Below are 55,866 nucleotides of genomic sequence, written 5' to 3' on the forward strand. Positions count from 1 at the left end.
GCAGCGTATTCAGCAAACCTATAAGGAAAACCCGCGCATAGCTGTCGGACTCGGTGTAATCAATTAAATGCTGCGCAATACCAAACCCGGCACTGCGCTCCAGAAAGTCGAACCCCGAGGTAATCCCCCGGTGTTGCAGGTTGGTCTGAGTGTTGTGGAACAAATACCAACCGACGAACACCACCAACGCAACGGTGATGATCTGAAATACCCACGCACGCACTCTAGGATCGCTGAGACTGAGGTTCTGTTTAGGAACGCTGTAGTGATTGAGCATGAAATCTCTCGCAAAGAATGGAATAGACCATCAGCCAACGGTTGCCCGTCGGCTGACAGACCCGTCAACGATCAGCGCACGGGGGGTGCGTATTGAATGCCGCCGTTGTTCCATAGCGCGTTCATGCCACGGTCGATTTGCAGCGGGCTGCTCTTACCGAGGTTTTTTTCGAACACTTCACCGTAGTTGCCCACTTGCTTAACGATTTGTACGACCCAGTCCTTCCTCAGTTTCAGGTCTTTGCCGTATTCGCCATCAGCGCCCAGCAAGCGGGCTACGTCCGGGTTTTTGGTGGTCTTGGCTTGATCTTCAACATTTTGCGAGGTGATACCGGCTTCTTCAGCATTGAGAAGGGCGAAGCCCACCCAGCGCACGATCGCCAGCCACTCGTCGTCGCCGTTACGCACCATGGCACCCAGCGGCTCTTTGGAAATGGTTTCTGGCAAGACCACGTAGTCCTCTGGGTTGGCGAGCTTGCTGCGTTGCGCGTAGAGCTGGGATTTGTCGGAGGACAGTACATCGCAACGTCCACTCTCAAGGGACTTGGCGCTTTCATCGGAGGTGTCGAACGTGATCGGAGCGTACTTCAGGTTGTTGGCTCGAAAGTAATCGGAAACGTTCAGCTCCGTGGTTGTCCCGGCCATAATGCAAATAGTCGCGCCATCCAGCTCTTTGGCGCTTTTGACGCCCAGCTTGTGGTTAACCAAGAAGCCAACGCCATCGTAGTAAGTGACGAAGCCCGGAAATTTCATGCCCATGCCCGCATCACGGGAACTGGTCCAGGTGGTGTTGCGCGACAGAATGTCGACTTCGCCAGACTGAAGGGCGATGAAGCGCTCTTTGGCATTCAATTGGCTAAATTTGACTTTGCTGGCATCACCCAACACGGCTGCGGCCACCGCGCGACAGAAGTCAGCATCAATCCCGAGGATCTTGCCTTTGGCATCCGGAACCGAGAAACCGGGTAACCCATCGGAAACACCGCAGTGAATCATGCCTTTCTTCTGTATGGCGTCCAGTGTGGAGCCTGCAAAGACGTGACTGCTAAGGCAGGTCATGGAAACCAGAGAGAAGGCAAGCCAAGTACGTTTGGACAAAATCATTCCAATACCTCAAGTTATAGTTCGTTGTTGTTTTTATCAGACGCTTGAGTGTCGACGAGTAGGCGCGCAAAGGTGATAGGGCATAAGTTATTTCCTAAGTCCTAGTACGTTAAGTGCCTCGCTGACAGTGTTAAACGGTGCCGCAGTACAGATAATTAAGCGCTACTTTTATTAAAGTAAACGCCAGAAGCGTTAGATGTTTTTGTGTGGAGAAGTTCTTGGACTAAAGAAGCCCAAACTAATCCCTGTGTTGTCCCTCCCGCATAAGTGGCCCCCGCGGCAATTCGATTAAATGCGCACCAGTGAACAATTGATAATCCATCTAAAGTGCCGGGGCGAGCGCAGTCGATTATTGTTAAGTTGCCCTGCTCAATGGCTCGGTTGTAAGACCTTGGGAAGTGTCGTGCTATCGCCGCCAAACAAGCCGCGAGTACTTGGTCCTTATAGGCCGGTGCTGAATCTGGCGGAACTTGACCGCCAGAGACAAGAATGTCATTTCCGTCTAGGCGGCAATTCATGACCCCGATGGGCAGGTCGTACTGAAGTTTGAACCCACGCAAGTTAGCACCTTCATAGCCCACCGCACTCAGCTTGAAAAACCAGCCCATGATCGGGATCACGTTAGGTTGTTCTACGCCCATGGCAGTGACCACAAAGTGCTTTTTACTGAGTTCGGTAATGTGGGCCCGGCTTAGATGCTCGGGCACGAACTGAATACCTGCGCGCTGCAACAGCGTCACTAACGCTGCCATTAATGTGCGGAACTCCAAGTCGTAGCCCGATACCTCAATCGCGCGATCCATCCCCGTCACGCCATACCTTGCCTGCACTTGTTGTTGACTGATCTCTAGGGGCTCAGCCCCCGGCTTACCGCTCGGCCATGGCCGCTTTTCGATAGCGCGTTGCTCTTGGATCGCGGCGTCTATGTCATTGGCATGCTCCCTGTAAGCGCGAACGATGCCCTTTTTGGCGAAGGGTTTTAAGGATGGATTGTCGATTAAAAGTTTTTCAAATAACTCTATGCCTGCGCGGTTGCACTCAACGGCCAAAGACTGATTGGCAGGAAACAGGTGGGGGTTGTGCTGTGGCTTCGCAGCCGTCTCTGTGGCAGACAGATGGCGCATGTTCACAGGCTTATGGCTGGCGCCATCGCTCTCCTGATCCTTGCCGTAGACCGTGACGTGGTAGTTCGCCAAACGACACATCAGCGCTTGTAACAGGCCATTGATACCTCTGCCGATGATCGACACATGAGGTGCGCCAGCCTCTGGCGGTTCACAAGGAATCGTCAACGATTGCGCAAGTTTGCGCCTCACAAGACTGCGCAGCGCCACCAGGCTTAGTTGGACTGAGACGGCATAATCCAAGTCGTGATGACAGGCTTGGGTAGTGGCTGCCTGTGTTGTCAGCATCGCGGGCTTGCACCACGTGGCAGCGCTGCAGCCTAGGGTTTGAGTGCGCAGACGAAATGCATCCAAGGTGCTTGGCCCGTAGTCCAAAACAAGCTGGATGCCTTTAGTGATCGCCAGTGCTCGTAATGCGTCATCGCTAAAAACATCTGGTTTGGCGACACAGACCAAACGAGCCTGTCTGTGCATCGACGCAATAAGCTTCTGATCAAGGCGATGATCGGTGTCTTTATTCAGGGGTAAGCAGATAGCGAGTGCACAGGCGCCTTGCAGGGCATCTTGCCAGTCCACGACAAATGACACTCTGCTGTCGCAAAAGACTTTGTCCAGAGGACCCTGCGCATGACCGTATTGAACTAACACCTTGATTCGAATTTCAGGGTCTTGTGCCAGCAGCAACTTAACCAGCGCTTTTCCCACATTGCCAAATCCCAGTACGCAAACATCGTGGGGGAGGGAGCCATCCGCTAACGTTAACCAGTGCGCGATAAAGGCAGCCACATGCGGGGCGTTGACCCCTGGTGTATGGGTGACTCGAATGTGGTTGGGTTCACACAAGTCCAGTCGCACCTTATCTAAGCTTGAGCCTCTGCGAACCAGAAAGAGGTCTCCAAATGGGTGGGATAGGCGCCATTGGTTAATAACCTCTTCATCTATAGCTTGGTCGCCGACAACAAGGGTTGAAGGACGCAGAAGCCCAATCTGTATGAGCAACGTTTGCTTGGTTAATGTGGGGGGAAGAAAAACAATATTACGCGGTGCATGTGTTTTCCAACTGTCTGACGCCGGTGCGATATGTAAGATATTTTCGGACGTGGCTATTAATGATGCAGCAACAGGCGGAACGCAAGAGAGCCTCATAGCAATATCTCCAACAATGTTGATCTGCTAATGCCTCACGCAGAAGCATTAAATAAAGTTGGGGTCTACGAAAACAGGCTTGAACTTTATTCGCGACAGGTCGTGTTGTTTGAATTGATTGCTTTAAACGTTAAATAGGTCGGGTGTGGGCTGTCAGTCGCGGCCGTGGCACGCCAGAGAGTTAAGGAGGTCTTTAGAATATTCATTATTGAGTCCTTAGGTTTAAGTTGGGTGCCTATTTACCTGTGCAACGCTAGCAGTAACTAGCATCAAGGTATGTAGGACGCTTCCTAAATTTCAAGATTGCTTTATTTAGGGTGGAGGAGAGTTGGCTAAAACTTGGCCACAGACGCCCACGATTGGGGCGTTGCTGGAGGCGCTGGTAGCGGGTCTGATACCGGGGTTATAGCGGCAGTACGCGGTTATTGATGACGTTTTTCATCACCAGCGTCGACACCAGCCGCTGTACGTTGGGCAATGAGGTGAGGTGTTCATCATAAAGTCGTTGGAAGGCCGGTAAGTCCTTGGTGATCACTTGCAGCAGATAGTCCGGGTCGCCGAACAGCCGTTGCGCTTCGATGATCTGCGGGATCTGCGGCAGCGCCGCCTCAAAGTCAGCGATGGCTTGGCGGGTCACTTCGCGCAAGGTAACGAACACAATGGCTGAAAAGCTCAAGCCCAGTTCTTTCGGCGCGAGCAAGGCGCGATAGCCAAGTATGACGCCAGACTCTTCAAGCGCACGTACCCGTCGATGGCACGGCGAGAGGCTCAGCCCCACGCGTTCTGCCAGCTCGGTGAGAGACAAGCGGCCATCGGCATGCAGCTCAGCAAGAATCTTGCGGTCTATACGATCCATTAGGTAGAACCTTCTAGTTTGAGAGTGCTATAGAGGTATAAACGAAAGATAATCCTATCAGGATTTACTTATTCTTCTACTGGCTGCTAACGCATTGAAACGGCGTCCTGCACACCCCTCCCAGCTCAATGTAGAAGGTAGAAACCTGTGACTCTCAGTGTGTTAGCCGCTTTTTGGGCGGTGTCGTTTTTATTCATCATCACCCCCGGCGCCGACTGGGCCTACGCCATTTCGGCGGGTATGCGTGGGCGGCTGGTAACACCTGCGGTGGCGGGTTTGCTCTCGGGGCACTTGTTGGCAACGGTGATTGTGGCAGCGGGTGTCGGCGGATTAGTGGCCAGCAACCCGATGATCCTGCGGGTGATGACCATCGCTGGCGCCGGGTATTTGCTCTGGCTGGGAGTCAGCATGATCCGCCACCCCTCAACGCCTGAGTCGGCGTTGGGGCAAGTTGCCGATTCAGGGCTACGCTGGGCTTGGAAGGGCTTTTGCGTCAGCGGGTTGAACCCAAAGGTCTTTTTGCTGTTTTTGGCGTTGTTGCCGCAGTTCACCGACCCGCTGTCTGTGTGGCCGATTCCGGCGCAAATCGTCGCCTTGGGCGCACTGCATGCGTTCAGTTGTGGCGTGGTGTATCTGCTGGTTGGCTTCGGCGCCAAAGCCGTTTTACAAACGCGTCCTGCTGCAGCGCAAATCGTCAGCCGTGTGTCGGGTGTCATCATGATCGTCATTGCAGTGGTATTGCTGGCCGAGCAAATGCTGCACGTTTAGCGTTGAAGCGAGTCCGAGACTTAACCCATCTACATCTAGGAGCAGAACGTGAGTGAGACGGATACCTCGCCGCACGCGGTGATCGAATTTTGGAAGCAAGCCGGGCCTAAATACTGGTTTGCCAAGGACGAAGCCTTTGATAAACGGTTTCGTGAGACGTTCTACACGGCTCATTTTAAAGCCGCCAAACGTGAGCTGGAGCCTTGGCTGAGCGAGGCCGAGAGCGCCCTGGCGTTGCTGTTGTTACTGGATCAATACCCGCGCAATGCCTTTCGCGGCACCGCGCATATGTTTGCCACCGACCCGTTGGCGCGATTTTATGCCCACCAGGTGATTGAGGCTGGCCATGATCAACAGATCAACATGGCCCTGCGCGGGTTTTGTTATTTGCCCTTTGAGCATTCCGAAGATCCAAACGACCAGCGTCTGTCGTTGCAATTGCACGAGCAGCTTGAGCCCAAAGACACCCGCTGGGCCAAAGAACACGCAGACATTATTGAGCGCTTTGGGCGCTTCCCGCATCGCAACGCGGTATTGGGCCGTGTTTCGTCCGAGCAAGAGCTCAGGTTTCTCAATGAAGGCGGTTTCGCCGGTTAGCCCTGAGCGTTGCTCTTTACCTTGATTCATCAGGGGCTTTTTGAAGGCCCCTGTCATCGCTAACGATCGAAAGAAATGATCTGGGTCTCGTGAACGGTTTTCGGGCTGAGCTATATTGGCGCCTGTCTGAACACCTTGACCTGATGCGGAGTTAACGATGAAGTACCGAGCCTTACTGACCCTTCTTCTGACGCTCAATGCTGGGCTGTTAAGTATTGAGGCTGTGGCGGCGGGCGACGCAGAGGCGGGCGGAAAGTTGTACAGCAAAACCTGTGGCGGCTGTCACAGCATTGGCGAAAACGCCCGCAGCGGCTTTGGCCCGCACTTAAATGGTGTGATTGGCCGACACGCCGGGAGTTTGCCCAATTACCAATACTCGCAGGCCATGAAAGACTCCGGCGTGGTGTGGACCCCTGAAATGCTCGCTGCCTATATCGAAGCGCCGAAAAAAGTCGTCAAAGGCACCCGCATGATTTTCTGGGGCATCAGCGACCCTGAGAAAATCGCCAACTTGCTGGCCTACATCGAAACCTTTAACGACCAGTGATCAGACCAAGTTCACCGGTCAACTAACATGCGTACGGCTGCCACCCGCGCACGTCACAGTTACTGAGCCGTGCCGCGGCCGATCGTGCCCTTGATTACTACCTGCACAACCATAAGCCTCCACGGCCCGTGGATCTGGCCACGTATGCCATACCCGACAGCGTCAATTTAGAAGCGGTTTTGGCCCAGGCGTCAGACTTGTTGCGCGGCATGGTTGCTTCGGCGAGTGAGGCGGGGAATGGTTTGAGCGGCAATCAGCGCGATGTGGTGCTATCTATAGGGCACTGGCCAAGACCTTTGTCGATACATCGCTGGACCGTCTGGTCACGCACTAAACGGCCCGCGCCTGAGTGCAAGCAGGCGCGTTAAGTATCTCGGTGTTCAAACCACGACTGCTTCAGAAAACCGTAATCCCACTAAGTAGACTGTCGACGAATACGACCTGCATTGCCACGAGTGGAGGCAGGTGTCGGTCCAAATAAGTGGTGCGAGTCTCTGTAGAGCGGAGGACTAATGGCTCCTCTTGCTCGTAGCTCTCCAATTTCAACCCGCTGCGCATCGATTGTATTTAAGGCCCGTGTTAACTCATCGTGAGCTGCTTGGGCTTGAGTGCCCATTTGATCCAATTGATGTTCTAGCTGCGCCCCGTGGCGCAGGAAAAACGGAGGCATGCTGTTCAAGTAGTCGTCTATAGAATTTCCTATTGCGATAGTTGCAACACCTATCGCCACGGCTTTGCGGCCCTCTGCACCACCTATATCTATCCCCCTGTCAATAGCAGCTCCACCGACCATGTAAAGAAGCTTGGGGCATGCGCGCGCTATGGTTTCTAAGGGATGATCCATAAATTCAAATAAAAATCTACCCGCTCGTCTCACTAAGACGGTGATTAGAGCTTTTACAAAATGACCGGTTGGATCAGTTCTAAGTAATGGATTGCCGTTGCAATAAGCGTATGAATTAACCCCTCCTTTCCCAAACGGGCTCCAACTGTCCGGGCTATTAAAGCGCATCAATACCGGGTTAAACGCCCGATACCCATTGCCCAACACATAATGCCCCGTGACCGGTTCAGCGCGTTCGCCATTAAAACCCAACACACTTGACAGGCCGCTTTCAGCCGGGCGATGGCCATACACGTTATAAGCCATGGGCTGGATTTTATCGGGGTTTACCGTGTGCAAGACCGAACGCTGCAGGTCGGTGGCCAGCAGGTTGCTGACACCCGCCCCGCCCTCGGCCAACAAGTGATCCCCCACCTGAAACACACTGCGCTGCACCACGCCCTGAATCTCGGTGGTCATGCGCGATCTGTTGTAAAAGCGCTGAATGCCTGCCGTTTGGATCAAGCGGTTCAGTGGGTCGTAGGTATAGAAGACTGTGGGCATGTTTGCGCTCGCCGTGTAAAGGGGTCAACACTTAGCTTGCATCGGCACGGCGCGGCTGCCTACTAGCAGATCTGCTAGGGTCTGTTCCCGCTTTGCACTAACCCATGGATCTATAAGAGCGAGCTCGTATTTGGAGAGACTTACCCAAGACATTCGGAGGCTGGAGTAAGTTCTACAAGCGCTTCAATGCGTAGTCCGCCTCAGGCAAGTGGCTCAAGGCATTTCAGTCGCTTGTGGCTGACCCGGATATGGAGTGGGTTTTCATTGGTGGTCGCTGGTTGTACCTTTGTGATCGGTTTGCTGTGTTTGCCTGAAACGCGCTTCGATAAAGATGAGAGCGTTGAATTGGCTGATGATTCGATCAGGGTCGTGCCAGCGAAATAACGTTTGAGGCGTTGCACCGCTAAGGTGTAGCGCCCACTCGACGGATCACCGTTGCTAGAGTTGTAACAATCTGCAAGAATTGAGAATCGTTTTCATTAAGTATTCTCGCAATGGCCACTCATTCCAGTGTTGCCCACGCCAATTTGACTGTCCGCCAAACCCTGTTGCACCAACTGTTTGGTGATCATCATGGGTGGCTATTCGAGCGGCTGCGGGCGCGCTTGGGTTGCCCCAGCGATGCGGCAGACATGGCCTCGGAAACCTTTGTGCAGGTCGTCGCGCTGGACGATCCGCACTCGATACGCGAGCCGCGTGCCTTGCTCACAACGATTGCCAAGCGGCTGATGTACGCCAGTTGGCGCCGTCGTGATCTGGAGCGTGCGTACTTGGACGCGCTGGCGAATGAGCCGGAGCAGTTTGCCCCTTCGGCAGAACAACAGGTGATGGCGGTTGAAGCGTTGATTGAGATCGACCGCTTGCTCGACGGCCTTTCCTCGCGAGCCCGCGCAGCGTTTCTATATAGCCAATTGGATGGCATGACTTACGCCGATATTGCTCGTGAGCTGGGCGTGTCTGCGCCGCGCGTTCATCAATATGTGGTGCAGGGGTTGCGTGCGTGTTTCGAGGCGCGGACATGAAGCCCTCGCTGTCTTCAGCCGTGCAGGAGGCCATTAACTGGATGGCCTGTCAGCGCTCCGGTTATTTCGATGAGCAACAGCAGCAGTCCTTTGAGCAATGGTTGGCTGCGGATTGGCAGCATCAAGAGGCTTGGCAGCAACTGCAACAGCGATTGCAGGCGACCTTTGGGGGTGTCGACGGCGTTTCGGGGCGTGCGCTAGCCAGGGAGCGGCCAGTGCGTCGGCGCACTGTACTGCGCGGCGCGTTGGCGTTGGGCGGGCTGGCTGCGGGTAGTTATTGCCTGACACAGCCGGGTTGGCAGCTAGCGGGTTTGCGTTACGACTTGAGCACGGGGACTGCCCAGCGCGAAAGCATCTCTTTGCCCGATGGCTCGTCTTTACTGCTCAACGCGCAGAGTACGGCGAATCTGAATTTCGACGGGCGCAAGCGTGATATCGAGTTGCTCAGCGGCGGTGCCATTGTTGATGTGCGGGCCAGTGACCGTGATGCGCTGCGACTGTGTTCACAGTTGGGCGTGATGAGCATGGGCGAGGGGCGCTGCATGATGATGTTGTCCCAAGGCGCAGCGCAGGTCTGGGCGCTGCAAAAAAGCGTGCAGGTCACTCACCGCGATGGCACCCGGGTAACCTTGAAAGAAGGGCAGGGTGCCCGTCTCAGCGCCAGCGGTATTGAGTTGACTGGTACTTCTGCGAACAGCGCGTCAGGCTGGTCGAAAGGGGTGCTGGAAGTCCACAACCAAACGCTGGCCACGGTCATTGACGCCTTGCGCCCTTATCACAAGGGCGTGCTGAGCCTGAGCCCAGACACCGCGCACTTGAGGATATCCGGCCTGTTCAGCCTTGATCACAGCGAGCAGGCGCTGGCCGCGATGGCGGATGTGCTGCCGTTGCGCGTCGACTCTTTCCTTGGCCTCTGGACGCGAGTGACCCTGAGTTGATAGGCGTTAAAAAAATATTTTTCGTCGCCCCTTAATATTTCCCTGGCTCAACGCACAAGGAAGACAGTACTGCGTTTTTGCAGCTGTTCTGTCCTGCTCCCGGAGAGTCACTCATGCGTTCCCAGCTCCTTTGCCCGCTGGCCATTGCTATCAGCGTTCTTGTTGCGCCTGTCAGCATTACCCACGCTGCGCAGGCAGACCCTGCCGCTGCGTTGCACGCTTATGCTTTGCCCGCGGGATCGTTGGAGTCGACATTGATCGCCATTGGCCAGCTCAGTGGCCGCCAAGTGGTGTTTTTGCCGGACGATGTCAAAGGCCGTCAGGCCCACAAGGTGTCGGGCACGCTGACAGCGGAGCAAGCCGTTGAGCAGGCGTTGCAGGGCAGCGGGCTGTCGTTATTGATCAGCGGCAGTGGTGCGCTGACCGTGCAGCCTGATAGCGATGTGCTGACCTTGGGCGTCTCGAACATTAATGCGGTTGCCGATGAAGAGTCGGCCTACGGCCCGGTCTACGGCTACGTGGCCAAGCGCGCCGCTAGCGGGACTAAAACCGACACGCCGTTGATCGAAACTCCGCAGTCGATCTCGGTCGTCACCCGCACTGAAATGGACGCTAGAAAGAGCGACACACTGGCCGACGCGCTGGGTTACACCCCAGGTTTTGTTAGCCAGCCGAACGGGTTCAGTCGGGTCGCGGATGACTACACGCTGCGTGGCTTTAACGTGGGATCTGGCACGGGCGGCATGCTGCTCGATGGCATGAAGTTGCAGTCCAGTGTGTATGATGGTGGCATTGAGCCGTTTGGCCTAGAGCGTGTCGAAGTCCTTAAAGGGGCCTCTTCGGTGCTGTATGGGCAACTTTCACCCGGTGGTCTGATCAACGCCGTGAGTAAGCGTGCCAGCGCCACACCGCTGCATCAGGTCAGCGCCGAGTACGGCAGTCACAATCGCAAGCAGTACACCTTCGACCTCGGCGGGCCACTGGACGATCAAGGTGAGTTTTCGTATCGGCTCAATGGGCTTTGGCGCGACGCCGACACTCAGGTGGACCACATTCGTGACGATAAACGCTTTATCGCGCCTGCCTTTACTTGGAAGCCAAACGAAGACACCTCACTGACAATACTCGCCAGCCACACCGAGGCGCTGACCGGCCTGACGCCTCCGCTTACCTACGCCATGACCACCTACAGTACCCAGCCAGGTCCAAAAATAGGCCCCGACGACTTTGTCGGTGAGCCGGGTTACGATCACTTCAACAGCCGCATAGACATCCTCGGCTATATGTTTGAGCACAGCTTGAGCGACACCCTCAAGGTTCGCCATGCCTTGCGCTATTACCAATCCAACGTGTCATGGAATTACCTGCTGCCGTACACCCTGACCGGCAACACGCTCACCCGTCGCTACAGCGAGCGTGATGAGCATTCCACCGGTTGGACCACCGACAACAACGTCGAATGGACGATTGAGTCGGGGCGCTGGCGTCACACCCTGCTGGCGGGTGCCGACTACTACCACAAGACTTATGACACCCATCGCCACATTAGCGCGACGGTTGCGCAACTTGCGCCGAGTCTCGACTTATCACGCTTTGCTTACACCGGTGTCGGGCCTAATACTGCGCCAGAGTCTGGTTGGGAGATTCACAGCCGTCAGGCGGGCATTTACCTGCAAGACCAGATCACCTTCGATGATCGCTGGGTGCTTCTGTTAGGTGGCCGACAAGACTGGGCAGAAAGCCGAAACTACTCCTTCGCCAACCAAACCCGCACACCGCGCAGCGATCAAAAGGCGACCGGGCGCGTCGCGCTGCTGTATTTGTTTGATAACGGCATTGCGCCATACGTCAGCTACAGCCAGTCGTTCCAACCCGCCGATGTCGCCAACCCCGGTGTGGCAGGAACCTTCGACCCCATTGAAGGTGAGCAATACGAAGTCGGTATTCGCTACCAGCCGCCCGGTGGAAACACCTTACTCAGTGCGGCGTTGTACTCGCTGACGCAGACCAATGCGATCACCTATGACGCCCTGACAGCGCAGTACGAGCAATATGGTAAAAGTCGCTCCAAAGGTGTGGAGCTTGAAGCGAAGACTCAGTGGACCGACAACTTGAGCATGACCGCGGCGTACACCTACACCGATGCCCATGTGCTGGAAGACAACGTGGTCAGCAACGTGGGCAAGCGCCTAGAAGGCGTGCCTTACCACAACGCGTCGTTTTGGACCGACTACGGCTTAGCCGAGTTTGGCCTGCCACAGCTCAAAATCGGGCTGGGTGCGCTGTATACCGGTACGACGCGCACTTCGCCGCTTATCACCGATCGTAAGATCCCGGCCTACAGTCGCTTCGATGCCCGCATCAGCTACGACATTGACGAGCACTGGCAGCTGACGGCGAAGGCGCAAAACCTGACCAACGAGTCTTACCTGTCGTGCAGCACCTCGTGCCGCTATGGCGATGAGCGCAGTGTCATTGGCGCGGTGAGCTATCAGTGGTAAAGCAGGGGCAGGCCGCAGCGTCCCGGCGCTATCGACTCGCGGTGCTATCGCGGGTGATAGCCGCAGGGGTGGGGGGTTACACCTTGACCGCGCTGTGTACTGCCTGCCTTGCGTTGAGCTTGCCGCTGCCGCGTGTCGAGGCAGCGGTTAGCGCGACACTCCCGGCCTTTCTGATCTTGTGTTTGGCGGTGATCTGGGTGTTTGCGGCACGTTCGGCCTGGCTTGCTTGGTTTGGGCTGCTTGTGCCTTGCCTGATGCTGGGCGCTGGCTACCTTTGGTTATCAGGCATTGGATTGCCGGGAGTGACGTCATGAAAAACGGCTTCCGGCAAAGCATGGCCTGGCTGCACACGTGGTCTGGATTGATCGTCGGCTGGCTACTGCTAGCGATTTTCGTGACCGGTAGCGCCAGCTATTACCGCAGTGAAATCACCGGCTGGATGAACCCGCAGATCCAGCCCTCTGCACCGTTCAAAGAGAGTCAATCGCTCAGGCACGCGATGGACTGGCTACAAACCCGAGCGCCGGAGGCAACCTCTTGGCTGATTGACCTGCCCACCGAACGCCTGCCTGTCACTCAAGTCATGTGGCAAGACGCAGGGGAGCGACGCTACAACAGCGCGTTGCTCGACCCCTCCTCAGCGCAACTCTTAGCGTCGCGTAAGAGCTTTGGCGGGGATTTCTTCTACGGCTTCCACTTTCAACTGAGTCTGCCGCCCTTGATAGGTCGCTGGATTGTCGGCATTGCCAGCATGTTGATGTTTATCGCCATCGTCAGCGGAGTGATCATTCACCGGCGCATTTTCAAAGACTTCTTCACCTTTCGACCGGGCAAGGGCCAGCGTTCTTGGCTCGACGCGCACAACACCTTGAGCGTGCTGGCGCTGCCCTTTCATGTGCTGATCACTTACACCGGTCTAGTCACGTTGATGTTCATGTACGTGCCGTGGGGCATTGATTTGGTTTACGGAAAAGAGCGTGGGGCATTTTTGAGTGAGGTTCGCGACTTCAGCGCGCCCATAGCGCCAGCCTCCGAAACAGCCCCATTGGTGCCCTACACCAGTGTCATCGAGCAAGCCCGTCAGTATTGGGGTGAGGGGCACATCGCACGCGTGGCGATCAGTTCGCCCGGTGTGGCCAACGCGCGTATCGAACTGATCCGAGACACCCGGGATCAACTCTCCTTCAGGCCTCAGCGGTTGGTGATTGGCGGCGTGGGAGGTGAACTGATCGAAACGGTCGCGCCTGCGGGGCCAGCCAAGGCGTTTTACAACGTGATGTATGGTCTGCACATGGCGCACTTCGCCGACCCGTTGCTACGTGTGCTGTTATTTCTTAGTGGTCTGGGGGGGAGCGCAATGATCGCCACCGGTTTGCAGTTGTGGGTGATCAAACGTCGAGGCAATGCAACCAAGGGCCTATACCGTCGAATCGAAGGCTTGAACGTGATGGCGGTGCTTGGCTTGCCATTGGCCATGGGCTCTTATTTTTGGGCAAACCGCTTACTGCCCGACGACCTGCTTGGGCGGGAAATCCGTGAAATACAGGCGTTTTTCTGCGTCTGGCTGCTGACACTGTTGCACGCGCAAATACGTGCGCCGCGTCACGCTTGGCGGGAACAGGCATTACTTTGCGCGCTGGGTTTCGCGGGGCTGCCAATACTCGACTTCGCAACCGGCCCAGATGCGCTCAATGGTTTCAATGGGGTCAGCCTTTTGCTCGCCATCGGTTTTGCCTATGCGGCGTGGCGACTCTATCGTGCCCCGGCGAAGCTCGGCCCAGCGCCTCGGTCAACTGCCACCTCATCCCGCCCTCGCGAATCCAGAACATGAGCGTACTCACCTGGGCTGCATTGCTCTACGCGGCACTGACGGCTTTGAGCTTGTCAGTGAGCCGTCACTCGCGCGACGTCTTCAACGGCCGCCCGACCTTGCTCAGCCCACGCAGCTTGCGTTGGCTCGGCTTCACCGGCATCGCCGCCTCCCTCATCTACTGTTTGATCGCCGCACCCAGCGGCCGGTCATGGGTGATGTGGTTCGGCGCGCTTACTGTCTTAGGCTATGGGCTCAACACGGCTCTGGCCTACGTCCCGCGGCTGGTCCCATTAGCAGGGCAGTGCGCGTTCGGCGTGGCGTTGGTTGTTGGGGTGATGGGGAGGCCAATGGGGTAGCCCAGGAAGCGATGCCTGCCCCGAACTAAAAGAAACCCAAGAAGCACTAATAACGATGCTCTTTGCGCTTAAACGCTTAGCACTTCGCTTTTAGAGCCGTATCGAACCGACTTAATCAGTGGCGTTACATAGCTTTCAAGCTGCTTTCCTAAATCTGCGCTAGAAGACTTCTTTCTCATGTCCAAGGCTCGCTTTAGCCACTCAAGCATCTTTGCTTATCGTTATTTCGGGTGCATGACTGACTGGAAAGTTAACCGAGCGGGCGATAAAACATTTTTCGTGTGCTTTTTGATGCAGAGCATGAGCCTTTTCAATGTCAGCCCCCGAAGCCACTATCACCTTTGGCCTCAAAACAACGGAGGTGAATTGCCCCGCGCCGTGACTCTCCTCGACCATGGCGCCTTGTGCATTATCCTCGTAGCCCACCACCACAATTCCGGCCTCGGCGCAAAGTCCCAAGTACCACAGTTTGTGGCACGCCGACAGTGATGCAACCAGTAGCTCTTCTGGGTTCCAGCGTGTTGAGTCGCCCCGAAAGCTAGGGTCGGATGAGCCTTCAATCAGTGACTTGCCGCTCGCTCGGATCTCATGTGCACGGCTATAACCGCGATACGATGAGCTCCCTGTGCCCTCATTTCCAGTCCAAACAACTTGGACGTCATAGCGGTGTACTTTGTCTGTCATTTGATCGTTCCGAGGAGTGAGCTTCCGGGAGGCAAGGTATTTGCGCAGGCTTCAGCCTGTCATTCAGCAAACTTCAAGCTAAGCTAGCGTGCACTATTGCATGCTTGGAAGCGCTTTATGAAGACAGTGATGGAACGGTTAGAGAAATGGTTAGAAGCCCATCTTCCTGAATTACGCCAGGATCTGGCTCCGGGCTGTTCGGAGGCTGAACTCGCAGCGTTCGAAAGCCTTGTTGGCAGACCTTTTCCTGAAAGCTTGAAGCAGCTTTACAGGTTGCACGATGGGCAGCACGGTGTTGCGAGTTCAGGACCGTTTTATGGGCTTAATTTTCTGTCGCTGGCGGCGGCCAAGGCACAGTGGGAATCTTGGAAAGACATCATTGAGCAGTGGTCGCCAGAAGAAATGACCGAGGCGAGTGAGTTCTGCACTTCGGCAACCCCCGGTGCTATTCAAACGCTCTACGCAAACAGGTTTTGGATACCCTTCGCCTACGACTATGGCGGTAACCATCTTGGGGTTGATCTCGATCCAGGAGAGCGCGGAACCTTGGGGCAAGTCATCAATTTTGGCAGCGACGAAGAAGATAAATATGTTGTGGGCAGATCCGTTGATACGTTTATGTCGTGGCTGGTCGGTCAACTCGAAAGCGGCAACTTCGCCATCAGGGAGGAGGATGGCGGTTGGCAAAGCTTGAACATCAAAGAGCCTGAGGTGCTTCATTTTCTGGACGCAGTGCCCATTCTGTTTGGGGCGCAGTCTGATAAGTAAATCGGAAAAATCGCCAATGGATTTACGCGAGTAGGGCGTAAAGGAGACGGGTATGGGTATTTTAGATCGGCTTTTTGGTGGGCGCTTTACCATGCCGCCACCTGAGGAGACCAACCTCAGTGCTTCAGCAATTCTCAAAGAGATGCGCCCCGAGCGAAGCGATCCCGGTCAAAAAAAAGCATTGGAAGCTTTCGCTCAGGCACTGGTAGCACTCATGCCGGAAAAAGAAGGCGCTAGGTTGGTCAGGCGTGTCATGCGTCGATACGCAATCGGAGATGAGGCAGCCGATGCGCTCACGGAGGCCTTTTTGAATGACTCAAGAGGACAGAAACTTGAGCACCTCGTTCTGCTTAGCGTGGATTGGAAGGGCTATGACGTATTCGAGTATCAAGCGCCCTATCTGGTTAGCGCTTGTGGTGTGAAAGAACCCTACGCGTATGTGCGACAAGGCGCGTCATCAATGCCAGAGATGCTCCAAGAATTTGATCAATGGCTGGCTCGGTTCGGTAAACGTTACCTTCACCTAGACACCGGAAGCGATAATTACGACGGTGTGATTGTCGACGCTGATCGGCTGGAAGCGATGACTGAATTGGCTGGGCGAGCTGGGGTCAAGGTGAGTCTTGAGAGCTTTTAGCGAAGAGACTGACTGAAACACTCGCGCCACTTTTCTGCGGATGAAAAAAGCGTGGGCACTTTGCCCTGCAGTCAAAGCGCCGCTGTCCCATCACTGAGAAAGCGGCGTTTCCAACGGCATGGGTTAAAACGTGTACTTGGTTGTGAGCATAACGTTGCGCGGCAGGCCGTAGGAGCCGCTGCGGAAGTTCTCATCCAGCGAGCTGATGTACTTTTTGTACATTTCTTTGGGCGCAAACCTTGTTAGAGGCTTAAGGCGGCATTCCCTTCTTGAGCCTGTTGAAGCCCCATCGTGAGGTCATCAATGACCGCCTTTGCCATCTCGCTGAGATAATGCGAAGCCCACCGCATGGCTTCGCTGCCATCGTCCATGGCCCCGTGGAACGACAGCGTATTGACGCAGCTCATCAGCAGAGAGGTGTGCTCCATCGCCTCAACGCCTGAGATACCCGGGTTGACGCTGAACAAACGTTGATTCTGAGCATTGCACTTGCCGAACGTGGCAGCGCCGGTGGTATGGATCAAAGGGGAAGTAGGGTGTGTCATTGGGCGTAACTCCTGTCTGTAAGGAGCTGCCACAGTTCGCCGCGAAACGAATAAGGGTGGCAGCCATGTGCGGGTTCGCGGACCGGGCAACAGGACCCCGGCAGACCCGAAGGTCTCCCACACACAGCCGCCATAACAAATTAACGGGCACAAAAAAGCGCCAGATATCGAAATGGTGGCGCCTGTGCGCCTGTATATGCTCGAACCGCGACGTCCGGTCGCTGAATAGGCAGCGACCGCGGAAGAGTAACGCTCCCCGTTGAAAAGGGCAATCTTGCGGGAGAGGCACAGGCCATCTGTTGGAGCGAGCTTGCCTCGCGATCTTTTGATCTTAAGTGGGCAGATGGTTATGAAACCGCTACACCGCCGATCGCAGCTTTCGCGTCTCGGCAGCGGCTACAGGATGCGCCGTACCACTTTTCTACAGGCGAAAAAAAAGACCTTGAATTTCAAGGTCTTTTTTTAAGATGGTGCCCGAGGGAGACTCGTGTGTTCTATATAAACCGTGGCTTGCGGCAAGATTGTGCAGTTAGGGATACAGGTAGGGATACAGCGTCAAGGCTGCTTGCTTTCTTTTTGATCACGTCGACTCAGCCGGTGACTTAGCAGGGCCGAGAACAAAAGCTATTTGCCTCAGGTCTTTTACCTTCAGGTCGATCCCTTTGCCCTTCGGATTTTCTTCAAGTAACCCAAGCGAATACAGAGTTACGTATCTTACTTCGTCTGCTTGAATTACTAACTCCTTCAGATACCGCCGATAGCGATAAGTGCTCATCTGCTTCGCGGGGACATAAAGAGATACACGTTGATCCGCTAAGGTGTCATAGAAGGTGAAGCTAAATCCTTCTCCGTAACGCTTTATGGTGCCACCACCGAACAGGACACAGCCGTTATCACCTAGGCTTGTCGCTGCACCAATGTGACGGAAGTACGAGCGAAGAGGTACGACACCATATCCCGACACCTGCAAAGTCAGGAGGTTGAACTGATCCTTGGACAGTTCAGCTTTGGCGGTTCTATAACTCTCGACCAACCTTTCCAGATCTGTTGTTTTCGTGGGGGCTCGGCGTCTGTCGCTCGGCTCTGCGTTGGTTCTACGCACTCCGGTTCCGTGGCCATCACCATCTATCTCATCACCGCCACTACCGCGATGCTCACCGCCGCGCGTTTTCTCTTTCAGGCTTGGATCAAAAATGTCGATGTAATCATCTAGCTTACGTTTGGCCTTTCGAAGGGCTGCTTGTTCTTCCGTCTCTCCTGGACGGCTTTTGTCTTGGTCACTGCTTGAATCATGCTCGATCCACTCACAATCGGAGCAGTGCTCATCTTTCGGGTTCGCACGAAAATGCGCGGTCTGCAGCTGCGTGGTTTCTTGCGGGTTCACATCGTAGTTCACACCCGTGATCTTGGCCTTAAGCTCTCTGCACTCTTCATTTGTGCAAAGGAACGTGAACCTCTCGCGTGGTGGTTCAAGGGAAAGGTACTCCCGCCGGGCAGCGACAATCGACATTTCCCTGTCGAGCTCGACACAGTAAGCGCGTGTTATGCGTTTGTTCGTTTTCATCCTGGTGACATTCCTTGAGCCGCTTGTCGTTGGTTCAACATCCTTTGGCCTAGTGGTGAGGCTAACGTAGGGTGAGGCGAAGCGCTAGAGCGGCCGGGCTGCTGCAAGTAGGCGGGGCCCCTGAGGATTTTCGATGCACACGGGGCAGGAAACCCGCGGGATTACGTTAGTGGATGGGTTCACAGCTTAGTTAACTGGTGAACTGGGTGAACTGCAGTTCACCTGTGCATATGCACTATGGATTTGGAACTGCCAGACCCTCAGTGGGGCGCGCGTGTCGGTAGGGTGAAAGGTTGTGGAGTGAAGGGGAGGTGGCCATCGGGTCTGAAGTGGTCACGGGCTGTGTTGTCGATACTGAACAGATTGCCGAGTCAACTGGGTCAACCAGTCAAGTGTGGTCAACCAACTCTGGAACCCAGCCACTAACGATTTCGTGCGGGTTTCCTGCCCCGTACTTAGCAATAAGTCCCAGGGGCCCCAGTGCATTTGACGCGCAGGGAAGTGCTCCCGCTCCTATCGCTGAAGGCTCCACCAATCATGGGGTTAGGGGATGTTCTCTAGAAAGCTATGTTACGAGTGTTACAGGTGTTACGAATAATTATAAGTTCATGATTTTAAAGGGTTTATATGATTGTTGCATCGTTCGGAGTAGCACTCTTAGGGAAGTGTTACAAGAATTGCGGGTGTTACACGTGACGTCCTCTAGGAATGATCGCTATCGACCCAAGCTTGAAGTTGGCTTGAGGCAGCAATCGGCCAAAGCGGACACTTTTCGCTGGATAAAACACTCACTTGGAGTCCGCCTAGCCCCGTCCCTGCCCTGCATCGAGATTTGGCTGCGGCTTGTGCATAACCCTGCGATGGTGAAATATCACCGATTATCACGGTTCATCACTAAACCATCAGTGGTGCTGTTTTTTTCGCTTGTTAGGCTGACTCCTCTACTCACAGAGGTAAGGAGCACCACCATGACCAAGCAGAATGATGACAAATCAAACGCCCACAACAGTAACCCTGGTAGCAAGGGCACCAACAAAACCTGGGACAAAAACCACGGTAATACAGGCTGGCTAAAGAACCCTGAAAACCCACGTAATCAGGGGAAAAAATAGTTATGTGTTAAGGGGAGCTCCGCTCCCCTCTTTTTGGGGGAAACATGGAAGATCAGGCCGAGAGGGATAAAGGAAAAAATGCGAGAAAAAAGCCTTTCAAGCTGACGCGACAGCTGATACGTCTCGCGCTCAATAATGGCTGGACGCAGAGTGAAATTGCAGAAAAGTGTCGTACCCAGCAGTCCACTGTCAGTGCCTGGAGCAAGGGGGTCAAGTACGCGACTGAAACGCAGTTAATGCCGCTGCTCGAGCTCTTCGGGCATAAGTTAAGAAGAAATACATTCCGTGTGTATTGGGCACTCGACTCGACCACGCAAGCAAAGACATTCTTTCGGGTTGAAGGGAAGGTGGTGTTTACCGAGGTGGTGTTTGACCTTAAAGAGTCCCACGGAAAGGCAATCCAAAAATTACCTGTATTGAAATTGGTCGTTCACCATCAAGGCGCCGATAGGTTCAGAGTTGTGCTTCAGAACCGAGTTGTATTCAATTCACCTAGCCAGCTCGCTGTAAGCAATACAGAGGATGCGCTGTGGTCATCAGCAGTATTGGATCAACTGAATAGCGTTGAACTCATTGATTGGATTGATGGCCTCGCCCATGACCTTAGTGAAAAGTACAAATGCTTTGGGCTCACACTGCCATTTTTGCTTCGGCAGGCGCTGTTGAATCATGGCTTTCCTGTGGACGGTGTTGTTGAGTACCCGGCTGTCTGGTAGGTTGATTGAACCTCAATAGGAACGAGGGCGCCTTAAAGCCCTCACTGCGGTATATCCGCGTTGGCCTGTACACCCTTCGAGGTTAGCCCCGTGAAAAGCCTGTTGCTTTCACTGCGCGATTCAGGCCGTTTTAGGATGGTTGATTGCGGCCTTTGAAGGCTAGGCGAAAGGGAGACTGATTAGCCGAAACGCCATCAACCTAAAGGGTATGGGGTGGGATGAACCCCAAGCCGCCAGTCTCTGGCCGCTTGGGGTTTTTTAGGTCTATCCGGCACTATTTGCCCAATTGAATCGACTCTATTTTTGTAGGCACATTGAATAACTGCTTTTGGCCGTTAGCTACCCTCCACTACCGGTAGCCATGGGTTGACTGTTACCGGTGACGACAGGCCGAAACCGGCCATGTCGAGACATTCGTGGCAGGCATAAAATCGCCAGTGTGACAGGCTTCGGTTGCTGATCCCTGCCCTGAAAAATGGCGAGCGTATCGGAGTTGCACACAATCTGTCGCAGAGCCACACCTATTGCATTTCATGTCGCAGAAAATTGAGCGCCTGCGACAGACTCACGCGACATCGTAAAACTTTATCCAGCGGTGCGAGCGAATCGTCGCATAACTTAGGAGTAGAGCGACGAACCAGTTTGGAGCGAAGAGCTGCTATCGACCAAAAAACGGGAAGATATGCTATAAAAATCTACACTCAATTTATGCTCGAAATAGGAAGGGCGGTCGCCCTCGCGCTTCAGCTTGTCGGTTAGGGTATCTGCGCGCTTGGCTGGGGGGCTCAGTATGGTAATGTTCGCCGCAATCCTGACCGTAGCCTTCTGGAAAAAGTATCCATGGAAGAAAAACCAGTAACCCCAAGCATTTGGTCCGAATCTCGCCGTCCTCGCACACATTCCGCAGTGGCTGACGGAGTGGCTAAAGAGACCACTGAGCAAGGGCTTATGGGCGATTCATCCAGCCTTAGCGCGGTCACACATCGTTCGGTGTTTCAGCAAGACTATGATCGTTTGCTTTTCTCCACTCCGGTTCGTCGCTTGGCTGATAAAACTCAGGTTTGGCCCATGGAAGAGAATGATGGAGTGCGTACTCGTTTAACGCATTCCCATGAGGTTTCCAACCTAGCACGCTCGATTGGCGCTCGCGCGTACAAGGGCGCTCGTGACGCTTTCAGGCAGAATGGCTGTGGTGACGATAGTCTCGCTGAGTTGATTAACCCTCTGCTGCTGTCGATAGGTCTTGGACACGATTTAGGTAACCCTCCGTTTGGGCACCAAGGTGAGGTTGCTATTGGTCGCTGGTTTGAGCAACGCAAAGACTGGATTTTTACTAAACTCAAGAAGGATGAGGATCTTCTGGAAGCTCCAATTCCAGAGGAGTACTGGCCTGAGTTTGTTGAGTTTGATGGAAATCCACAAAGCCTTCGTCTATTAACCAGACTTCAGACACATATTGACGGACTTGGTCTTGACTTGTCTGCTGCGACTTTGGCCGCGGGACTGAAATATCCTGTAAGTTACTTAAACAGAGATAAAGATGATCCAGTTAGAAAAAAAGGTGGTTATTTCGAGTCGGAAAAAGACTTGGTTGACTGGATTAGAAAACAGACCGGGTTGGAGGAAGGGCAGCGTCATCCGCTGACTTGGATTATGGAGGCGTGTGACGATATCGCTTACTCCGTCTTGGATGTTGATGATGTCCTCAAAAAAGGGATTATGTCTCCAGATGATGTGCTCGTTATACTTCGCCAAAAATTTAGAATCGATGGCGTGATTGGTAAAATTCAAGAGAAATTTAGAGATATTGAGTCCCGTCTGTTTTCTCCGGAAATTCAACGCGATATTAAGATTGAGTATCTACGAGCTTACCTTATAGAAAGTTTGATTGGACACGCGAGCAAAACATTTGTAGAAAATGTGCCTGCAATCTTTGGTTTTAAGTCAATAAAACCTTTGATGGATGACAGTCGGCTTTGCGATGAACTGAAGAAAATTGCGCAGCAAAATGCTTTCAATCATTCATCTGTACTGCGTATGGAGGCCTTAGGTTCACAGGCCATCGATGGTTTGATGACTGTGCTATGGGAGGCTATCTCATGTCGTAAAAATTTTGATGAAATTCGATCAAAGCGAATGGGGGCTCGTGCTAAGTATGTATTCTCGTTGATAAGTCCAAACTATATTGAGCAAGCTGACAAGTGTATAAGTTCATCAACGGTCGCTTCGGTGTTGCGCTATCGTGAGCTTCGTCTGCTTACAGATATGGTGTCAGGAATGACTGATACTTTTGCCATGCGTCTCTGGAAAGATATTGAGGTTATGCCTGATGTCAATTGCGCCTAATAAGTCAGCTTTAAAGCGCCGATTGGATCGATATCTTTGGGCCAACAGGTCTGGAGAGATGGAGGCTTTGCAGGCCGTTTTGAAGTCTAACTTTCGGTCCTTTGATCGAGTCGCGGTCATCGGGGGGCTAGTCCGTGATTTTGCTCGCGAGGGGCGAACAGGTTTTAGATCTGACGTAGATCTAGTGATTCACGACTCTAAAGAGGAAGTAGCGCTTTTGGCTGAAAAGCTTAGGGCGACGCCTAATCGATTTGGAGGCTACGGATATAAGAGTGGGCCTTGGAAAATTGACTTTTGGGCTCTAGAAACTACGTGGGCAAAAAAGCATGTACCCATGCAAACACTGGAAGATGTTTTACTTGGTACATTCTTTGATTGGGATGCGGTTGCGTATGACTTGTGGGAAAGAAAGTTGATATGTCATGATGACTACCTTGAGCGCTTAAGAACTAAAACGCTTGAAATTAACTTGCGGCCTAACCCATCCCCTATGGGGAATCTTGTTCGAGCCATTCGAAGATTGGTTTTATGGCAGTTAGTTCCTGGTGAGCGATTAATGTGCTTTATTAATGAGTACTTAGATGAAGAGGCTCTTCGCTATATGCAAAAAAAAGAAGAAGAGCTATTTTCTTATTGTGTTTCGTCTCGCTGGAAGACTGTTGAGGAGGCTAAATTCTACTTATTTCAGGAGAGGGGGTCTGATGATCTTCAACTTGATCTTTTTCAAATAAAACATCAACGCTAAAATGTAAGATAGCTGCTGGTTTGATGGCTTTAACTTCTTCCTGGTAGCGCCTGACGGTTTAAAAAATACCCCGGCAAAGCGTGGGTTTTTATTTCTATGTCCATGTGTTTATTCTGGTTGCAAGCAGCCATAAATGATCGCCGCTATCGGCCACAGTGGCTAGGCGTGCAGAGCGATCAGGGTGAGACCATGAACTGTGAGGTCTTAACAACTTGGTATGCACCCTGATATTTCGGTGAGAGAAAGCTAACTGCGTCTTAGTTTATCAGCTGTTAATCTCTACGCTCGCGTTGTTCCATTTGTCAGATAGGTAATGAATCTATCGTAGTGGAAGTCATTGCGAGCTTTAACCCATTCTTTGAGTTTTTCACTTGCAAAATCTCCAGATAAAAGGGCTTGTTTGGTGCAGTTCCTTGTTGCTGAAAGTGTCGATAGCTCTGTAATTATTGCTTTCTTTTTTTGGCAGCTATAGTCTCTGGCGAATACCTTTTTGTTGGTCAAAGAATTAATCTCATCAAATAGATCTTGACCTTTATACTGGCATGCATCCACCACGATATAAATCGCGTCGTCAAAGCTTAATGTTTCGTTGGCGGTTACACAATTGAACTCTGGTGAAAAACAGTTGTTCCTGTTGAAACGAGCATTTAACTCATTTGCAAAGGCAATGTTTTTCTTTTGACTTGCACTCGGTGCCTGTTCGGGGTCGATGTGTTGAAATATCATATTAAATTCTTGAGGGTTCTTTATGGATTCTTTGACTCTGTCAAAGTCACGAGCACCTGCTGATCTCAATGAGATAGATAAGTCGGACGTGGATCGCAAAGCATTAGGCTTGAACACAATTTGAATAGGTCCGTACGGATTAGGCTGAGAGTTCGACTTTTCTTTTGTGAACTCTCGACCGAAATCTGAAAAATTCCCGAAAACTTTATCCCATACATCATTTTCTTTATCAATTTTATCAGTGTCGAATACAGTAAAATCTAATTTGCTATTCAGAAGTTTGTTTCTGGAAGGGACTCCTCCTAGGCGGATGTATGATCTGAAGTCTTTAAGCTGGCAAGCATGGTATAAGAAAGCATTTCGATCTTCTAATGATGTTACAATTTTTTCAATTTCTGTTTTGTCTTTTATTGACATGGTTTGCTCCCTGCTAGATGAGATTGCCTTGGGTTTTTAGAGTTGATTGATACACGTTTGAGGAGTGCTCTAACTCAATCTTTAATGCAGCCTCTTGAGAGGCTAGTAATTCATGTAAAAAAATTGAACTGTCACGCCAAATAATTTCGGCTTTGCCGCGACCTACGCCTTCTGTTTCGAATCGCCATGATTTTTCTCTTTCCCACCATGGAGAAGGTTGAAGGTTTGCGCATTTCGCACTTTCAAGATAAAACTGAACCCACCCAAGAGTAGCTTTATCGAGATTGAATTTTTCTGCGCATTTTGCTAAGGCTCTTTTCCCTATGGTTGTATGCTTGTCTATGGCCACCCAAAACGGGAAGCTAACAGGTGTCGAGTAATTGAACCTTGTTACTACTGGCACATCATCCGTTACAAATAAGTAGGCACTTGCAATGGCAAATGCTTTATCCCATGGCCATCCCGCCAGCTTAAATCCGGATTCAGCTTTTTCTAAGAACTCTAGTCCCTCTTGGTCTGATTTTAACTGTCTTACCCAACGCCAGAAATCATCAGGGCGTCTAACTGCCTCGGCGATGATTTTAATGTGCTTATTTGTTGGTTCATTTTTTAATAATATTGACCCGGCTCCTTTAGAAAGCTCGTACCCTAAACTTCCTAAGCCTGCTGCATTTTTATTCTTCGAGGAGCTTGCGAGTTCCTTGTATTGCTTTATGAGTAGCTCTTCATTTGTTGTGAATTGAAGTTTTGCTGCGAATGCCCAAGTTTCTTCAAATGCTATAACGCCTAATCTGTTTTTAAGCCATGCAGTTTCTCCCTTTTGGATAAGGTGGATTGTTGCGCTCTCTGCTACATCTACGGCCCCCCGCCGAATAGCTTTTTGCAGTAGTGATCTGCAGATTTGGTCGCCTGTATAAGTTCTGGCTTTTTTCATGATCTGTCAAAAAATATAGAATCGGAAGGTGGAGCGAGCCCTTTATGATTTAAGTCTGTTGCATATTTATCAGTTGTGTCGAATGTCATGGGGTGCGCCTATCTTTAAAATCACTAGCCTAGTGTTGAATTTTGCCAGTTTTAATGATTGATTTTGGCGTGTTCTATAATAATAACTCTCGCCTATGGGCCCGCTCGCAGGCTTAGCTAAATAGCGTCGGGACGCGCTATGGCCAGGTTCGTAGAAATGGGCTATTCATGGAAGATCGATCCCTAAGCGATCCTTGAGCACTTGCTTGCCATATGCTTTGCCTATTTCCAGCATAACCGCCAAGCTTACTCCACCGGCTTTCTCCGCGCCGGCTTTGGTCAGACGCCAAACCTCCCTATCTCGAATGGTATCGAGGAACTCATGGCCTCTGATCGTCAGTCGTTGTGGTCGCCAATCAAAGTCGCTCATTGAGCAAAGATCTTGCGCCACAATTAATCCCGCTTCATGCAGCAGCATCACGTGATAGGAAACCTCATCCTTGCTGTGGCTTTCGATAGCGAGGTTAATCCACGAGTCAGGGGTTTTGTCGCTGGCTTCGATGGCCAGCAGAATTTCGCGAACCAAGTCTTTGTCGAGCTTCATCGAAGGTGTCCGTTCCTATGGTGATAAAGGACATTATCACATTAATTATTGGGACATTTGACCTGGTAAGGACAGAGTTCAGCTCGCAGCTGAAAACCTGCTCAAAGCAATGGGCTAGGGTCGAAGGGGTCGATTCTTGCCTCGTTCCTCTCCCGTATTGTCTTCAGGCCAGTGAAGACGGCAGCGTTATTCGTCATGATGCCTAAACGGCCGAAGCTTCCTACTACTTGGTTACAAAAACTCGGACATTTGCTGTCAAGCCCGCGTCCGCACGAGCGAAGTTGGCCTTGCCACCTCGCTTGATTGTCAATGCATTCGTGTGGGTATCGATTTCTTCGTCGTAGCGACTAGGTCTTGCATCCGGTCATGAGAGTCATAGCAAACCGACCCCGCCCCTCTGCCGCAAGCTTTAAGGATATAGCTCTGCCAATATCAGAGCTTGACCCTGGGAGGGTGCACCTGATTGGCTCCTTTTGGCCGATAGAGGCCTGTCGCGTAGGTCTTCAATCGCTCAAATGCGTCGCTTCGACAGAGTGTATAAATATCTCCGATGAAGAGCTGTTAGAAGAAGCTTGAAGCTCAGACTAAGACGGAAGCCTAGATGGCTTCCGTCTTGGTATTAACTCCGCTTTGCGAGCTGTTGTTCTATGACGCTAATCTCTGCCTTGATTGCTGCAATCGTCATGGTTTCTATTTTTGTTGTTTTCCCTGACTTCGGCTTTACGAGATTGATCAGTCCGCTCAGGTGGGCTTTTCTTGCTTTCAGGGTATCTGAATAACTGATTTTGCTTTGTATGGCTGCGCTCATTGTTGAGCCTCTTGGGTGACCGAAACGGCCCTGCATTAGGCCGTTTCGGGAGAGATGAGGGGTTACATTGCAAGGACGTCCTGGACGGTGTATTTGTAAGAGCGTTCCGACAAATCACTACTGTCCCAGCTATAGAATCGTTCGCCTTCTTCAGGAAGCTGTAGCTTCCTTAGGCTGATTTGATCGCGATCTATCAGTCGATACGCAGCCCAAAGCTTGCCTCCCATATCCAAAAGCTCCTTAGCTTTTTCGTTCCATTGTTCTTCCAGCACCGTATGAGCCAGGAGCAGGGCCTGCCTTTCAATCGCGTTGTATTCCTTTCTTGCCTCGACGATGTGTTGATCGACGATGACCAGTTCCTGTTCCAGTGCGGAAATAATCAGATGTTGGCGACGATTATGCTCGACTGCAGTTGCGAGGTTTTTTGCATGCTTTTGCGCGTCCGCGTCGGCTTTTTTCTCACCCTCGGTGTCGCCCCATGCCACGGCCTGAGCATAGGCGGTTGCTGCATCGGTTTCTGCTTGACGGGCTTTTGCCATGTCCTCGTTTGCTTGCTGCTGAATTTGTTTCAAACGGGTACTGAGGCTGTCCCGTTTTTCATTTAGTTCTTGCTCGTCGGCTTTCCAGTTATCCATCGACTCGGTGTAGCCCGCCATCAAGGTTTCGTGATTAACGAGCTTCTCGCGACGAGCAATCTGATTGCTCAGAATGTTGGCTTGAAGCTTTCGAGAGTCATAAGGAATTTTAAGTTCGTTGTACTGCTTCCGGATTTCATATTCGCGAGCAGCGTCCATTACCTCGTTGCCCTCCAATAGCACTTCCAGAGGAGACATACCGGCATAGAGTTGTTCGGCTTCGTTCAAGTGTTCGTCGCGGTAGACTTTCAGCTTTTCGATTTCATCCAGCAGAAGACGCCTTTTTTCACATTGCTCAGTTTTTTCACTAGCGTCAGAAATAGGCTCTGCAAGGTTTGTGATCTCAAGGCTTTCCTGTTTATTGCTCTGTAGTTCACGTTGTTGGGCGGATGCTTGGAATTCGTTCACGTCTCTAGTTCCTTTCATATTGGATTTGGGATTGGATGAGCGGCTGGCGAGGCCGGGAATGAGCCGGCACTACCTCGATCAATGGGCAAAAGTCAGGCAGCCCTGGCCTCGCTCTCATCTGTCCCCGGAACCGTATTTACGATGTAGCAGCGTTGTGGCCCTAGTCCCGGCAGGCGGACGAGGCTAGACGCCTTACCATCGCTTCCCGGTTCGAGCACTCCGCGACGCAGTAACTCCTTGTTCACGGCATTGATGTTCATGCCTTTGAATACTTCGGAGCGCCAAGCCTCGGGTAACACGTAGTAGGTGTTGGTGGTATGCAGTTCGTCGCCCATGCCATGCTCCAACGATTTACGAAAGCCCAGCCGGTCGATGGTGCGCGGGCCATGCTCATCGATCTTGGCGGCGGCAGACTCCCAGCGAGTGAAGCGGCTTTCACCAAAGCGCTCGATGACTTGGCGGAGTCGAGCAACGATGGCGTCACCTTCATAGTTACCGGCGCCGCCGCGTTCATTCAGCCATGCGTTGAGGCATACACGGGCTGCCGTGGTCGCGGTTCCGTCTGGCCAGCCTGTGATGCCCAGTGCGGTAGCCAGCTCACCGGCTGTAGCCGCAAGGCCAAAGCGCAGGGCAGCACGATGGGCTTGACCGCTCGCTGAGGCGGGCAGGGAGTTGGCAATAAAACCTTCAAGGGTGCGGCGCAGGACTATCGCCCAACCGTGCATTTTTCCGGGCTCGCACAACGCTGATAGAAAGGCTGTGAGTGGTGTGCCGTAGTACTTGGATACTCGGGCCTTGAGTGCGTCTGAAAGGGCGGCAGCGTCCTCGAAACCATTCAACTCATCGAACATGCCGAGTCCTTTACTGGCATCTGCAGGCACCGCGAGCATGCGTACTTCCATGCCTGCTTTGAGCTCTTTGTTGGCTTCGGCCATGTGTTGCGCCAAGGTTTTCTCGCCGGTGGAGAGAAACAGCAAACGCCACTCTTGAACCTGTCGGCCCGCTTGGCCACGATCATTAGCGCGGGCTTTACCGGTGCCGTTTCCGAGCATATACACGGTCTCGCCAATGATGCGCGGGTCGCACATACCTATTTCGTCGAGTACCAGAAGGCCGTCCGAGTGCGCTGCTGCGATGGACTCCAAGGCGTTATCGGTCGAGCGCCAAGACCGCACCAAGCGCGGACCGCCGTAGATCGAGGCGGCGACTTGCAGGTGGGTGGTTTTACCGCCTGAACTGTCGCCATACAGATGAAAGCCGCCTGACTCATGGCCGAGCATGTGCAGTAGCGGTCCAGCAAATGCCACACTGGCCACAAATGCCAAGCGATGATTGCCAACGCACAAGGCGCCGATTTGCTCTTGCCACTGCTCCAGGGTGCCAGCTTCACTGATAGGCGGAAGCTGGGCGCCTGCTTCATAGAAGTGCAGGTGCTCTGTGTGGGAACCGACCTGCTGCTCTGGCAGTAGGAAGGCGCTGTCATGCCAACCCAGTCGAGTGACCAAGCGGGCGCGCTGTGCGCTGTCGAAACCTTGGAAGTAGCTCTGCAAGTCATTGCGTGCATTGCGGCTGGAGCGCGTGCCAGCAAGTCGCAACCCCATATCTACCAGCGGACCTAGAACGTCTTTTCCGAAGTCGCCGGTCATGGTGCGCGCCGGAATGTTCCAGCGTTTTTTTGCGCCGTCAGGATCGTCAAACTCGACCAGCAAACCCCAGTTATGACCTTTGGCGTCACGGGTGCGAGCGAGGATTTCCAGTGGCGAGCAAACAGGACGTGACTCGCCATCTTCACCGGAATAAAACACCCCTTCGTGAGTCAGGCGAAAGCCGCTGGGTAGAGTGTCGGTTTTGGGTTTCGAGGCACGCTTTGCCGGTTTTTTTACCTTGGGTTCTACAGTCGGAGCAGGCGCAGTACCAAACAGTTCGCCAGTGCACTCCAACTCGGCAATGTGGCTCGACGTCCAGCCTTTGGCGAGTGCGTCCGCGGCATCGTCGCCTTGCTCCCACATGCCGCCCTTGGTGAAACCGGGCAGGCCATTTTTGAGGGTGGGTTTGCGTTTGAAGTTTTCCAGCGCAATTACGCGAACTGACTCGGCGCCAATTGCTTCCAGTTTTTTAGCAACGGCATCCATGCAGGTTGTACCGCTCGGGTCGTTATCGGGCCACAACACGACAGTGCGATTTTTGAGAGGGGACAGGTCAACTTTGTGCCAGGCATTCGAGCCATTTGGCCAGCAGGTAGCCACGTAAGCTGGGAAGAGTTCGGCGGCAGCATCTGCAGCCTTTTCACCTTCGCACAGCACCACTGTTGCACCTGCTTGCAGGCTGAGTTCGTGCAGTCGAAGCAGTGGGCGAGGTTCGGCCAAGCCTTGCCAGCGCCATTGAGTAGTTTGGGTATCGGAGCTCTGGCACCACGTTAGCGGGGCGAAGACTTTCTTGGGCTTGCCGTCTTCGTCTGGGCCGAGGTCAAAGCGATAAAGCACCATAAGGGGCTGGCCCTGAGTATCGCGATAGATCCAGACTTTGGATGGCGCGTCGTGCTGCCGATGCTTGGCAGGGCACTTATTCATGGCCTCCGCTGGGATCGGTTGAATTGCTTTCCACTCAGGTGCTGGACTTTTAGTCGGTGCTGGTTTTGATGGCGAATCCTCAGCGTTCAGCCGAAGCAGATCCGCAAGTTTGTTGCAGGCCTCTACGTCCGTGCCGCCATCCAGGTAGCGCACCAAATCAATCAGATCGCCGCCTTTATCGCCGGTCGCAAAATCAGCCCAGGTGCCTTTGCTCAGATTGATTTTGAGTGAGCCTGCGCGCTTGTCGGTGCGGGTTGGATTGGGTGCTGTGTATTCCTTACCGCCGTCTACACGCTTGCCGTTGGGTAGGCATTGAGTGAGTACGCGATCAATGTTGCGCAGAGCTGCGGCTTTGACTTGGGCAAAAGTTGGGCGGCGTGAATTACCTTTTGGGGGAGTATTCATTTTGCACCCCCAGAGGAATCACTCTGGTTCGATGCCGTATCAGCATGCATGGCCAGCGTTCTGATTAAGCCCAGCGTGCCGCGAACATCCCAAAGCACGGACGCGATGATGTGGTTGGAGAGGCGAGGGGTGTCACCTTCAAAGTGATCTTCCAGTAGGGTCAGCACAGACGAGGCGCGATCAATGGCGCAGGTGATGGCGTCAATCGGGATACCGGCTTCGGCCTCTTTGCTGACGCACAGGAGGTCTTCGGGCAGGGCGAAGCTCAACAGGCTTTTCATCGAGCACCCCCTGCAGATTCGAGGGAGCGAGCTTTGGACATGTGAGCGTTGTAGCGGGCGAGACGTGTAGCGAGGCTGGAGTTTGCGTGTAAAGCGGCGAGAGCCATTGCTCGATGAGCTGCGGCGCGATTTTTGAACGGATTGAGGGCGTGCATCTGGCGAAACTCCTATTGTTGAGGAGCTGCCACGTTCGTTACCAAGCGAATGGGTGGCAGCTGTACGCAGGTTGGTAAACCGGGACAATAGGAACCCGGCAGACCCGAAGGTCTCCCACGCACAGCCGCCATAAAACGAATATGCGGACGCAAAAAAAGCGCCTGCAATCGAGATGGGGGCGCTGTTGCGCCTATTGTTCAACGGGTTACCAAGCCCGGTCACTGATTTTGCAGCGACGGCGAGAGAGTACCGTCCCATTTTGGAAAGTGCAACCGTGTGGAGGTCTTGCGCATTTTTTCGAAGCGGCATAAATTGAGCTGGCATGTAGATATACCTCAACGCCTCCGGATCGCTCCCGGGGGCGTTTTCGTTTCAGGCATGGATTTCGTGACGCAGATGCAGAATTGGAACGATGCTTTCACTGACCATTTGGCGAGCTTCGTGATAGGCGTAAAGCTTCTCTGGCTCATCAAGGGCGACTGCGCCAAAGCGTTCTGTGTGCAGGATCAGCACGCACCAAACACCGTCGGGCCAGCTCACTACTATCAATGCATGGCCCAGTGCTTCATGGCGTCGACGCAACCGTTCAAGACGAGTGATACGGGATGCCGAAAAGCCGATTTTTCGCAGTACTCGGAATGGCCAGATGGTTACTTTTAGATGATGGCCCATATCTATGCGGCCTCACCGTCACGTGCAGCGATACGGGCGCGAGTCCAGCTCTGAACCTCCCCTAGTACCCAAGCAACAGGCGCGCCGCGGGCATTGCTGTTACTTAGTTTTACTGGAGTGGGGAAGCCGCTTTCGGGTTGCTGCATAAGCTTGTAGATGGTGGGGCGAGCAAGGCCTACGATGGCCATTACTTCGGTGATTCGGATCAAGGTTGTCCCTGGATCGCGGAGAGAAAGGGCTTTTGATTTTGGAGTGAGATAGTCCGTCATAGCTGTGCCTAGCAAGAGAGAGTCAGCACAGGGTACGAACGCAACGGAAAGCAAACATGGTTTGCTTTCTTGGCTATTCATTTTAATTTAGGAAAGAAATTACCCTCGTCGACGTACTTTCGAATAGTCGGTTTAGATGCAATGCCATCCGCATGAAGGGCTTTCACGAGTTCTGTTTTTGTGCTTTGGGCATTGGCTTGAAGGTGCCGCTTGGCTGACTTTATGATCCTGTCCTTTAAATCCTGAGATTCTTGCTGTTTAACAGAGTCAGGAGATTTATTGCCTTTGCCAGCTGCACTTGACCGTAACGAGGCTTTGGAAGAGAACGCAGTGCTTACGATGTCGTGCAGTACGCTTGAAACATTGAATCCCTTAACCGAAACATCGATGTTTTCAATTTGCTGATAAAGGCCAGCCAATTGAAGGGCGTTTTCAGCATCCCCTTTTCTGATGGCGAATTGTTCCCGGGCATAGATTTCCAGGCCGCTGTTGAGATCTCTTTGTCTCTCAACTAGGTCCAGGTACTCCCGCGAAGGCCTCATTTTCAATTGTTCAATTAGCTCTGCGTCGATCCCCTCGACGATGATTTCGAGGTTGAAAAGCCAGTTGGCCAAGATCTCCACTGCTTCCACGCTGTAGACCAGTGCCACGGTTGCAGTGAGCTGTGAATCAGTCGCAGGGTGATCAACACCTATGACATTGCGAACAGCCCTTGGAAGGGATGCTGCCTGCATAAAGCTGGCTTCTTGCACGATCACGTCGCGAAGATGAAAAACTGATTGGATCGTGGACTCGGCACATTCTGTATAGCTTCCTTCGTCGAGCCAGAACGAGGTGGCTATGTTGATTACATCAAATGCTTCATAGAAGTGATCGTAGAATTGGGGGTAAAGCGCTAGCTTGTGCACAGCTGCTTCAGCTTCGTCCATATCCCAAAGTAAGTACTTCACGTTGTAGCCTGCAATCTCTAGATCATCAGTATCCACTCCAAATTCGAAATTCATTCAGATTGCCCCGAGCCCCATTTTTGAGCATGAAACCAGCGATAGAAGTGTCGGGGTGTGAGCACCTGCAGGTAGGTTTGTGAGCTGCTGCTGTTACACAGATTGGGCGCGTTACACGTTGCTGAGTTTGTGTGTGTAGAGAGTGTTACGAATAAAAAATCCTTTATTTTCATGTGCTTGGTTGTTTTCGTTACACGAGTTACACACGTAACACCGGATTTTATGGAAGGTAGGGATTGTATATTCATATCGCTTTCCCGAAGTCTGCGTGCACCACATTCCCAGCGCTCAGCTCTTCAAGGTGGTCGGCGTACCACTGCATCATTTTGATGCGGTTATCGAGATACTGTGCCTTGTTGTAAATCCCGGAGATGCCTTGTTCTTTGTGTGCCAGTTGAGCCTCCACATGCTCTTTTGGCCAGCCATGCTCTCTCAGGAGTGTGCTCGCGGTGTGTCTAGTGCCATGACCTACAAGGCGACCTTTGTAACCAATCGTGGAGAACACTTTGTTGATGGTGTTTTCGCTGATGGTCGGGTTCTTCGCGCCGACTCCTGGGAATAGCCACCGACTACGACCTGTTAATGACTGCAGCTCCTTCAGTGCCTCTATAGCTTGCTTGGGTAGAGGGCTTACAAAATCCCTGCGCATCTTCATTTTCTCTGCCGGTGTGGTCCACAGGGCTTTCTCAAGGTCTATTTCTTTCCACTCAGCAAAGCGGACCATGCCCGGTCTTGAGGCTGTCCACAGGCAAAGCCATGCCGCTGTCCGAGCGGTGAGTCTGCTGGGGGTGTTTTTGAGTGCCTGAAGAAACTCACCCAGCTCATGCTCGAGGAGGTGAGGGTGTTGCTGAGTCTTGGGAGCTTGCGCGGCAATATCCCTCAAGCGGCTCCCTGGATCGTTCTCTGTCAGTCCCAAACCAATGGCCCGGCCAAAGATCTGATTGACCCAAGTGCGGCATTTCTCTGCAACGTTGTGGGCGTCACGGGCCTCAATACTGGCCTGTAGGTCGGCGCAATCGGTGCGGGTGATGTCGTCGAGAGGTTTGTCGCCAAGTGCCGGGAGTATGTCTTTGTCGAGGTAGGTGCGAATCTTGTTGAGGGTGGAGGGTGCCAGGCCTTTTTCTTCTTTGGCCTTGAGCCATGCGTCAGCGGCTGCGCGAAAAGTGCGGGCTTTGGCAATGTCGATGGCAGCTTTGGCAGAACGTTTCTGTTCCAGAGGATCGGCACCGCTACTCACTACTTTGCGTAGTTCAGCAGCTTTCTCTCGTGCCACGGCACCACTTACCTCTGGATAACCCCCAAGCCCCATCCAAGCCCAATTGCCTGCCGGGCGTTTGTAGCGCAGTTGCCATGATTTTCCGCCGTCAGGCTTTACCCTGAAGTAGAGACCGCTCCCATCAAGCTCTCGATATTCTTTTGACTCTGCCTCCAGCCCGGCCAGCGTGGTATCGGCCAGGGGGCGGCGCTTGATGTCTGCGCGCTTCATCCTTGTATCCCAAAGTTCGGTATTTTTCTCAGGATACAAGTGGGGATACAGGGATACAACGGATAGGGAGAGACAGAGGTAGATCGTCAGGCACAAAAAAACCGGCTCGGGGGCCGGTTTCTCTGTGCTGCAAGTCTTGGTAGAGACTTGCAGGTACTGCTATATGGTGCCCCGAGGGAGACTCGAACTCCCACTTCTTTCGAAAACGGATTTTGAATCCGCCGCGTCTACCAATTCCGCCATCAGGGCTCAATGGCGGCGAAGTATAGAGATGAGTTTTAGGTCGGTCAACAACTTATTGGTCTATTTTTACTAAGTCCGTTAAACTCCCCGGCCCTGCTAGACGAAACCTATCATGCGCGTTGCTGACTTTACCTTCGAACTCCCAGATTCACTCATCGCACGCCATCCTTTGGCGGAGCGCCGTAACAGTCGTCTGCTGACCCTGGACGGGGAGAGTGGAGCACTGGCACATCGTCAATTCACTGATTTGCTTGAGCATTTGCGCCCAGGCGATTTGATGGTGTTTAACAATACCCGGGTGATTCCAGCCCGCTTGTTCGGCCAGAAGGCGTCGGGCGGTAAGTTGGAAATCTTGGTTGAGCGTGTGCTCGACAGTCATCGGGTGCTGGCGCATGTGCGCTCGAGCAAGTCGCCCAAACCAGGCTCTACGATCCTGATTGACGGTGGCGGCGAAGCACAGATGCTGGCACGTCATGACGCGCTGTTTGAGCTGGGCTTCACCGATGAGGTGTTGCCGCTGCTGGATCGCGTCGGGCATATGCCATTGCCGCCGTATATTGATCGCCCGGACGAAGGTTCGGACCGTGAGCGCTATCAAACGGTCTACGCGCAACGTCTTGGTGCGGTAGCCGCGCCGACGGCGGGGCTGCATTTCGATGAGCCGCTGATGCAGGCCATTGCCGCTAAGGGCGTAGAAACGGCATTTGTGACGCTGCATGTAGGCGCGGGTACGTTCCAGCCTGTTCGCGTTGAGCGTCTTGAAGACCATCACATGCACACTGAGTGGCTGGAGGTAGGTCAAGAGGTGGTCGATGCCGTGGCGGCTTGTCGTGCGCGTGGTGGGCGGGTGATTGCGGTGGGGACCACCAGCGTGCGTTCGCTGGAGAGCGCGGCGCGTGACGGCGTGCTTAAGCCGTTCAGTGGCGACACTGATATTTTCATCTTCCCTGGTCGCCCGTTTCATGTGGTCGATGCCCTAGTGACGAATTTCCATTTGCCGGAATCCACGCTGTTGATGCTGGTTTCGGCGTTCGCCGGTTATCCCGAAACCATGGCGGCCTACAAGGCTGCGGTTGAGCATGGATACCGCTTCTTTAGTTACGGTGATGCAATGTTCATCACCCGTAATCCTGCGCCGACGGCTCCAGCCCCGGCCCCAGAGGATCAAGCATGAGCAACTGTCGTATGTCCTTCGAGCTGCTGGCCACTGATGGCAAAGCTCGTCGTGGTCGCCTGACCTTTCCGCGTGGCGTGGTTGAAACCCCGGCGTTTATGCCTGTGGGCACTTACGGCACGGTTAAGGGCATGTTGCCGCGTGATATTGAAGCTATCGGCGCGCAGATGATTCTGGGCAACACCTTTCACCTGTGGCTGCGCCCAGGCACTGAGGTGATTAAAAAGCACGGCGACTTGCACGATTTTATGAAGTGGCAAGGCCCGATCCTGACTGACTCCGGTGGTTTTCAGGTGTTCAGCTTGGGGGCTATGCGCAAGATCAAAGAAGAGGGCGTGACGTTCGCGTCTCCCGTCGATGGCGCCAAGGTGTTTATGGGGCCAGAAGAGTCGATGCAGGTTCAGCGCGACTTGGGCTCTGATGTGGTGATGATTTTTGACGAATGCACGCCGTATCCGGCTGATGAAGATGTCGCTCGGGTGTCCATGGAGTTGTCTTTGCGCTGGGCTCAGCGCTCCAAGAACGCGCATGGTGACAACACGGCGGCCTTGTTCGGTATCGTTCAAGGCGGCATGCACCAGAACCTGCGCGAGCGCTCGCTCGAGGGTCTAAACAAAATTGGTTTTGACGGTTTGGCCATTGGCGGGCTGTCAGTCGGTGAGCCTAAGCACGAGATGATCAAGGTGCTGGACTATCTGCCAGCCATGATGCCTTCTGACAAACCTCGTTACCTTATGGGGGTTGGCAAGCCAGAAGATCTGGTGGAGGGTGTGCGCCGCGGTGTGGACATGTTCGATTGCGTGATGCCAACCCGCAATGCCCGCAATGGGCATTTGTTCATCGACACGGGTGTTTTAAAGATCCGCAACGCGTTCCATCGCCACGATGATTCGCCGCTGGATCCGACCTGCGACTGTTACACCTGCCAGAACTTCTCGCGCGCTTATCTGCATCATCTAGACAAGTGCGGCGAAATGCTGGGTAGCATGCTCAATACCATCCACAATTTACGGCACTATCAGGTGCTGATGGCTGGTTTGCGCGAGGCTATTCAACAGGGTACATTGGCCACCTTTGTCGACGCCTTCTATGCCAAGCGCGGGCTGCCTGTGCCGCCCTTGGACTGAGTTCCGTATCTTTAAGATCTAACAATGCAACTGGAGTGCTTAATGAGCTTTTTCATCTCTTCCGCTTTCGCGGACGCTGCTGCACCTGCCGCTGCTGGCCCTATGGGCGGCGGCTTTGAATGGATTTTCCTGGTCGGCTTCCTGGTTATCTTCTATCTGATGATCTGGCGTCCTCAAGCCAAGCGCGCCAAAGAGCAGAAAGCCCTGTTGGGTAACCTGCAAAAAGGTGACGAAGTGGTTACCACCGGTGGCATCGCTGGCAAGATCACTAAAGTTTCCGACGCTTTTGTTGTTATCGAAGTGTCTGACACGGTAGAGCTGAAAATTCAGAAGGGCTCGGTTGCAGCCACGCTGCCTAAAGGCACGCTGAAAGCGATCTAAGTTTCAACTTTTAACAATCGACGGGGCGCGCAAGGCGCCCCGCGTTTTAAGCGGGCGGCGTGATTGATGCTGAACAAATACCCTCTGTGGAAATACATACTGATCCTGGCAGTGCTGGCGATCGGTTTTATTTATTCCGCTCCCAATCTGTACCCGGATGATCCGGCCATTCAGGTGTCGGGTGCTAGCACGGCATTGCAGGTGACTGAAGCTGATCTGGATCGCGCAAGCAAGGCGCTGACTGATGACGGTATCGTCGTCAAAGGCTCTTCTTTGGTTCAAGGCGGTAAAACCGGTTTGTTGCGTCTGGCCAAAAAAGACGATCAGTTGCCAGCCAAGGACATCGTACGCAAGGCGTTGGGGGATGACTTTGTCGTCGCACTTAACCTCGCACAGACGACACCTCAATGGTTGCGTAGCTTGGGCGCTCACCCAATGAAATTGGGTCTGGACTTGTCAGGTGGTGTGCACTTCTTGCTGGAAGTGGACATGGACAAAGCCGTTGATGCGCGCATGAAAGTGTATGAAGGCGATGTCAAAAGCCTGCTGCGTAAAGATAAAGTGCGTTACCGCAGTCTGCCGCAACTCAACGGGGCGATTCAGCTAGGTTTCAGTGATGAAGCCACTCGTGAGCAAGCGCGTAATCTGATTCGCAAGAGCTTTACAGACTTTGACGTGACCACTGCAGACCTCAACGGTCAGCCGGTTCTGCGTCTGGCGATGACCCCGGCCAAGCTGGCGGAAATCCGTGAGTATTCCATCAAGCAAAACCTGACAACCGTCCGTAACCGGGTTAACGAGTTGGGTGTTGCCGAGCCTCTGGTTCAACGTCAGGGTGCCAACCGTATTGTGGTTGAGCTGCCAGGCGTACAAGACACCGCCGAAGCCAAGCGTATTCTGGGCAAGACGGCCAACCTTGAGTTCCGTCTGGCTGCTGAGCCAGGCGCTTCGAAAGCCACGTCCGAGACGTTCGAGTTCCGCGAAGGTAATCGTCCTTCTGCGCAGATCGAGCGTAGTTTGATCATCACGGGTGACCAGGTCACGGATGCTCAGGCGGGTTTTGACGAGCAAGGCCGTCCGCAAGTGAACATCAAGCTTGATGGTCATGGTGGCGAGCTGATGAGTCGCTCGACGCGTAGCAACGTAGGCCGCAGCATGGCGGTAATCTTCATCGAGCAACGCCCGGTGACGACTTACACCAAGCAAGTGGTTGGCGGTGTTGAAAAAGATGTGCCGGTTCAAACGTTTAAAGAAGACAAAAAGATCATCAGTCTGGCGACCATTCAGTCGCCGCTGGGCAGTCAGTTCCGGATCACTGGTCTGAATGGTCAGGGTGAAGCGTCCGAGTTGGCGTTGCTGCTGCGCGCCGGTGGTCTGGCTGCACCGATGTACTTTGCCGAAGAACGTACCATTGGCCCGAGCTTGGGTGCAGACAACATCGCCAAAGGTGTTGATGCTTCTCTGTGGGGCATGCTGTTTGTGTCGATCTTCATCATCGCGATCTACCGCTTCTTCGGTGTGATTGCGACGGTTGCGCTGGCAGGCAACATGGTCTTGCTGTTGGCCTTGATGTCGATCTTGGGTGCAACGCTGACCTTGCCAGGTATTGCCGGTATCGTTCTCACGATGGGTATGGCGGTCGACGCCAACGTCCTGATCTTCTCGCGTATTCGTGAGGAGCTGGCGAATGGTATGACACCGCAACGGGCAATCAATGAAGGCTTCAGTCGCGCATTCTCGGCGATTGTCGACTCCAACCTGACAACCCTGTTGGTCGGCGGGATTCTGTTTGCCATGGGTACCGGGCCGGTTAAAGGCTTTGCGGTCACCATGTCGCTCGGTATCTTCACCTCTATGTTCACGGCCATTATGGTGACCCGCGCATTGGTCAACCTGATCTACGGCGGTCGGGACTTCAAGAAGTTGTGGATTTAAGGGGCTGCCATGTTACGTACAATCAACTTCATGGGCGTCCGCAACGTTGCGTTCGGCGTCACTGTGCTGCTTACCGTGCTGGCATTGTTCAGCATGTTCCACAAGGGTATGAACTACGGACTGGACTTCACCGGTGGTACGCTCATTGAGCTGACCTACGAGAAGCCTGCAGATCTGACCAAGGTGCGGGGCGAGCTTGTTTCGGCAGGCTTCAATGATGCCGTGGTACAGAGTTTTGGTGCGACGACCGATCTGCTGGTGCGTATGCCGGGCGATGATCCGCTGTTGGGCAACAAAGTAGCCGCGGCGCTGGGGGAGGCTGATACGAGCAACCCGGCGGTGATCAAGCGCGTTGAGTTTGTCGGCCCGCAGGTCGGTGAAGAGCTTCGTGACCAAGGCGGTCTAGGCATGCTGATGGCGCTGGGCGGCATCATGCTGTACCTGGCTTTCCGCTTTCAGTGGAAGTTTGCGGTCGGCGCAATCGTCTCTCTGGTTCACGACGTGATCGTGACCATGGGCGTGCTGTCGTTCTTCCAGATCACCTTCGACCTGACGGTATTGGCGGCGGTGCTGGCGATTATCGGCTACTCGCTCAACGACACCATTGTGGTATTCGACCGGGTTCGTGAGAACTTCCGGGTGCTGCGCAAAGCTTCTCTGGTTGAGAACATCAACATTTCGACCACGCAAACTTTGCTGCGTACGGTAGCGACCTCGGTGTCTACCTTGCTGGCGATTGCTGCGTTGTTGATCTTCGGTGGTGACAACCTGTGGGGCTTCTCAATTGCGCTGCTCGTGGGTGTATTGGCGGGGACTTACTCGTCGATCTACATCGCGAACGTGGTGTTGATCTGGCTCAATCTCAGTGCAGAGGATCTGATTCCTCCTGCGGCGAGCGAGAAGGAAATCGACGACCGCCCATAACGAAAAGTTATCGGTGGTAGTCATCAAAAGGCGCGAGTATTGAACTCGCGCCTTTTTTTATGCTCCAAGACTGGGTTGATGGATGTGGGAATCTTCCCACCTGTGATGGTCTGGAGGTTCAAGTGAACAAGTCTTTGCTGGTAGGTGCTGTGTTGGGTGCTGTCGGGGTCACTGCCGGTGGTGCTGTTGCTACCTATAGTCTGGTTAAAGGCCCTGAGTCTGCTCAGGTGTTGGCTGTTCAGCCTGTCAAGCAGCAAATTAAAACCCCGCGTGAGGTGTGCAAAGACGTTACCGTCACACGCCGCGCGCCGGTCAAGGATGAGCATCAGATTGCCGGTAGCGTGATTGGTGCGGTGGCGGGCGGCCTATTAGGTAATCAGGTTGGCGGTGGTAGCGGTAAAAAAATTGCTACCGTGGCGGGTGCATTGGGTGGTGGTTACGCAGGTAATCGGGTTCAGGAGGGTATGCAGGAGCGTGATACGTACACCACGACGCAAACGCGGTGTAATACCGTCAACGACATCAGTGAGAAAGTAGTCGGCTATGACGTGCGCTACTCGCTAGATGGCAAAGAAGGTAAGGTGCGAATGGATCGCGAGCCAGGCAATGAAATTGCTGTGGATAAGCAGGGTAAATTGATTCTGAACTGATCCGCTGATTTGTTGGCAAACAACTATCCCGCGTAGGAGCTGCCGCAGGCTGCGATCTTTTGATGTTGCGGTAGAAGATCAAAAGATCGCAGGCTGCGCCAGCTCCTACACAAATATGAGCTGCGCGAAGATCAAAAAGCAGGCACAAAAAAGCACCTCGAAAGGTGCTTTTTTTGTACCTGATGTTCGCTTAGCGTTTCAGCGAGGCAGGTAGGTGTGGCTGAATGGCAGTCAGCACCGCTTTAAAGCACTTGGTGTTACCAGCAACGATGTGGCCTTTTTCAAGGAAATCGTGGCTGCCAGTGAAATCGCTGACCAAGCCGCCTGCTTCTTGAATCAGCAGTGCGCCAGCTGCCATGTCCCATTCGGACAGGCCTGACTCCCAGAACGCATCAAAACGGCCTGCTGCAACGTAGGCCAAGTCTAGGCTGGCAGCGCCTGCGCGGCGGATGCCGGCGGTTTGGCCAACAAGGCTGCGGAACATACCTAGGTAGTTGTCTAGGTTGTCCATTTGGTTGTCGCGAAATGGGAAGCCGGTGCCGAGCAGGGCGCCTTCAAGGCTTGTGCGACCGCTGACACGTAGGCGACGACCGTTCAATTGGGCGCCGCGGCCACGGCTGGCGGTGAATTCTTCTTGGCGAACCGGGTCGAGAACCACAGCGTGCTCGAGGCGGCCACGGTATTTGCAAGCGATGCTGACGGCGAAATGTGGAACGCCGCGCAGGAAGTTAGTGGTGCCATCAAGTGGGTCGATGATCCACAGGTAGTCTTCACCTTCGCCGCTGCCTGCGTGCAAGCCGGTTTCTTCGCCGAGAATACCGTGTGTCGGATAAGCCTTGCGTAAGGCGTCTATGATTTTCTGTTCGGCAGCACGATCGACTTCAGAGACGTAATCCTTGGCGTCTTTTTCGTCAACCTTGATGGTATCCAGGCGCTCGATGGAGCGGAAAATCAATTCACTGGCGCTGCGGGCGGCGCGCAGCGCGATATTCAGCATGGGCTGCATGGACGTTTCACCTAGGTCGTTAAAGAAAGCCGGACATTCTAACAGAAAAATTTGGCAGATGAAGGTTTGCGTTCGCTTGCGTAGCTTAAGGTGATTGGCTTAGGTAAGATTTGCTTCCTTTTACCGGTCTGTGAGCACTCCCATTGCTGTCTAATATTCGTGTTGTTCTAGTCAATACCAGCCATCCCGGGAACATTGGCGGTGCTGCGCGAGCCATGAAAAACATGGGGCTGTCGCGGTTGGTGTTGGTTGAACCGAGGGTGTTTCCGCATCACGAGGCTGATGCTCGAGCTTCAGGGGCGGGCGACATCTTAGAAAATGCGCAGGTTGTTGCGTCGTTAGAAGAGGCGTTGGTGGGGTGTAATTTGGTGCTGGGCACCAGTGCGCGAGATCGGCGTATCCCTTGGCCGCTGCTGGACCCGCGTGAATGTGGGCGCAAGGTGGTTGAAGGTGTTACTCAAGGCGCTGAAATCGCGCTGGTATTTGGCCGTGAAGACTCTGGCCTGACCAACGAAGAGTTACAGCGTTGTCATTTTCACGTTCACATTCCATCGGACCCGGAGTTCAGTTCTCTGAACTTGGGTGCTGCTGTACAAGTGTTGAGCTATGAAATTCGTATGTCTTGGCTGGCTGCTCAAGGCCAGCCGAGCAAGATGGAAAAAGAAGAAGTGGCCTCCACTAAAAGTGGAGAGCTGGCGACCATGGATGAGCTTGAGCGCTTTTACGAGCATCTGGAGCAAACGTTGGTGGCGATCGAGTTTCTGGATCCAGAAAAGCCGCGGCATTTGATGGCGCGCCTGCGTCGACTTTATGGGCGCAGCTCGGTCAGTCGTGCAGAAATGAATATTTTGCGTGGCATTCTCACCGAAACTCAAAAAGCAGCCCGTGGCGAGCTGCTTAAGCGCAAGGATTAATGATGTTCGAGCGTCTGCGTGAAGATATTCAAAGCGTTTTTCATCGTGACCCTGCGGCTCGCAATGCTTTCGAGGTGTTGACCTGTTATCCGGGGATGCATGCGATCTGGCTTCATCGTCTCTCTGCTTTATTGTGGGGTGCGGGCTGGAAGTGGCTGGCGCGGTTGGTGTCGAACTTTGGTCGTTGGCTGACCGGAATCGAAATTCATCCGGGGGCTAAGGTCGGTCGTCGCTTCTTTATTGATCACGGTATGGGCATTGTGATCGGTGAAACTGCCGAAATCGGTGATGACGTGACCCTTTATCAGGGTGTAACGCTGGGCGGTACTAGCTGGAACAAAGGCAAGCGCCACCCGACGCTGGAAAATGGCGTGGTTGTGGGGGCGGGGGCGAAGGTTTTAGGGCCGTTTACCGTCGGGGCCGGGGCTAAGGTGGGTTCCAATGCGGTGGTGACCAAGGCCGTGCCTGCGGGCGCAACGGTGGTCGGTATTCCTGGTCGAATCATCGTCAAAAGTGATGATGAGGCTGAAGCCAAGCGTAAGGCTATGGCAGAAAAAATCGGATTTGATGCCTACGGCGTGAGCGAAGACATGCCAGACCCGGTGGCGCGCGCCATTGCCCAGTTGCTGGACCACTTGCAGGCTGTGGACGGCAAGCTGGACGGCATGTGCGGGGCATTGAAAGATTTGGGTAGCCCTTACTGTGCCCAAGAGCTGCCAGAACTGCGCGAAGAAGACTTCGCCTGCGTCCAGGGTAAGGACGAAAACAAAACGGTCTAGCGTGCAGTATGCCTAGTCGCTGCCGCAGGCTGCGAAAGGTTCGGAGCAAGCCGTTCCCTTGAAGTCCCCGCAGATTTCATCGCAGCTTGGTCGGCCATACGTCGGCATGTGCCATTGCGCCGCAGACCCTGCTACAATGCGGCCGCTCTTTTGCGGGTAAACCCGACTAAAGCACTAGGTCTAATAGTTGACTTAAATAGTCGGGAATAGCATACTCGCCCCCATTCCGAATTCCGTGGTACCTGTCCATGAGACTGACTACAAAAGGCCGATACGCCGTTACTGCGATGCTTGATTTAGCGTTGCACGCGCAGCACGGGCCTGTGTCCCTGGCCGATATTTCTGAGCGCCAAGGCATCTCTCTTTCTTACCTTGAACAACTGTTCGCTAAATTGCGCCGCAGTAGCTTAGTGTCCAGCGTTCGTGGCCCTGGTGGTGGTTATCAGCTGTCACGCGACATGCAAGGTATTCAGGTCGCTCAAGTCATTGATGCGGTCAACGAGTCGGTCGATGCAACGCGTTGCCAAGGGCTAGGTGATTGCCATGCTGGCGACACGTGCCTGACTCACCACCTATGGTGCGATTTGAGTCTGCAGATACACGAGTTTCTCAGCGGTATCAGCTTGGCTGACCTTGTGACTCGCCGTGAGGTGCAAGAAGTAGCCCAGCGTCAGGATCAGCGCCGCTGTAATAGCAAAGCGCCGCACCTGGATAAGATCGAAGCGTCCGCCGTCGAGTGATTGCATAAAAACGACGGTGCGCCAGCCAGCCTGATTTAGGAGATAGTCCATGAAATTGCCAATTTACCTTGATTACTCAGCTACCACCCCGGTTGATCCGCGTGTTGCCCAAAAGATGAGCGACTGCTTGCTGGTTGACGGGAACTTCGGTAACCCGGCCTCGCGCTCTCACGTTTTCGGCTGGAAAGCTGAAGAAGCTGTTGAGAACGCTCGTCGTCAGGTCGCTGATCTGGTGAATGCTGATCCGCGTGAAATTGTCTGGACCTCTGGTGCTACCGAGGCCAACAACTTGGCAATTAAAGGTGCTGCCCATTTCTATGCCTCTAAAGGCAAGCATCTGATCACCGACAAGATTGAACACAAGGCCGTTCTCGATACCATGCGTCAGCTGGAGCGTGAAGGCTTTGAAGTGACCTACATCGAGCCGGGTGAGGATGGTCTGGTAACACCAGCTATGGTTGAGGCTGCTCTGCGTGAGGACACAATCCTAGTGTCGATCATGCACGTGAACAACGAAATCGGCACCATCAACGACATCGCAGCCATTGGCGAGCTGACTCGCTCGCGCGGCGTGTTGTTCCATGTGGACGCTGCTCAGTCGACGGGCAAAGTTGAAATCGACTTGGTCAAACTGAAAGTTGACCTCATGTCCTTCTCGGCCCACAAAACCTACGGTCCTAAAGGCATAGGCGCACTGTATGTAAGCCGTAAACCTCGCGTCCGTATCGAGGCGGCCATGCACGGTGGCGGTCACGAGCGCGGCATGCGCTCGGGTACCTTGGCCACCCACCAAATCGTGGGCATGGGCGAAGCGTTCCAGATCGCCAAAGAAGAAATGGCCGCCGAAAACGTCCGTATTAAAGCCTTGAGCGATCGCTTCTTCAAACAGGTCGAGCACCTTGAAGAACTGTACGTAAACGGAAGCATGACAGCCCGTGTTCCGCACAACCTGAACCTGAGCTTCAACTATGTTGAAGGTGAGTCGCTGATCATGGCGCTCAAGGATCTGGCCGTGTCGTCCGGTTCTGCTTGCACCTCCGCCTCCCTTGAGCCGTCCTACGTATTGCGTGCCCTTGGCCGCAACGACGAACTGGCGCACAGCTCGATCCGTTTTACCTTCGGTCGTTTCACCACTGAAGAAGAAATCGACTACGCCGCGCAGAAGGTTTGCGAGGCTGTTACCAAGCTGCGCGCTTTATCGCCGCTGTGGGATATGTTCAAAGACGGCATCGACATTTCGAAAATCGAATGGGCGGCGCACTAATAACTTAAGTCGCCGCAAGCAAGTGCTGTAAAACGTAGTCAATAGCTTTTTACAGCGTTTGAAGAGCGACTCTGATGAGTGAGGATTAGTACCATGGCTTACAGCGAAAAGGTCATCGACCACTACGAAAACCCACGCAACGTCGGCAAGATGGACGCGGAAGATCCAGATGTTGGCACTGGCATGGTGGGTGCACCGGCCTGTGGCGACGTCATGCGTTTGCAGATCAAGGTGAACGAGCAGGGCATCATTGAAGATGCCAAGTTCAAAACTTATGGTTGCGGTTCGGCCATTGCTTCCAGCTCATTGGCAACCGAGTGGATGAAAGGTAAGACTCTGGACGAAGCAGAGACCATCAAGAACACTCAGTTGGCTGAAGAGCTAGCCTTGCCGCCTGTGAAAATTCACTGCTCGGTACTCGCTGAAGACGCCATCAAGGCGGCCGTTCACGATTACAAGCAGAAGAAAGGTTTGATCTGATCCGGTTGGCTCGTGCCCAAAGGCGTGGGCTGGTGATGATACTGGCGAAAGGTAAGGAGTCACGATGGCTATCAGCATGACAGAGGCGGCGGCCAAGCATATTCGCCGCTCCCTTGATGGGCGCGGCAAAGGTGAGGGGATTCGTCTGGGTGTTCGCACCACGGGCTGTTCCGGTCTTGCCTATGTGCTGGAGTTTGTCGATGAAGTGGGTGAAGACGATCAGGTCTTCGAAACTCATGGCGAAAAAGTGATCATTGATCCAAAAAGCCTCACTTACCTTGACGGCACTGAGCTGGATTTCGTCAAGGAAGGTTTGAACGAAGGCTTCAAGTTCAATAACCCCAACGTGCGCGGCGAATGTGGCTGCGGCGAGAGCTTCAACATCTGAGGCCAGTCGTGGGTACTCCTTGTCATTTTGCTTTGTTTGAACTGCAGCCGAGCTTCAAGCTGGATCTCGATCAGTTGGCCACGCGTTATCGTGAGTTGGCGCGTGGCGTTCATCCAGACCGTTTTGCTGACGCCTCAGAGCGTGAGCAGCGACTGGCGCTAGAGCAATCCGCCAGCCTCAATGAGGCTTATCAAACGCTCAAAAGCCCTTCAAAACGTGCGCGTTACTTGCTCGCGATGAGTGGGCGTGACATGCCGCTTGAAGTAACCGTGCATGATCCTGAGTTTTTGATGCAGCAGATGCAGTGGCGCGAAGAGCTTGAAGACTTGCAGGACGACGCCGATACGGCCGGTATTGCCGTATTCAAACGTCGTTTAAAAGCCGCTCAAGATCAATTGAACGACAACTTCGCAGCCTGTTGGGATGATGCAGCGCAGCGTGAGCAGGCCGAGCGCCTGATGCGCCGCATGCAGTTCCTCGACAAACTCTCTTACGAAGTGCGCCAGTTAGAAGAGCGCCTCGACGATTAACCCAGTGCCGCTACGGTTGCACGCCTGATATACAGATAAGTCCTGATAACGATGGCCCTACTGCAGATCGCCGAACCCGGCCAAAGTCCTCAACCGCACCAGCGTCGTCTGGCTGTGGGGATTGACTTGGGCACTACCAATTCGCTGGTCGCTGCATTGCGCAGTGGTCTTAGCGAGCCGCTGGCTGATGCCGAAGGCCGAATCATTCTGCCCTCTGCGGTGCGTTATCACGCAGACCGCGTCGAGGTGGGAGATTCTGCTCGCTTGGCGGCCTCCAGCGATCCTTTCAATACCGTGTTGTCGGTCAAGCGCTTGATGGGGCGCGGTCTGTCCGACGTCAAGCAACTGGGCGAGCAACTGCCTTACCGTTTTGTTGGCGGTGAGTCGCATATGCCGTTCATTGACACAGTACAGGGCCCTAAAAGCCCGGTAGAAGTGTCGGCCGATATCCTGAAAGTGTTGCGCGAGCGTGCCGAAAAGGCTTTGGGCGGAGAATTGGTGGGTGCGGTGATCACCGTTCCGGCTTATTTCGATGACGCTCAGCGCCAAGCCACCAAAGACGCTGCTCGATTGGCCGGGCTGAGCGTATTGCGCTTGCTCAACGAGCCGACGGCTGCCGCAGTGGCTTACGGTCTAGATCAGCACGCAGAAGGTGTTGTCGCGATCTATGACTTGGGTGGGGGTACGTTCGATATCTCTATCTTGCGGTTGACGGGCGGTGTTTTTGAAGTCTTGGCAACGGGGGGCGACAGTGCTCTCGGTGGCGATGATTTTGACCATGTTATCGCGAGCTGGATCGTTGACCAGGCGGGTTTGTCTGCTGATCTAGATCCGGGTACTCAACGCCAACTGTTGCAAATTGCCTGTGCCGCCAAAGAGGCGCTAACAGATGCGTCCTCTGTGGCTGTTATCTATGGCGATTGGCAGGCTGAACTGACCCGTGAAGCATTCAATGCGCTCATCGAGCCAATGGTTGCGCGCAGTCTCAAGGCCTGCCGCCGTGCTGTACGCGATGCCAATATTGAGCTTGAAGATGTTCAAGCGGTGGTTATGGTTGGCGGTTCGACCCGTGTGCCGCGCGTTCGCGAGGCGGTTGCTGACATGTTTGGTCGTCAGCCGTTGACTGACATCGACCCGGATCAAGTGGTTGCCATTGGCGCTGCGATTCAGGCTGATACGTTGGCCGGTAACAAGCGTGACGGTGGTGAGTTGTTGCTGCTGGACGTGATTCCATTGTCCCTGGGTCTCGAAACCATGGGCGGCTTGATGGAGAAGGTCATCCCGCGTAACACCACGATTCCTGTGGCCCGTGCGCAAGACTTCACCACCTACAAAGATGGCCAAACGGCCATGATGATTCATGTCCTGCAAGGCGAGCGCGAGCTGATCAGCGACTGCCGTTCGTTGGCGCGCTTTGAGCTACGCGGTATTCCACCGATGGTGGCGGGGGCTGCGAAAATCCGCGTGACCTTCCAAGTAGACGCCGACGGTTTGCTTAGTGTTTCGGCGCGTGAACTCGGATCAGGCGTTGAGGCCAGCATTCAGGTCAAGCCTTCGTACGGCCTGACCGATGGTGAAATCGCCAAAATGCTCAAGGATTCGTTCCACTACGCCGGTGACGATAAAGTAGCGCGTGTGCTGCGAGAGCAGCAAGTGGATGGTCAGCGCTTGATCGAGGCAGTACAGGCTGCGCTTGAGGTAGATGGTGAGCGCTTGCTGGACGCCGAAGAGCGCATGGTCATTGAGCTGCAAATGCAAGAGTTAGCCGAATTGTTAAAAGGCACCGATGGCTATGCTATCGAGCAACAGACTAAACGTTTGTCGCAAGTCACCGATGCCTTTGCTGCCCGCCGTATGGATCTAACGGTAAAAGCCGCTCTGGCGGGGCGCAACCTGAATGAGATTGAGGAATAACGATGCCGCAGGTCATTTTTCTGCCCCATGAGAAGTTTTGCCCGGAAGGGTTAGTTGTAGAAGCTGAGCCTGGGGTTTCGATCCTTGATCTGGCGCATGAGCACCATATCGAGATGGAAAGCGCCTGTGGCGGCGTCTGTGCCTGCACGACGTGTCACTGCATCATTCGTGAAGGTTTCGATTCGCTCAATGAAGCTGATGAGCTCGAAGAAGACTACTTGGATAAGGCTTGGGGCCTGGAGCCACATTCACGCCTAGGATGCCAGGCGATTGTCGGTGAGGATGACCTCACTGTAGAAATCCCGAAATACTCACTCAACCATGCTGCCGAAGCGCCGCACTGATTCAAGGAACTGTCATGAGTCTGAAATGGGTTGATGTACAAGAAATTGCTATACAGCTGGCTGAAGCTCACCCGGATGTCAATCCGCTCTCGGTGAACTTCGTCAAGCTGCGTAATTTGGTTATGGCGTTGCCGGAGTTCGATGACATCCCGGATCGTGGCGGGGAAAAAGTCCTCGAAGCTATTCAGGGTTTGTGGATCGAAGAGGCTGACTAAGCCCGCAACGTTCGTAATTATGCAATACCCAAGAACCCGCGTATAATTCGCGGGTTTAATTTTTCGCTTAAATCACTGTTTCTGGAGTTACACCATGGCTGTTCAACGTACTTTCTCCATCATCAAGCCTGACGCCGTTGCTAAAAACGTTATCGGCAAGATCGTTACCCGTTTCGAAGACGCTGGCCTGAAGGTTGTAGCTTCTAAACTGAAGCAACTGTCCAAAGCTGAAGCTGAAGGTTTCTACGCTGAACACAGCGAGCGCGGCTTCTTCGCTGACCTGGTTGCTTTCATGATCTCCGGTCCAGTGGTTGTTCAGGTTCTTGAAGGTGAAAACGCTATCGCTCTGAACCGTGAGCTGATGGGCGCTACCAACCCTAAAGAAGCCGCTGCTGGCACCATCCGTGCTGACTTCGCTGAATCCATCGACGCTAACGCTGTTCACGGCTCCGACTCCGAAGCAGCCGCTGCACGCGAAATCGCTTACTTTTTCGCAGCTACTGAAGTAACCACTCGCTAAGCATTGGCTTGTGAGTGAGGGTGAAGACATGATTGCAACGACTGGCAAAACTAACCTGTTGGGTCTGACTCAGCCGGAAATGGAGAAATTCTTCGACTCAATCGGGGAGAAGCGTTTCCGTGCCGGTCAGGTCATGAAGTGGATTCACCACTTTGGCGTCGATGATTTCGACGCCATGACTAACGTCAGCAAAGCCTTGCGCGACAAGCTCAAGGCCATTGCTGAAGTTCGTGGACCTGAAGTCGTCAGCGAGGACATCTCCAGCGATGGCACCCGTAAGTGGGTAGTGCGCGTTGAGTCCGGCAGCTGCGTCGAGACCGTTTATATTCCCCAGGGCAAACGTGGCACTTTGTGCGTTTCGTCCCAGGCTGGCTGTGCCCTGGATTGCAGTTTTTGCTCCACCGGCAAGCAAGGCTTCAATAGCAACCTCACCGTGGCCGAAGTCATTGGTCAGGTGTGGATTGCCAACAAATCCTTTGGCAGCGTTCCGGCTACCATCGACCGCGCCATCACCAACGTGGTGATGATGGGCATGGGTGAACCGCTGCTCAATTTTGATAACGTGATTGCCGCCATGCATCTGATGATGGATGACTTGGGCTACGGCATCTCCAAGCGCCGAGTGACCTTGTCGACCTCGGGCGTGGTGCCAATGATTGATGAGCTGTCTAAGCACATCGACGTCTCACTGGCGTTGTCGCTGCATGCACCTAATGACGAACTGCGCAGTCAGTTGGTGCCGATCAACAAAAAGTACCCGCTCAAAATGCTCCTTGAGTCCTGCCGTAACTACATGTCGAGCTTGGGCGAAAAGCGCGTATTGACCGTTGAGTACACCTTGCTCAAAGGCGTCAATGACCATGTCGATCATGCGCTAGAAATGATCGAACTGCTCAAAGACACGCCGTGCAAAATCAACTTGATTCCGTTTAACCCGTTCCCGCACTCGGGCTATGAGCGTCCAAGCAACAACGCCATTCGCCGTTTCCAAGAGCTGCTACAGCAAGCGGGTTATAACGTGACTGTGCGTACCACTCGTGGTGAAGACATCGATGCGGCCTGTGGGCAGTTGGTAGGTCAGGTAAATGACCGTACCCGCCGTAGCTCGCGACTGATTGCTGCGCGTGAACTCAATGCTGAGACTGATCAGGCGCAAAACGCTGCGTCTCAGCCCTGAGAGAGGAAACCTATGATCTTGCGCGCTGCGCTCTCTGTCCTCTTGGTCGGCCTCTTGGCTGGCTGTATCTCATCGGGTGATTCACATCCGTTGAGCAGCGACAAAGGGCGTGCTGAGGCGCGTCAAGCGTATGTTCAGTTAGGGCTTGGTTACCTCCAGCAAGGGATGACCGAGCAAGCTAAAATCCCCCTCAGTAAAGCCCTAGAGCTCGACAAGACAGACCCAGACACCAACGCCGCACTGGCCTTGGTGTTTCAATCCGAAATGGAGCCAGAGCTAGCTGAGCGGGCGTTTAATACAGCGCTGAGCGGGCGACCTGCTGATACGCGAATTCTGAATAACTATGGCAGCTTCCTGTATGAGCAACAGCGCTATCAGGACGCCTACAGCCAGTTTCTGAAAGCCTCGGCAGACCACCTTTACCCTGATCGCTCGCGTGTCTATGAGAATCTGGGCATGACCTCACTCAAGTTGGGGCAACGTGATGTCGGACGTCAGCAGCTCGAAAAAGCGCTGCGCTTAAACCGCCAACAACCTCGTGCCCTGCTTGAAATGGCTGAGATGTCTTACGAAGACAGGCATTATGTGTCCGCACGAGACTATTACGATCGTTTTAGCCTGCTTAGCGGGCAAAATGCACGTAGTCTATTGCTCGGTGCGCGTCTGGCGACTGTTTTCGATGATCGCACTCCAGTAGCCAACTATGGCCAGCAACTAAAACGACTTTATCCCGGCACGCCGGAATATCAGCAATACCTGTCGGAGCAATGATGAAAGCGGCGCAACCCGAAGTTCTAGCAGCGACTCGTGTCAATCCCGGTGAGACTTTGCGTCTGGCCCGTGAGAACAATGGATGGACCTTGGCTGAAGTCGCCCTGAAACTCAATCTCACGGCCAGTTCCTTGAGCAATCTTGAGTCGGGTGCGTTTGACAAACTACCAGGCCATACCTTTGCCCGCGGCTACATACGTGCCTACGCTAAATTGCTGGGCATGGACCAGACCCGCCTGGTACATGAATTCGACGTCTATACCGGCACCGATGCCAACGGTAGCAATGTGCACAGCTTGGGCCGTATCGAAGAGCCTGTGCGTGTTTCGCATACCATTTTGCGGATCGTTAGCTTAGTACTGCTGATTGCTGTGCTGTTTGGCGGTTTTTTCTGGTGGCAGGATCAAGCGTCCATGCGGGCCAAAGATCTCATTGGCTTGACGCCAGAACACGTCGAAGTTGAAGGCGCTGATGGCACGACCCAGATCCATCCGCTCGACGAGCCGGAAGATCAAGCCGTCGCTCAAGCGAATGCACAAGGTGATATAGCCCCGCAACCTGCCCCTGAAGCGACCGGCAGCACCGAACTACCTTTACCGATAGCGCCTACGGCCTCTCCAGCGCCGACCACAGCGCCTGCAACATCAGGCACACCGACTCAGCCAACTACGCCAGCCGCAGCCGTAGCTCCAGCTGCCCCAGCTGTCGTGCCTGCGACCCCGCAAACAGACACCGCGGCGGCCACCACGGGGCCTGGCAAGGTCACTATCAACTACACCGCTGATTGCTGGTCCCAAGTCACTGATAGCACTGGCAAAGTGCTGTTTAGTGGCCTTAAGCGCAAAGGCGAAACGCTTGATGTGACTGGCAAGCCTCCACTCAGCCTGCGTCTGGGCTATGCCCGTGGCGCGCAAGTGACCTATAACGGCCAGGTTGTGGATGTGGCTCCTTTCACCAGTGGCGAGACTGCTCGCCTGAAGTTAGGTCAATAAGTCATGCACGGCGAATCACCAATCAAACGTCGCGAATCGCGCAAAATTTGGGTCGGCTCGGTACCGGTGGGCGGCGATGCCCCTATTGCTGTACAGAGCATGACCAACAGTGACACCAATGATGTTGCAGCCACAGTCGCTCAAATCAATCGGCTAGAAGCAGCGGGCGTAGATATCGTTCGGGTTTCGGTGCCGGACATGGACGCGGCTGAGGCCTTTGGGCGTATCAAACAGTTGGTCAAAGTGCCACTGGTCGCTGATATCCACTTCGATTACCGCATTGCGCTGCGCGTTGCCGAGCTGGGTGTGGACTGCTTGAGGATCAACCCGGGCAACATCGGTCGTGAAGACCGCGTGCGTGCAGTAGTTGATGCAGCACGTGATCGCGGTATTCCGATCCGTATCGGCGTTAACGCCGGTTCACTGGAAAAAGACCTGCAAAAAAAATATGGCGAACCTACACCGGCTGCGCTTGTTGAGTCGGCTCTGCGCCACGTTGAGCACCTAGAGCGCTTGAATTTCAAGGACTTCAAGGTCAGCGTTAAAGCCTCCGATGTATTTATGGCCGTTGAAGCTTATCGCTTGCTGGCCAAAGAAATCGTTCAGCCGCTGCATTTAGGCATCACTGAAGCAGGGGGTTTACGCTCTGGCACAGTGAAATCTGCGGTGGGCCTAGGTATGCTGCTCGCCGAGGGAATTGGCGATACTATTCGTATCTCGTTGGCAGCAGACCCGGTTGAGGAAGTAAAAGTCGGCTACGACATCCTTAAATCCCTGCATTTGCGCTCGCGAGGTATCAACTTTATCGCGTGCCCAAGCTGCTCCCGGCAGAATTTCGACGTGGTGAAAACCATGAACGAGCTGGAAGTGCGGCTAGAAGACTTGCTGGTACCGCTGGATGTGGCCGTGATTGGTTGTGTGGTTAACGGCCCCGGTGAAGCCAAAGAGGCTCACGTAGGGTTGACCGGTGGCACGCCTAACCTGATTTACATCGACGGCAAGCCGGCACAAAAATTGACGAATGAAAACCTGGTGGATCAGCTTGAAAAACTGATCCGGCAGAAGGCGGCCGATAAGGTCGAAGCTGACGCAGCCGTAATCGCGCGCGGCTAACCAAACGAATAAAGGATTTTTTGTGAGCAAGTCTTTGCAAGCCATTCGTGGCATGAATGACATCCTGCCAGAGCAAACGCCGTTATGGCGCTACTTCGAAGGCAAGGTTGCGCGTTTGCTGGATAACTACGGTTACAAGCAAATCCGTATGCCAATCGTCGAGTTCACCGAGCTGTTCAAGCGCTCGATTGGCGAAGTGACCGACATCGTCGAAAAAGAGATGTACACCTTCGAAGACCGCAATGGCGATTCGCTGACCTTGCGCCCAGAAGGCACCGCCGCGTGCGTGCGTGCTGTGCTTGAGCACGGCATCACGGGCGGTGGTCAGGTACAAAAATTGTGGTACATCGGCCCGATGTTCCGTCACGAGCGCCCGCAAAAAGGCCGTTATCGTCAGTTCCATCAGATTGGGGTTGAAGTGTTCAACCTTGATGGACCAGACATCGACGCCGAATTGATCTTGCTGACCTGGCGTCTGTGGGGTGAGCTGGGTATTCGTGATGCAGTGAAACTTGAGCTCAACAGCTTGGGGACTAGCGAGGCGCGTGCGCGCTACCGTGCAGCGCTGGTTGACTACCTGTCTTCGCGCTTGAGCGAACTTGACGAAGACAGCCAGCGTCGATTGAAAACCAATCCGTTGCGAGTGCTCGACACTAAAAACGCCGACACCCAGGCGGTACTGGTTGACGCGCCTAAGCTGGCCGACTATCTCGATGAAGAATCCCGTGTGCACTTTGAGGGCCTCAAGGCTCGCTTGGATGCTGCCGGTATTCCTTACGTGATCAACCCTAAGCTGGTGCGCGGTCTTGATTACTACAGCAAAACCGTCTTTGAATGGGTCACCGACAAGCTCGGCGCCCAAGGCACTGTCTGTGCTGGTGGTCGCTATGACGGCTTGGTTGAACAAATGGGTGGCAAGCCAACGACCGGTGTTGGTTTTGCAATGGGTATCGAACGTCTGATTCTGCTCCTCGAAACGCTGGAGCAAATCCCTGAAGAAATTGCGCGTCAGGTGGACGTTTACCTGTGCGCTTTCGGTGAGGCCGCTGAACTGGCTGCTTTGGCCTTGAGCGAACGTGTTCGTGATCAGTTGCCAAACCTGCGTCTGCAAATCAATGCGGGTGCTGGTAGCTTTAAGAGTCAGTTTAAAAAGGCTGACAAGAGCGGTGCGTTGTATGCACTGATTCTGGGTGAAGACGAACTGGCCCAGCGAGTGGTGGGCGTTAAACCCCTGCGTGGCCAAGGCGAACAACAAACTATTGCCTGGGATGCTCTTTCCGAGCACTTGGCCACCTGCATCGTGCAGGGTTGAAGCTGTTTAACAGCCGA

General features: G+C 53.7%; 57 protein-coding genes, 1 tRNA gene and 1 pseudogene. 38 read left to right on the plus strand and 21 right to left on the minus strand.

Annotated elements, in window-relative coordinates; genetic code table 11:
- The 4 genes and pseudogenes from AQS70_RS06190 to AQS70_RS06205 all read right to left on the minus strand — a co-directional run.
- Positions 1-277, minus strand: a pseudogene (locus AQS70_RS06190) (amino acid ABC transporter permease); the annotation flags it as partial.
- A 71-nt stretch (positions 278-348) separates the two neighbouring features.
- Positions 349-1,335 carry an amino acid ABC transporter substrate-binding protein gene (locus AQS70_RS06195; RefSeq protein WP_241492805.1) on the minus strand — a complete coding sequence of 329 codons (987 nt, stop codon included), beginning with the start codon at positions 1,333-1,335 and terminating at the stop codon, positions 349-351.
- Positions 1,336-1,535: 200 nt separating this feature from the next.
- Entirely contained in the window at positions 1,536-3,650 is a 2,115-nt protein-coding gene (locus AQS70_RS06200) for an FAD-dependent oxidoreductase (protein ID WP_055102020.1), read from the minus strand.
- A gap of 403 nt (positions 3,651-4,053) precedes the next feature.
- On the minus strand, positions 4,054-4,506 hold the full coding sequence (locus AQS70_RS06205; RefSeq protein ID WP_055102021.1) for an Lrp/AsnC family transcriptional regulator: 453 nt from the start codon (positions 4,504-4,506) through the stop codon (positions 4,054-4,056).
- 147 nt (positions 4,507-4,653) lie between these two features.
- Between AQS70_RS06205 and AQS70_RS06210 the strand changes: the two genes are divergently transcribed.
- The 4 genes from AQS70_RS06210 to AQS70_RS24265 all read left to right on the plus strand — a co-directional run bounded on the left by AQS70_RS06210 (position 4,654) and on the right by AQS70_RS24265 (position 6,786).
- Positions 4,654-5,274 (plus strand): LysE family translocator, encoded by a 621-nt coding sequence (locus AQS70_RS06210; protein ID WP_055102022.1) that lies wholly within the window; start codon positions 4,654-4,656, stop codon positions 5,272-5,274.
- Between the two features lie 48 nt (positions 5,275-5,322).
- Positions 5,323-5,871 (plus strand): DUF924 family protein, encoded by a 549-nt coding sequence (locus AQS70_RS06215; RefSeq protein ID WP_055102023.1) that lies wholly within the window; start codon positions 5,323-5,325, stop codon positions 5,869-5,871.
- A gap of 157 nt (positions 5,872-6,028) precedes the next feature.
- Positions 6,029-6,418 carry a c-type cytochrome gene (locus AQS70_RS06220; RefSeq protein ID WP_055102024.1) on the plus strand — a complete coding sequence of 130 codons (390 nt, stop codon included), beginning with the start codon at positions 6,029-6,031 and terminating at the stop codon, positions 6,416-6,418.
- A gap of 209 nt (positions 6,419-6,627) precedes the next feature.
- A complete protein-coding gene (locus AQS70_RS24265) occupies positions 6,628-6,786 on the plus strand; it encodes a hypothetical protein (protein WP_420912338.1) in 159 nt (52 codons plus the stop codon).
- Positions 6,787-6,833: 47 nt separating this feature from the next.
- On the opposite strand, the gene AQS70_RS06225 is transcribed toward AQS70_RS24265, so the two are convergent.
- Positions 6,834-7,805, minus strand: coding sequence for an RHS repeat-associated core domain-containing protein (locus AQS70_RS06225; RefSeq protein WP_055102025.1), 972 nt, complete (start codon positions 7,803-7,805; stop codon positions 6,834-6,836).
- Positions 7,806-8,299: 494 nt separating this feature from the next.
- Here AQS70_RS06225 and AQS70_RS06230 point away from each other — a divergent pair, with 494 nt between their 5' ends.
- The 6 genes from AQS70_RS06230 to AQS70_RS06255 all read left to right on the plus strand — a co-directional run bounded on the left by AQS70_RS06230 (position 8,300) and on the right by AQS70_RS06255 (position 14,435).
- Positions 8,300-8,827, plus strand: coding sequence for a sigma-70 family RNA polymerase sigma factor (locus AQS70_RS06230; protein WP_055102026.1), 528 nt, complete (start codon positions 8,300-8,302; stop codon positions 8,825-8,827).
- Positions 8,824-9,765 (plus strand): FecR domain-containing protein, encoded by a 942-nt coding sequence (locus AQS70_RS06235; protein ID WP_055102027.1) that lies wholly within the window; start codon positions 8,824-8,826, stop codon positions 9,763-9,765. The genes AQS70_RS06230 and AQS70_RS06235 overlap by 4 nt, the downstream gene beginning before the upstream one ends.
- A 113-nt stretch (positions 9,766-9,878) precedes the next feature.
- Entirely contained in the window at positions 9,879-12,266 is a 2,388-nt protein-coding gene (locus tag AQS70_RS06240) for a TonB-dependent siderophore receptor (RefSeq protein WP_055102028.1), read from the plus strand.
- Complete coding sequence (locus AQS70_RS06245; RefSeq protein WP_055102029.1) at positions 12,260-12,580, plus strand: DUF3649 domain-containing protein; 321 nt, start codon at positions 12,260-12,262, stop codon at positions 12,578-12,580. The genes AQS70_RS06240 and AQS70_RS06245 overlap by 7 nt, the downstream gene beginning before the upstream one ends.
- Positions 12,577-14,097, plus strand: coding sequence for a PepSY-associated TM helix domain-containing protein (locus tag AQS70_RS06250; RefSeq protein WP_055102030.1), 1,521 nt, complete (start codon positions 12,577-12,579; stop codon positions 14,095-14,097). Before AQS70_RS06245 ends, AQS70_RS06250 begins: the two co-directional genes overlap by 4 nt.
- Positions 14,094-14,435 (plus strand): DUF3325 family protein, encoded by a 342-nt coding sequence (locus tag AQS70_RS06255; RefSeq protein WP_055102031.1) that lies wholly within the window; start codon positions 14,094-14,096, stop codon positions 14,433-14,435. The genes AQS70_RS06250 and AQS70_RS06255 overlap by 4 nt, the downstream gene beginning before the upstream one ends.
- Before the next feature lie 201 nt (positions 14,436-14,636).
- On the opposite strand, the gene AQS70_RS06260 is transcribed toward AQS70_RS06255, so the two are convergent.
- Positions 14,637-15,119 (minus strand): OsmC family protein, encoded by a 483-nt coding sequence (locus AQS70_RS06260; protein WP_055102032.1) that lies wholly within the window; start codon positions 15,117-15,119, stop codon positions 14,637-14,639.
- A gap of 117 nt (positions 15,120-15,236) precedes the next feature.
- Between AQS70_RS06260 and AQS70_RS06265 the strand changes: the two genes are divergently transcribed.
- A complete protein-coding gene (locus AQS70_RS06265; protein ID WP_055102033.1) occupies positions 15,237-15,887 on the plus strand; it encodes an SMI1/KNR4 family protein in 651 nt (216 codons plus the stop codon).
- 52 nt (positions 15,888-15,939) lie between these two features.
- A complete protein-coding gene (locus AQS70_RS06270) occupies positions 15,940-16,524 on the plus strand; it encodes a DUF6630 family protein (RefSeq protein ID WP_055102034.1) in 585 nt (194 codons plus the stop codon).
- Between the two features lie 242 nt (positions 16,525-16,766).
- Here the strand turns inward: AQS70_RS06270 and AQS70_RS06275 are convergent, their stop codons facing one another.
- Together AQS70_RS06275 and AQS70_RS06280 are read right to left on the minus strand one after the other, a co-directional pair.
- The gene (locus AQS70_RS06275) at positions 16,767-17,069 is read right to left on the minus strand and encodes a DUF3077 domain-containing protein (protein ID WP_055102035.1); all 303 of its coding nucleotides are present in this window, start codon (positions 17,067-17,069) and stop codon (positions 16,767-16,769) included.
- 580 nt (positions 17,070-17,649) lie between these two features.
- Positions 17,650-18,633 (minus strand): hypothetical protein, encoded by a 984-nt coding sequence (locus tag AQS70_RS06280; protein ID WP_055102036.1) that lies wholly within the window; start codon positions 18,631-18,633, stop codon positions 17,650-17,652.
- 968 nt (positions 18,634-19,601) lie between these two features.
- Here AQS70_RS06280 and AQS70_RS23845 point away from each other — a divergent pair.
- The 4 genes from AQS70_RS23845 (at position 19,602) to AQS70_RS06295 (ending at position 23,552) form a co-directional block, all read left to right on the plus strand.
- Positions 19,602-19,745 (plus strand): hypothetical protein, encoded by a 144-nt coding sequence (locus AQS70_RS23845; RefSeq protein ID WP_164488180.1) that lies wholly within the window; start codon positions 19,602-19,604, stop codon positions 19,743-19,745.
- Between the two features lie 44 nt (positions 19,746-19,789).
- Positions 19,790-20,461, plus strand: coding sequence for a helix-turn-helix domain-containing protein (locus AQS70_RS06285; protein WP_055102037.1), 672 nt, complete (start codon positions 19,790-19,792; stop codon positions 20,459-20,461).
- An 840-nt stretch (positions 20,462-21,301) separates the two neighbouring features.
- Positions 21,302-22,807: a deoxyguanosinetriphosphate triphosphohydrolase family protein gene (locus tag AQS70_RS06290; protein ID WP_055102038.1), complete on the plus strand. Its 1,506-nt coding sequence runs from the start codon at positions 21,302-21,304 to the stop codon at positions 22,805-22,807.
- Positions 22,791-23,552 carry a hypothetical protein gene (locus AQS70_RS06295; RefSeq protein WP_055102039.1) on the plus strand — a complete coding sequence of 254 codons (762 nt, stop codon included), beginning with the start codon at positions 22,791-22,793 and terminating at the stop codon, positions 23,550-23,552. The genes AQS70_RS06290 and AQS70_RS06295 overlap by 17 nt, the downstream gene beginning before the upstream one ends.
- A 279-nt stretch (positions 23,553-23,831) precedes the next feature.
- Here the strand turns inward: AQS70_RS06295 and AQS70_RS06300 are convergent, their stop codons facing one another.
- The 12 genes from AQS70_RS06300 to AQS70_RS06360 form a co-directional block, all read right to left on the minus strand.
- Complete coding sequence (locus AQS70_RS06300) at positions 23,832-24,695, minus strand: hypothetical protein (RefSeq protein ID WP_055102040.1); 864 nt, start codon at positions 24,693-24,695, stop codon at positions 23,832-23,834.
- Positions 24,696-24,708: 13 nt separating this feature from the next.
- Positions 24,709-25,629 carry a hypothetical protein gene (locus AQS70_RS06305; RefSeq protein ID WP_055102041.1) on the minus strand — a complete coding sequence of 307 codons (921 nt, stop codon included), beginning with the start codon at positions 25,627-25,629 and terminating at the stop codon, positions 24,709-24,711.
- Between the two features lie 255 nt (positions 25,630-25,884).
- Entirely contained in the window at positions 25,885-26,262 is a 378-nt protein-coding gene (locus AQS70_RS06310; protein WP_055102042.1) for a DUF2513 domain-containing protein, read from the minus strand.
- Between the two features lie 619 nt (positions 26,263-26,881).
- Complete coding sequence (locus AQS70_RS06320; RefSeq protein ID WP_055102044.1) at positions 26,882-27,070, minus strand: hypothetical protein; 189 nt, start codon at positions 27,068-27,070, stop codon at positions 26,882-26,884.
- A 62-nt stretch (positions 27,071-27,132) separates the two neighbouring features.
- Positions 27,133-28,113, minus strand: coding sequence for a chromosome segregation protein SMC (locus tag AQS70_RS06325; RefSeq protein ID WP_420912337.1), 981 nt, complete (start codon positions 28,111-28,113; stop codon positions 27,133-27,135).
- 92 nt (positions 28,114-28,205) lie between these two features.
- The gene (locus AQS70_RS06330; protein WP_055102045.1) at positions 28,206-31,088 is read right to left on the minus strand and encodes a DUF927 domain-containing protein; all 2,883 of its coding nucleotides are present in this window, start codon (positions 31,086-31,088) and stop codon (positions 28,206-28,208) included.
- Positions 31,085-31,369 (minus strand): hypothetical protein, encoded by a 285-nt coding sequence (locus AQS70_RS06335; RefSeq protein WP_055102046.1) that lies wholly within the window; start codon positions 31,367-31,369, stop codon positions 31,085-31,087. The genes AQS70_RS06330 and AQS70_RS06335 overlap by 4 nt, the downstream gene beginning before the upstream one ends.
- A 528-nt stretch (positions 31,370-31,897) precedes the next feature.
- On the minus strand, positions 31,898-32,197 hold the full coding sequence (locus AQS70_RS06340; protein ID WP_055102047.1) for a hypothetical protein: 300 nt from the start codon (positions 32,195-32,197) through the stop codon (positions 31,898-31,900).
- A 2-nt stretch (positions 32,198-32,199) separates the two neighbouring features.
- On the minus strand, positions 32,200-32,466 hold the full coding sequence (locus tag AQS70_RS06345) for a helix-turn-helix transcriptional regulator (RefSeq protein WP_048351130.1): 267 nt from the start codon (positions 32,464-32,466) through the stop codon (positions 32,200-32,202).
- Positions 32,467-32,543: 77 nt separating this feature from the next.
- A complete protein-coding gene (locus AQS70_RS06350; RefSeq protein WP_055102048.1) occupies positions 32,544-33,470 on the minus strand; it encodes a hypothetical protein in 927 nt (308 codons plus the stop codon).
- 244 nt (positions 33,471-33,714) lie between these two features.
- The gene (locus AQS70_RS06355) at positions 33,715-34,956 is read right to left on the minus strand and encodes a tyrosine-type recombinase/integrase (protein WP_055102049.1); all 1,242 of its coding nucleotides are present in this window, start codon (positions 34,954-34,956) and stop codon (positions 33,715-33,717) included.
- A 164-nt stretch (positions 34,957-35,120) separates the two neighbouring features.
- A tRNA-Leu gene (locus AQS70_RS06360) sits at positions 35,121-35,205 on the minus strand.
- Between the two features lie 106 nt (positions 35,206-35,311).
- Between AQS70_RS06360 and queA the strand changes: the two genes are divergently transcribed.
- The 6 genes from queA to AQS70_RS06390 all read left to right on the plus strand — a co-directional run bounded on the left by queA (position 35,312) and on the right by AQS70_RS06390 (position 41,390).
- On the plus strand, positions 35,312-36,373 hold the full coding sequence (queA, locus tag AQS70_RS06365) for a tRNA preQ1(34) S-adenosylmethionine ribosyltransferase-isomerase QueA (RefSeq protein WP_055102050.1): 1,062 nt from the start codon (positions 35,312-35,314) through the stop codon (positions 36,371-36,373).
- Between the two features lie 11 nt (positions 36,374-36,384).
- Positions 36,385-37,500 carry a tRNA guanosine(34) transglycosylase Tgt gene (gene tgt / locus AQS70_RS06370; protein ID WP_055102074.1) on the plus strand — a complete coding sequence of 372 codons (1,116 nt, stop codon included), beginning with the start codon at positions 36,385-36,387 and terminating at the stop codon, positions 37,498-37,500.
- 42 nt (positions 37,501-37,542) lie between these two features.
- Positions 37,543-37,881, plus strand: a complete 339-nt coding sequence (gene yajC / locus AQS70_RS06375; protein ID WP_048378105.1) for a preprotein translocase subunit YajC — start codon at positions 37,543-37,545, stop codon at positions 37,879-37,881.
- 66 nt (positions 37,882-37,947) lie between these two features.
- Positions 37,948-39,816, plus strand: a complete 1,869-nt coding sequence (gene secD, locus AQS70_RS06380; protein ID WP_055102051.1) for a protein translocase subunit SecD — start codon at positions 37,948-37,950, stop codon at positions 39,814-39,816.
- Between the two features lie 9 nt (positions 39,817-39,825).
- Entirely contained in the window at positions 39,826-40,740 is a 915-nt protein-coding gene (secF, locus tag AQS70_RS06385; protein ID WP_055102052.1) for a protein translocase subunit SecF, read from the plus strand.
- Between the two features lie 122 nt (positions 40,741-40,862).
- The gene (locus AQS70_RS06390) at positions 40,863-41,390 is read left to right on the plus strand and encodes a glycine zipper 2TM domain-containing protein (RefSeq protein ID WP_055102053.1); all 528 of its coding nucleotides are present in this window, start codon (positions 40,863-40,865) and stop codon (positions 41,388-41,390) included.
- A 190-nt stretch (positions 41,391-41,580) separates the two neighbouring features.
- Here AQS70_RS06390 and suhB read toward each other — a convergent pair whose 3' ends face one another.
- Positions 41,581-42,396 carry a type III secretion system regulator SuhB gene (gene suhB / locus AQS70_RS06395; protein ID WP_055102054.1) on the minus strand — a complete coding sequence of 272 codons (816 nt, stop codon included), beginning with the start codon at positions 42,394-42,396 and terminating at the stop codon, positions 41,581-41,583.
- A gap of 143 nt (positions 42,397-42,539) precedes the next feature.
- Here suhB and trmJ point away from each other — a divergent pair, with 143 nt between their 5' ends.
- The 16 genes from trmJ to hisS all read left to right on the plus strand — a co-directional run bounded on the left by trmJ (position 42,540) and on the right by hisS (position 55,849).
- Positions 42,540-43,310, plus strand: coding sequence for a tRNA (cytosine(32)/uridine(32)-2'-O)-methyltransferase TrmJ (trmJ, locus tag AQS70_RS06400; protein ID WP_055102055.1), 771 nt, complete (start codon positions 42,540-42,542; stop codon positions 43,308-43,310).
- A 2-nt stretch (positions 43,311-43,312) separates the two neighbouring features.
- The gene (gene cysE, locus AQS70_RS06405; RefSeq protein ID WP_055102056.1) at positions 43,313-44,089 is read left to right on the plus strand and encodes a serine O-acetyltransferase; all 777 of its coding nucleotides are present in this window, start codon (positions 43,313-43,315) and stop codon (positions 44,087-44,089) included.
- 248 nt (positions 44,090-44,337) lie between these two features.
- Complete coding sequence (gene iscR / locus AQS70_RS06410; protein ID WP_055102057.1) at positions 44,338-44,829, plus strand: Fe-S cluster assembly transcriptional regulator IscR; 492 nt, start codon at positions 44,338-44,340, stop codon at positions 44,827-44,829.
- Between the two features lie 49 nt (positions 44,830-44,878).
- Positions 44,879-46,093, plus strand: a complete 1,215-nt coding sequence (locus AQS70_RS06415; RefSeq protein WP_055102058.1) for an IscS subfamily cysteine desulfurase — start codon at positions 44,879-44,881, stop codon at positions 46,091-46,093.
- A 93-nt stretch (positions 46,094-46,186) separates the two neighbouring features.
- The gene (iscU, locus tag AQS70_RS06420; RefSeq protein WP_055102059.1) at positions 46,187-46,573 is read left to right on the plus strand and encodes a Fe-S cluster assembly scaffold IscU; all 387 of its coding nucleotides are present in this window, start codon (positions 46,187-46,189) and stop codon (positions 46,571-46,573) included.
- Positions 46,574-46,637: 64 nt separating this feature from the next.
- Positions 46,638-46,961: an iron-sulfur cluster assembly protein IscA gene (gene iscA, locus AQS70_RS06425; RefSeq protein ID WP_055102060.1), complete on the plus strand. Its 324-nt coding sequence runs from the start codon at positions 46,638-46,640 to the stop codon at positions 46,959-46,961.
- A gap of 8 nt (positions 46,962-46,969) precedes the next feature.
- Positions 46,970-47,491 carry a co-chaperone HscB gene (gene hscB, locus AQS70_RS06430; RefSeq protein ID WP_055102061.1) on the plus strand — a complete coding sequence of 174 codons (522 nt, stop codon included), beginning with the start codon at positions 46,970-46,972 and terminating at the stop codon, positions 47,489-47,491.
- Positions 47,492-47,542: 51 nt separating this feature from the next.
- Positions 47,543-49,405, plus strand: a complete 1,863-nt coding sequence (hscA, locus tag AQS70_RS06435; protein WP_055102062.1) for a Fe-S protein assembly chaperone HscA — start codon at positions 47,543-47,545, stop codon at positions 49,403-49,405.
- A gap of 2 nt (positions 49,406-49,407) precedes the next feature.
- Complete coding sequence (gene fdx / locus AQS70_RS06440; protein ID WP_055102063.1) at positions 49,408-49,749, plus strand: ISC system 2Fe-2S type ferredoxin; 342 nt, start codon at positions 49,408-49,410, stop codon at positions 49,747-49,749.
- Positions 49,750-49,763: 14 nt separating this feature from the next.
- Entirely contained in the window at positions 49,764-49,964 is a 201-nt protein-coding gene (gene iscX / locus AQS70_RS06445; protein WP_055102064.1) for a Fe-S cluster assembly protein IscX, read from the plus strand.
- A 94-nt stretch (positions 49,965-50,058) separates the two neighbouring features.
- Positions 50,059-50,484 (plus strand): nucleoside-diphosphate kinase, encoded by a 426-nt coding sequence (gene ndk, locus AQS70_RS06450; RefSeq protein ID WP_048367087.1) that lies wholly within the window; start codon positions 50,059-50,061, stop codon positions 50,482-50,484.
- Between the two features lie 28 nt (positions 50,485-50,512).
- Positions 50,513-51,661, plus strand: a complete 1,149-nt coding sequence (rlmN, locus tag AQS70_RS06455) for a dual-specificity RNA methyltransferase RlmN (protein WP_055102065.1) — start codon at positions 50,513-50,515, stop codon at positions 51,659-51,661.
- Positions 51,662-51,673: 12 nt separating this feature from the next.
- Positions 51,674-52,432: a type IV pilus biogenesis/stability protein PilW gene (pilW, locus tag AQS70_RS06460; RefSeq protein ID WP_055102066.1), complete on the plus strand. Its 759-nt coding sequence runs from the start codon at positions 51,674-51,676 to the stop codon at positions 52,430-52,432.
- Positions 52,432-53,424: a RodZ domain-containing protein gene (locus AQS70_RS06465; protein ID WP_055102067.1), complete on the plus strand. Its 993-nt coding sequence runs from the start codon at positions 52,432-52,434 to the stop codon at positions 53,422-53,424. Before pilW ends, AQS70_RS06465 begins: the two co-directional genes overlap by 1 nt.
- Positions 53,425-53,427: 3 nt before the next feature.
- On the plus strand, positions 53,428-54,537 hold the full coding sequence (ispG, locus tag AQS70_RS06470; protein ID WP_055102068.1) for a flavodoxin-dependent (E)-4-hydroxy-3-methylbut-2-enyl-diphosphate synthase: 1,110 nt from the start codon (positions 53,428-53,430) through the stop codon (positions 54,535-54,537).
- A 22-nt stretch (positions 54,538-54,559) separates the two neighbouring features.
- Positions 54,560-55,849, plus strand: a complete 1,290-nt coding sequence (gene hisS, locus AQS70_RS06475; RefSeq protein WP_055102069.1) for a histidine--tRNA ligase — start codon at positions 54,560-54,562, stop codon at positions 55,847-55,849.
- Positions 55,850-55,866: the final 17 nt, after the last annotated feature.

This window comes from Pseudomonas endophytica, assembly GCF_001411475.1.
Classification (GTDB): domain Bacteria; phylum Pseudomonadota; class Gammaproteobacteria; order Pseudomonadales; family Pseudomonadaceae; genus Aquipseudomonas; species Aquipseudomonas endophytica.

Bases quoted from the DNA above. Each gene is read 5' to 3' on its own strand.
- AQS70_RS06465 (WP_055102067.1), top strand. From the start codon at position 52,432: ATGAAAGCGGCGCAACCCGAAGTTCTAGCAGCGACTCGTGTCAATCCC.
- iscU (WP_055102059.1), top strand. From the start codon at position 46,187: ATGGCTTACAGCGAAAAGGTCATCGACCACTACGAAAACCCACGCAAC.
- pilW (WP_055102066.1), top strand. From the start codon at position 51,674: ATGATCTTGCGCGCTGCGCTCTCTGTCCTCTTGGTCGGCCTCTTGGCT.
- iscR (WP_055102057.1), top strand. From the start codon at position 44,338: ATGAGACTGACTACAAAAGGCCGATACGCCGTTACTGCGATGCTTGAT.
- iscX (WP_055102064.1), top strand. From the start codon at position 49,764: ATGAGTCTGAAATGGGTTGATGTACAAGAAATTGCTATACAGCTGGCT.
- AQS70_RS06225 (WP_055102025.1), bottom strand. From the start codon at position 7,805: ATGCCCACAGTCTTCTATACCTACGACCCACTGAACCGCTTGATCCAA.
- ispG (WP_055102068.1), top strand. From the start codon at position 53,428: ATGCACGGCGAATCACCAATCAAACGTCGCGAATCGCGCAAAATTTGG.
- ndk (WP_048367087.1), top strand. From the start codon at position 50,059: ATGGCTGTTCAACGTACTTTCTCCATCATCAAGCCTGACGCCGTTGCT.
- AQS70_RS06195 (WP_241492805.1), bottom strand. From the start codon at position 1,335: ATGACCTGCCTTAGCAGTCACGTCTTTGCAGGCTCCACACTGGACGCC.
- AQS70_RS06305 (WP_055102041.1), bottom strand. From the start codon at position 25,629: ATGAAAAAAGCCAGAACTTATACAGGCGACCAAATCTGCAGATCACTA.
- AQS70_RS06220 (WP_055102024.1), top strand. From the start codon at position 6,029: ATGAAGTACCGAGCCTTACTGACCCTTCTTCTGACGCTCAATGCTGGG.
- cysE (WP_055102056.1), top strand. From the start codon at position 43,313: ATGTTCGAGCGTCTGCGTGAAGATATTCAAAGCGTTTTTCATCGTGAC.
- rlmN (WP_055102065.1), top strand. From the start codon at position 50,513: ATGATTGCAACGACTGGCAAAACTAACCTGTTGGGTCTGACTCAGCCG.
- yajC (WP_048378105.1), top strand. From the start codon at position 37,543: ATGAGCTTTTTCATCTCTTCCGCTTTCGCGGACGCTGCTGCACCTGCC.
- secF (WP_055102052.1), top strand. From the start codon at position 39,826: ATGTTACGTACAATCAACTTCATGGGCGTCCGCAACGTTGCGTTCGGC.
- AQS70_RS06205 (WP_055102021.1), bottom strand. From the start codon at position 4,506: ATGGATCGTATAGACCGCAAGATTCTTGCTGAGCTGCATGCCGATGGC.
- AQS70_RS06350 (WP_055102048.1), bottom strand. From the start codon at position 33,470: ATGAATTTCGAATTTGGAGTGGATACTGATGATCTAGAGATTGCAGGC.
- AQS70_RS06280 (WP_055102036.1), bottom strand. From the start codon at position 18,633: ATGAAAACGAACAAACGCATAACACGCGCTTACTGTGTCGAGCTCGAC.
- AQS70_RS23845 (WP_164488180.1), top strand. From the start codon at position 19,602: ATGACCAAGCAGAATGATGACAAATCAAACGCCCACAACAGTAACCCT.
- hscA (WP_055102062.1), top strand. From the start codon at position 47,543: ATGGCCCTACTGCAGATCGCCGAACCCGGCCAAAGTCCTCAACCGCAC.
- AQS70_RS06295 (WP_055102039.1), top strand. From the start codon at position 22,791: ATGTCAATTGCGCCTAATAAGTCAGCTTTAAAGCGCCGATTGGATCGA.
- AQS70_RS06415 (WP_055102058.1), top strand. From the start codon at position 44,879: ATGAAATTGCCAATTTACCTTGATTACTCAGCTACCACCCCGGTTGAT.
- AQS70_RS06310 (WP_055102042.1), bottom strand. From the start codon at position 26,262: ATGAAGCTCGACAAAGACTTGGTTCGCGAAATTCTGCTGGCCATCGAA.
- AQS70_RS06290 (WP_055102038.1), top strand. From the start codon at position 21,302: ATGGAAGAAAAACCAGTAACCCCAAGCATTTGGTCCGAATCTCGCCGT.
- secD (WP_055102051.1), top strand. From the start codon at position 37,948: ATGCTGAACAAATACCCTCTGTGGAAATACATACTGATCCTGGCAGTG.
- AQS70_RS06355 (WP_055102049.1), bottom strand. From the start codon at position 34,956: ATGAAGCGCGCAGACATCAAGCGCCGCCCCCTGGCCGATACCACGCTG.
- AQS70_RS06250 (WP_055102030.1), top strand. From the start codon at position 12,577: ATGAAAAACGGCTTCCGGCAAAGCATGGCCTGGCTGCACACGTGGTCT.
- AQS70_RS06285 (WP_055102037.1), top strand. From the start codon at position 19,790: ATGGAAGATCAGGCCGAGAGGGATAAAGGAAAAAATGCGAGAAAAAAG.
- tgt (WP_055102074.1), top strand. From the start codon at position 36,385: ATGTCCTTCGAGCTGCTGGCCACTGATGGCAAAGCTCGTCGTGGTCGC.
- AQS70_RS06260 (WP_055102032.1), bottom strand. From the start codon at position 15,119: ATGACAGACAAAGTACACCGCTATGACGTCCAAGTTGTTTGGACTGGA.
- AQS70_RS06300 (WP_055102040.1), bottom strand. From the start codon at position 24,695: ATGTCAATAAAAGACAAAACAGAAATTGAAAAAATTGTAACATCATTA.
- AQS70_RS06320 (WP_055102044.1), bottom strand. From the start codon at position 27,070: ATGAGCGCAGCCATACAAAGCAAAATCAGTTATTCAGATACCCTGAAA.
- AQS70_RS06275 (WP_055102035.1), bottom strand. From the start codon at position 17,069: ATGACACACCCTACTTCCCCTTTGATCCATACCACCGGCGCTGCCACG.
- AQS70_RS06255 (WP_055102031.1), top strand. From the start codon at position 14,094: ATGAGCGTACTCACCTGGGCTGCATTGCTCTACGCGGCACTGACGGCT.
- AQS70_RS06235 (WP_055102027.1), top strand. From the start codon at position 8,824: ATGAAGCCCTCGCTGTCTTCAGCCGTGCAGGAGGCCATTAACTGGATG.
- AQS70_RS06345 (WP_048351130.1), bottom strand. From the start codon at position 32,466: ATGACGGACTATCTCACTCCAAAATCAAAAGCCCTTTCTCTCCGCGAT.
- AQS70_RS06230 (WP_055102026.1), top strand. From the start codon at position 8,300: ATGGCCACTCATTCCAGTGTTGCCCACGCCAATTTGACTGTCCGCCAA.
- AQS70_RS06340 (WP_055102047.1), bottom strand. From the start codon at position 32,197: ATGGGCCATCATCTAAAAGTAACCATCTGGCCATTCCGAGTACTGCGA.
- AQS70_RS06240 (WP_055102028.1), top strand. From the start codon at position 9,879: ATGCGTTCCCAGCTCCTTTGCCCGCTGGCCATTGCTATCAGCGTTCTT.
- AQS70_RS06270 (WP_055102034.1), top strand. From the start codon at position 15,940: ATGGGTATTTTAGATCGGCTTTTTGGTGGGCGCTTTACCATGCCGCCA.
- fdx (WP_055102063.1), top strand. From the start codon at position 49,408: ATGCCGCAGGTCATTTTTCTGCCCCATGAGAAGTTTTGCCCGGAAGGG.
- queA (WP_055102050.1), top strand. From the start codon at position 35,312: ATGCGCGTTGCTGACTTTACCTTCGAACTCCCAGATTCACTCATCGCA.
- AQS70_RS24265 (WP_420912338.1), top strand. From the start codon at position 6,628: ATGGTTGCTTCGGCGAGTGAGGCGGGGAATGGTTTGAGCGGCAATCAG.
- iscA (WP_055102060.1), top strand. From the start codon at position 46,638: ATGGCTATCAGCATGACAGAGGCGGCGGCCAAGCATATTCGCCGCTCC.
- AQS70_RS06335 (WP_055102046.1), bottom strand. From the start codon at position 31,369: ATGAAAAGCCTGTTGAGCTTCGCCCTGCCCGAAGACCTCCTGTGCGTC.
- suhB (WP_055102054.1), bottom strand. From the start codon at position 42,396: ATGCAGCCCATGCTGAATATCGCGCTGCGCGCCGCCCGCAGCGCCAGT.
- AQS70_RS06265 (WP_055102033.1), top strand. From the start codon at position 15,237: ATGAAGACAGTGATGGAACGGTTAGAGAAATGGTTAGAAGCCCATCTT.
- AQS70_RS06200 (WP_055102020.1), bottom strand. From the start codon at position 3,650: ATGAGGCTCTCTTGCGTTCCGCCTGTTGCTGCATCATTAATAGCCACG.
- AQS70_RS06330 (WP_055102045.1), bottom strand. From the start codon at position 31,088: ATGAATACTCCCCCAAAAGGTAATTCACGCCGCCCAACTTTTGCCCAA.